The following is a 55,004-nucleotide window of genomic DNA, read 5'->3' on the forward strand; positions in this document are numbered from 1 at the left end:
CGGCTGGTCACCCCCAGCCGCCACTATGCGGCGACCTGGTGTATCAATAAGGCGCCTGCACCGGCCCCATGCCGACATAGACCGTCTTCAGCTCGGAATAATGCTCCAGCGCCGCCAGCGAATTCTCGCGGCCGAAGCCGGATTGCTTGGAGCCGCCGAAGGGGATTTCGACCGGCGCGAGATTGTAGGCGTTGATCCACAGCGTCCCGGCCTCGAGCTGGTCGACGACGCGGTGGGCGCGGGTGAGATCGGCGGTGAAAACGCCGCCGGACAGGCCGAATTCCGTGTCGTTGGCGCGGGCGATGACCTCCGCTTCGTCATCGAAATCGAGAACGCACATCACCGGCCCGAAAATCTCCTCGCGGGCGATGGTCATGTCGTCAGTGACGTCGGCAAAGACGGTCGGCTGTACGTAATAGCCTTCGCCGGAGACATTGTTCGGAATGCCGCCGCCGGCCACCAGAGTCGCGCCTTCGGCCTTGCCCTTCTCGATATAGGACAGCACTTTTTCGCGCTGCGCCCAGGACACCATCGGGCCGACTTGCGTCGCCTCGTCCATGGGGTCGCCGATCAGCATGGCTTCGGTGCGCGCTTTCAGACGCTTCAGGAATTCAGCCTTGATCTTGCGATTGACGAAGACGCGCGTGCCGTTCGAGCAGACCTGGCCGGTCGAATAGAAATTGCCGAGCATGGCGCCGCCGATGGCGCTGTCGATGTCGGCATCGTCGAAGACGATCAGCGGCGACTTGCCGCCGAGTTCCATGGTGACGTGCTTGAGGCTTCCAGCGGCGGCGGCCGCGACCTTGCGGCCTGTCGGCACAGAGCCGGTCAGCGATACCTTGGCGACGTCGGGATGGTTGATCAGCAGCGGTCCGGTCTCGCGGTCGCCCTGGATGACATTGTAGAGCCCCTTCGGCAGACCGGATTCGATGAGGATCTCGGCGATCTTCAGCGCGCCGAGCGGGGTGTTTTCCGAAGGCTTGAACACCATGGCGTTGCCGGCGATCAGCGCGGGCGCACCCTTCCAGCAGGCGATCTGCTGCGGATAGTTCCAGGCGCCGATGCCGACGCAGACGCCGAGCGGCACGCGCTTGGTATAGGCGAAATCGCCGCCGAGCGGGATGTAGGAGCCGTTGAGGCCGGCAGCCGCGATGCCGCCGAAGAATTCGAAGCTATCGGCACCCGAGGTCGGATCGGCGACGATGGTTTCCTGGATCGGCTTGCCGGTGTCGAGCGTTTCAAGCTCCGAAAGTTCGCGGTTACGCTCGCGCATGATGTCGGCGGCGCGCTTCAGGATGCGGCCGCGCGCCGTCGGGCTCATCGCCGCCCATTCCGGCTGCGCGCGCTTGGCAGCGGCGATTGCTTGCTCGACGATGGCGGGGGTTGCGGCATGCAGCCGGGCGATCACTTCGCCGGTTGCCGGATAGATGCTTTCAATGACGGTGCCGTCGGTATCCTCGACATATTCGCCGTCGATGAAATGGGAGGCTTTCGGTTGTGCACGCATCATAGGACCCTCAATTCTTCGTAAGACACCATGACATGCTCTTGGAACGCAGGTCGTTCGGTCAGGTTTCGGTAGTAGCGCTCCAGCCGGGGACGGGGAGGACGCGGAATGTCGATGTCGAAATAGCGATAGAGAACGTGGCCGAACTGGATGTCGGCCAGCGTCAGCTTCTCACCTGCAAGGAAGCGATGCTGTTCAAGTTGCGTCTCGGCGATGTCGAACTTTTTGCTGAGAAGGGCAAGGGCGGCACTGATGGCAGCGTCGTCACGCAAGGCCCGCGCGGCCCGCACTACGCGCCAGAACACCGGGGCGGTGAAACTCAGCGCCACATTGAGCTTCGCCCATTCCGCCCATTTGTCGATCTGGGCGCGGCGACTAGGTTCTCTCGGCCAAAAGTCCTCAGCCGCATATTGCTCGGCGAGATAGCGCAGAATGGCGCCTGTTTCCCACAGCGGTTCACCCTCGCCGTCACGCAAGACCGGTACGGTGCTGTTCGGGTTCATCGCGAGGAACTCCGGCGTGTCGACGACCCCGTAGGTGAACCCCGCGTCGATGCGCTTGTAGTCAAGACCAAGCTCGCCGATGCACCACATCAGCGCCTGTACGTTCGATGACGATTTCCGGCCCCATACGGTCAGCATTCTATCGGCCTCCCAGTGCGTTCAGGTGCATCGTCAGATAATCTTCGGTGAGCGCGATCGACCCTTCGATGCTGATCGGCGCCGACCGCAGGCTCTGGCGGATATAGAGCCCGTCGATCATGGCGGCGGCACCCTCGGCAATGCGCTCGGCATCGTCGGAGAGGCATAGCGCCTTCAGATTTGCGAGCAGGTTCGAGCGCAGCCGCCGGGCATAGATGACGAGGAAGCGGCGGGTCTCTTCGGACCGCTGCGCTTCGGCATAGAAGGCGAGCCAGGCTGCAATCGTCTCCGGCGCGAATTGATCTGCGTGGAAGCTGACATGGATGACGGCGGACAGTTTTTCCCGCGGCGTCTTTGCGGCCCTCATCGCCGTCACTGTGCTGTCGCGCAGCCGCTGTAGGTGATGACGGACGGTCTCTATCAGCAACTGTTCCTTGCTGCCGAAGTAGTGATGGGCAAGCGCCGGGGAAACGCCGGCCTGCTTGGCGATTTCGGACATGGTGACGGTCAGCGAGCCGTGATCGCCGATCACGCGCATCGCCGCGTCCACAAGCGCCTTGCGGCGCACCGGTTCCATTCCGACTTTCGGCATCATTTACCCCCGAGATTACCGTAGTGTATTTTTGATTGACTGATCAATCAATAAAAAAATCACTTGGCGGCTGGGTATGGGCTGAAAATCCGCTACCCCTTTCCGAGTTGCATTTCTGTGCCATACTCTTGAGGAGGAGGTGCAGTCATGGTCAATGTTCTGGATGAGGTTCCCCCGTCTGCAATGCGCGAAAAATGGGGGTGGTTTGTAGCGCTTGGTGTATTTCTGCTCGTTTGCGGCGCCATCGCCTTCGGCAATCTTTTCGTCGCCACCGTCGCATCGGTTTATTATGTCGGCATGCTGATGCTGATCGGCGGCATCATCCATCTTGCGCATGCCTTTCAGGTGCGGGGATGGGAGCATATCCTGTTCTGGATATTGAGCGGCCTGCTCTATACGCTCGCCGGCATTCTTGCCTTTGCCAATCCCTTGCTCGCCTCGGAAGCGCTGACGCTCTTTCTGGCCATCGCACTGCTGATCGCCGGTACATTTCGCGTCTGGGTCGGCCGCAAGCTGAAGCCGGAGCGGGGCTGGGTCTGGATCGTCATCGGCGGCGTGGTCACCGCGCTTGCCGGCATTGCCATTGCGCTCGGCTGGCCGGTCAACAGCCTCTGGGTTCTCGGCCTTTTCCTCGCGGTTGACCTGACGTTCCAGGGCTGGACGCTGATGGCTTTCGGCTTTGCGCTCAGGCGATAGAAGCGCGTACAACCGGCGGTAACGAAGTGCGACTTTTTGACAAGAGGCGTGAGCGGGATTACCCTCTAGAGGCTGTCATGCGGAATGGAGCGGCACTGAACGACAGAGTACTCGGTGCCATAGTCGAGAGCATGCGTGTTTATGGAGACGCGCCCTGAAGGCTCCGGCTACACATCTGGAGCGGGTCTCCAGCGAAAAATTCTGCTTAAGAACTACAAGGGAGGAATATCATGCCGATGGTAACGGTTTCCATCTCTCCGCTTCAGGCTGCCGGCATCCGAGCGGCCGTCGATACAGGTACTTATGCATCGAGCAGTGAGGTCGTGCGCGAGGCTTTGCGCATGTGGGATGCCGCGCGCAAGCGTGGTGAGATCTGCGATGTGCCGCGTGCGGCCAATGATCCGGATGGCGCGGTAAAGAGCAGCCGATGCGTTGCCGACATGTTCGCCGATTACGAGGCGGAAACACACCGGCATAACTGAGTGTCGAGGACTTCGCATCTTGCGAAGCCGGTGTCGTCGATCCCCGGATCGTGGCGGCAGCATTTATGGTTAACGTTGTTTTACCATTCACGAAACTTTCACATAGGGGAAAGGTTTCGTTGACGCTTGTGGCCCATCTTGGGCCGAAAACGCGACAAATCCAAAGTTTACTCAAAAACTTAGATCAAAAATTCTTTAGTGGAGATGGGCATGTCCCTGACTGCCGCCGTCGAGCCTGGCGTATTGCGCCGGTATGCCAGCGACCAGATTGTCACGCTCGCCAAACTCGTGATCGAAAATGCCTTCCAGCCGATCGTCGAAGCCGGCACGGGTGCGGTCTTCGGCTATGAAGCCTTGATGCGCGGGCAGGAGCGGATCGGTTTCGACAGCCCGATCGAAATTCTCGATGAGGCCGAGCGTAGCGGCCAGCTCCTGGGGCTGGAGCAGATGGTGACGAGCCGGGCAGTGGCGAAATTCGCGACGCTCCCCAATGCTGGCACCGCAACCCTTTTCCTCAATCTCGATGTCCGCCTGATCCCACAGGGCGACGTTCTGGTCGATGGTCTGCTGCAGTATATGAAGAAGGCCGGCATTGCGCCGTCCTCCATCTGCTTCGAACTCTCCGAGCGCTTCGACAATACCAGCGTGCCGGAGTTTTCCGATCTGGTCGCCAAGATGCGGGATGCCGGTTTCAAGCTGGCGATCGATGATTTCGGCGTCGGTCATGGCGAAATGAAGCTCCTGGCTGACTATCCTGTCGATTATCTCAAGATCGACCGGCATTTCGTCGCCAATATCGATCGCAACGCCCGCAAGCGGCACATCTTAAGAAACATCGTCAATATCGCCCATGTCCTCGGCACCCGCGTCATCGCCGAGGGGATCGAGACCGAGGCGGAGTTTTTGACCTGCCGCGAATTCGGCGTCGATCTCGTCCAGGGCTGGTTCATCGCCCGCCCGACGATGCTGGTCAACGAGCTGAAGCCCGCCTTTCCGCATCTGCAGGATCTCGGCAAGAGGGCGCGCAACAGCCAATCGCTGGACGAGGTTCTCATTCGCAAGCAGATCGAGGTGCTGCCGACCATCGGCGAGAACGACAGCATCGACAGCGTTTTCGAACTCTTCCGCCGCAATCCGCGTCGCGCCTATTTCCCCGTCGTCAATGCCAATGGCGAACCGCGCGGCATCATCCACGAGTACCAGCTCAAGGAATATATTTACCAGCCCTTCGGCCGCGACCTCCTGAAGAACAAGGTCTATGAACGCTCGATTTCCCATTTCGTCGAGATGGCGCCGATCGTCGGCCTGGATTCCGACGCCGACACGCTAATGGCGATCTTCGCCAATATGGAAAGCAGCGATTGCCTGATCGTCACCGAGGGCACGCATTATGCCGGCATCGTCTCGGCCGCCTCGCTGATCAAGGTCATCAACGAAAAGCAGCTCAAGGTCGCTCAGGATCAGAACCCGCTCACCGGCCTGCCGGGCAACCGCGCCATTCATGATTTCATGCAGAGCACCGGCCGCGATGGCGATGAGGTCAGGCACTTTTGCTATTTCGACTTCGACAATTTCAAGCCGTTCAACGATGCCTACGGCTTCCATCTTGGTGACCACGCCATCTCGCTATTCGCCGCTCTGATGCGGCGTTATTTCTTCGCCGAGCGCCATTTCCTCGGTCATGTCGGCGGCGATGATTTCTTCATCGGCGTCTCCGGCTGGACTGTGGAAGAGCTGCGTGAAATCCTCGACAGGCTGCTTGCCGATTTCCACGCCGATGTGCTGGAGTTCTATTCGCCCGAGGATCGCACCGCCGGCCGTATCCGTGGTCATGACCGCAGCGGCGCCGAGGCCATGTTCCCGTTGATGCGTTGCTCCATCGGCATTCTCGAGCTGCCCGAGGGGCTGGTCATCGACGATATCAACCGCGTCAGCACCTCGATCGCCGGCATCAAGGCAAGGGCGAAGGAGAGCGAAATCGGCATTTCGTTCCTGAGCCTGGGCGAGACGAATTGACGCCCTCCCATACCCGCTTCTTTTCAAGCCGCATGCGCTAAACTATCTCCATTGCTTTGCTGGGATGAGGAGAGTCGAGCTATGCGCTTGCCGTCTGAAATGCGTTTTGTGGATTTGCCGTCCTTCGGTGCGCCCGAGGTCATGACCATCGCCCGCAAGCCTCTGCCGGTGTTGAAAGATGGCGAGATCCTCGTTCGGGTCGAGGCGGCCGGCGTCAACCGGCCAGATGTGGCGCAACGGCAGGGTATCTATCCTCCGCCGAAGGATGCCAGCCCCATGCTCGGGTTGGAAGTTGCCGGCGAAGTCGTCGATGTCGCGCGCGGCGTCACGGAATTTGCCATCGGCAACAAGGTCTGCGGTCTCGCCAACGGCGGTGCCTATGCCGAATATTGCGTTCTCCCGGCCAGCCAGGCTTTGCGGTTTCCGAACGGCTATGATGCCGTTCGCGCGGCGGCGTTGCCGGAGACGTTCTTCACCGTCTGGGCCAACCTTTTCCAGATGGCCGGTCTCACCGAGGGCGAGAGCGTCTTGATCCATGGCGGCTCCAGCGGCATCGGCACGACGGCGATCCAGCTTGCCTATGCTTTCGGCGCCACGGTCTACGCCACCGCTGGCTCGAAGGAGAAATGCGAGGCCTGTGAGAAGCTCGGCGCGAAGCGGGCGATCAACTATAAGGACGAAGATTTCGCCGAGGTGATCAAGGCGGAAACCGGCCACGGTGTCGATATCATCCTCGACATGATCGGTGCTGCCTATTTCGAAAAGAACCTGGCCTCGCTCGCCAAGGACGGTTGCCTGTCGATTATCGCCTTCCTCGGTGGCTCGGTGGCCGAAAAGGCCAATCTGCAGCCGATCATGGTCAAGCGCCTGACGGTGACGGGTTCGACCATGCGTCCGCGCACAGCGGAAGAGAAACGCGCCATCCGCGACGACCTCCTGTCGCAGGTCTGGCCGCTGCTCGACGAGGGCAGGATTGCCCCCGTCATCTACAAGACCTTCGCCTTTGACGACGTCATCGACGCGCATCGGCTGATGGAGACCAGCAATCACATCGGCAAGATCATGCTGAAGCTGGCTTGAGAGTGAACGACATGGCGATGGCGACGAGGCCGGGCAGGGCCATCAGCGTATAGAGCCATGTCGCCGCCGATAGGCTGCCGGCGATGCCGCCGGGATGGGCGAGCCCGGCACTGTTGACGATGACGCCTGCGAGCGCTGCGCCGAAGGCGCCGCCGAGCGATTGGACCATCGAGATGGCCGCCGAAGCCTTGTCCTGCTCTGTTTGGTCGGCAAGGCTGATGATTCTGGCGATCAGATGTCCCCAGCCAAGACCGACGCCAAAGCCCATCAGGAACATGGAGATGACAGCGGGCGCGACCCAGATGAGATGGCCGGCCGGATTGTCTCTGGCGACAAAGGGGATCAACGAAGCGGTGGAGGCGGTTTCAAGTACGCAGCCGATGATGATCGCAATGACGGCTTGCCGTCCCGAAAACGAGGCACTGAAGAAGGCCGCCACGGTCCAGCCGAGTGCCACCAGCGCGACGAGGTAGCCGGAGGCGAGCGGTGCGACGCCGTGCAGGTTTTGCAGGAAGTAAGGGATGTAGATATCGCTCGTCAGCACCAGCATCATGGTGAACATCATCAGATAGAGCCGGGATATCGGCTTGGCGAGGGTGACGGCGCCCTTTGGCAGGAGCCGGGTCTGCCCCTTGCTCTCGAAGATCAACATGGCCGCGATGAAAGCGACAGATAGGCCGATCAGCAGGATCTTGTAGGATTCATGATCGCTTGTACTCGCAAAACTCGTTAGCAGGACTGCCGTGAGCAGAAGTGCGATCTGGACCAGCGGCGTTTTCCCCTCCGCGCGATCGTCCTTGACCTTCGGCAACAGCCATCGCGCCGACAGGGCCATGAGACCGGCCACAGGCACGAGAATAATGAAGGCCTCGCGCCATGCATGACCGGCGGAGAACATTCCGCCGAGCGTCGGCCCGAGCACCGTGGCGACGCCCCATATTGCCGCATACAGCGTGGAGGCCTTGCGCCACATCGGCTCGGGGTAAACGAAGCGAATAAAGGCATAGGCGAGGCCAGCGAGCATGCCGACGCCGTAACCTTGTACAGCGCGGCCGGCCAGCACGACATGCATCGTGGGTGCGATGGCACAGATCAGGTTTCCGGCGCCGAATATCAGCGCCGCCGCAACATAGACCGCGCGCAGGCCCATGCCTCTCGGCCGTGTCGCAACGGTGATCGAGCCGAGCACGCCGGCCGCAACGAAAAGCGTCGTCATCCAGGAAAACAGCTCCAGGCCGCCGATGTCTCGAACGATAGACGGCGCGAGCGTCGCGGTGATGTAGGATTCGACGGCATAGAGGGTGACGCCACCACCGAGCATCAATGTCGCGGGGAGGAGCCGGGGTGAGAAGAGAGTGAAGATGGAGTCGGAGCGGGACGTATCTGCGTGGTCGATGCTGGACATCGGATGTTCCTCGGTATTTTCCCTGGCGAATGTTTATTTTCCAAGTTATAGATTGGAAAATTACATCGCTGTAGAATTAAAACAAGAGAAAACTTGGAAAAATGCGTCAGTCGCCCATCAACCGAATCCTGATCCTGTTGAAAACCGATGGTCCGCAGCTTGCAGCAGCCCTCGGCAGCGCGCTTGGCATATCGTCGGAAGCGGTGCGCCAGCAGTTGACGAAGATGGCGGAGGAGGGGTTGGTCGAGCCGGTGACGGAGGCGTCCTCGGGCAGGGGCAGGCCGCGACAGCTCTGGCACCTGACGGCAACCGGCAACCGGCAGTTTCCCGACGGCCATGCTGACCTCACCGCGACGCTTCTGGCGACCATGGCCGACCAGCTTGGGCAGGGGGCGGTCAACGCGGTGATTTCAGCCCGCGAGGTGGAGACACTGAAGCGTTACCGCAGCGAAATCGACATCGGCTCCGACCTGCCTTCGCGTGTTGCCACGCTTGCGGCCATCCGCACGCGCGAAGGCTACATGGCCGATCATTGGTTGGAGGAGGACGGCTCCGTCATCCTGGTGGAAAATCACTGCCCCATCTGTTCAGCCGCAAGCGTCTGCGCCGGCTTCTGTCGGTCGGAGCTCGAGACGTTTCGTGAGGCGCTGGCGGCAAGCGTGGAGCGGGAGGAGCATATTCTGCTCGGGGCGCGGCGTTGTGCGTACAGGATTCGAGCTGCTGTCTGAAGGAGGGGCACGGTCAGTTTCAAGCCGAGAGCCCGAATGACGCCCATCTGCACCAACTTTGTAACCAGATAGCCGCTGCCACTATATGCCGATTGGCAACCCTCCCAGCAGCGACTAACAATACCTCATCCCGCAAATCAAAGAGCGCTTTCCATCATGTCCAATCCTGTCTGCGTCGAAGTCACCCGTGGAAATCTCGTTGAGAGCCGTCATCGTGGATCGGTCGCCGCGGTCGATGGCGACGGGAAGCTGGTTTTCTCACTTGGCGATATCGAAAACGGCGTGTTTCCGCGTTCCGCCTGTAAGGCGATGCAGGCTTTGCCACTGGTCGAAAGCGGCGCGGCGGATGCCTATGGCTTCGGTAATAAGGAGCTGGCGCTGGCCTGCTCTTCGCATAATGGCGAGGACGAGCATGTGGCGCTGGCCGCGTCCATGCTTGCGCGTGCCGGTCGTGATGTGACCACGCTTGAATGCGGCGCGCATTGGTCCTTCGACCAGAAGACGATTATCCATCAGGCGCGCACTCTCGACAAGCCGACGGCGCTGCACAACAACTGTTCGGGCAAGCATTCCGGTTTCATCTGCGCCTGTTCTCATCAAGACATCGATCCCACGGGCTATGTCGGCTACGACCATCCGCTGCAGCAGCAGATCCGCGCGACGATGCAGAGCCTGACGGACACGCCGCTGGGCCATGACAATTGCGGCATCGACGGCTGCGCCATCCCGAGCTACGCCGTGCCGCTCAGGAGCCTGGCGCATGGCTTTGCTAGGATGGCGACCGGTAACGGACTGGAGCCATTGCGCGCCAAGGCGTCTCGCCGCCTGTTCGACGCCTGCATGGCCGAGCCCTTCTATGTCGCCGGCACCGATCGCGCCTGCACGAAGCTGATGCAGATCGCTCCCGGCCGGATTTTCGCCAAGACCGGCGCCGAAGGCGTCTTCTGCGCGGCGATCCCCGAGCAGGGCGTTGCGATTGCCGTCAAATGCGATGATGGCACAACGCGCGCCGCCGAGGCCATGGTGGCGGCCACACTCGCCCGCTTCTTTGAAAAGGGCGGTGATATCAACTCGGGTTTGATGGCCATGGCCAATAAGGCGCTGAACAACTGGAACCGCATTCATGTCGGCGATATCAGGGCGACGACAGTCCTGACAGCTTGATACGGCTTACGCGACGAGGATGCTCACTCCGGCGTCTCGATAGGGTGCGAGACTTCCTTCCGCAACGTTAGACGGCACGATCATGCCCGAAATCGCCGTGATGGGCAGGATGTGGCAGGGCGAGGCGGCATCCAGCTTCTCCTGTGTCGCCAGCACATAGGTTTCCGCCGAACATTGGGTGATATGCCGCTTGATGGCGGCTTCCTCGAAGTCGCCGGTCGAAAGACCGCGGGCGGGATGGATCGCGGTGACCCCGAGGAAGAAGATGTCCGGCCGCACCAGCGAGATCGCCGCCATCGCCACGGCCCCCGTCGCCACCATCGAATGCTTGTAGAGTTTGCCGCCGATCAGGATGACTTCGGCCGTCGGGTGATGCTCCAGTTCGCCTGCGATCGTTGGGCTGTGGGTAACGATGGTGAAGGCAAAATCCCTGGGGAGGTGGCGGGCGATTTCCGCATTCGTTGTGCCGCCATCGAGGAACACGGTCTGTCCCGGCCGAACCATCCCCGCCGCATAGGCGCCGAGCTGACGCTTCACCTCCGACGACACGTTTTGCCTCGCCGAGAAATCCGGTAGTTCGGGTGAGAGCGGCAGCGCGCCGCCATGCACGCGCTTCAGCAGCTTTTCCGCCGCCATCTCTCGAAGATCCCTGCGGATCGTGTCCTCTGACAGACCGAGATCGTCCGCGACCGACTTGGCGATCACCTGACCGTCGCGGCGCAGGATATCGAGGATGAGGGTCTTTCGTTGACTGGTGAGCATGCTGCCTGCTTTTGCACGATAATTCATGGTGTATCGTGAATTTACCAGAAATGAGTCGACAATCAAGAAATTTAATGCATTTTCGTGCAAATTCCTGCAAGCGGCAGGAGAAAAAGGAGATGTGACATGTTGATCTTGATTGCCGGACCCTATCGCTCCGGAACCGGGGACGATCCCGAAAAGATGGCCGAAAATCTCAAGCGGCTGGAAGAGCCGTCCCATGCGCTGTTCAGGGCAGGGCACCTGCCGATGATCGGCGAATGGGTCGCCCTGCCGGTCTGGCACGCCGCCGGCGGCAAGAGCATCGGCGACGATCTCTATGAGGAAATCTTCCACCCGACCGCCCACCGGCTACTGCAACTTTGCGAGGGTGTTTTGAGATTGCCAGGCGAATCCAAGGGTGCGGACAATGATGTTCGCATTGCCCGCGAACGCGGCATTCCCGTCTGGCATCGGCTGGAGGATGTGCCTGGCTGCGCCTAAGGAACTTGCCGCCCATCTTCATGGCATGACGTGCGGGCCTTCGGTTTCCAGCGTCGCGTCATGGGGATGGGCACGCCCTTCCGCATCAATCAAAAGCTTTCATGGCAAGTATCAGTGTCAGCCACTTCCGTATTTGCCCGGATGCCTTTAGCTTTCCTCGGAGTCGAACCGAGGAACAGAATATGCCGACACTCTATTTTGCAACGGGCACCTGTGCGCTCGCAAGCCTGATCGCGCTTGAAGAATCCGGTCTCGCCTACGAAGCCCGGCCCATCAGCTTCGCCAACGGCGAGCAGCGTTCGCCGGAATACCTGGCGATCAATCCCAAGGGTCGCGTTCCCGCGCTGATCACCGACAAGGGCGTCATTACCGAAAATGTAGCGATTCTCGCCTATGTCGCCCAGATCGCCCCGCAGGCAAAGCTGGCGCCGCTCGACAATCCTTTCGAATTCGCCCGCATGCAGGCTTTCAACAGCTATCTCGCTTCGACCGTGCATATCAATCATGCCCATAAGATGCGTGGCCATCGCTGGACTGACGATGCCTCAGCAATCGAGGCGATGAAGGCCAAGGTGCCGCAGACCATGAGCGAGAGCTTTGCCCTGATCGAGGAGACGATGCTGGAAGGCCCGTGGGTCATGGGTGAGCAGTATACCGTCGCGGACGGCTACCTCTTCACCCTGACGCGCTGGCTGCCCGGCGACGGCGTCGATCTGGCCCGCTTCGAAAAGGTCAGTGCTCATCACGCCCGCATGCTGGAACGCCCGGCCGTGCAAAGGGCGCTTGCAGCCCAGCAGAGCTGATCAGATGGTCTCGAAGGCGGCTCGCAGCTTTTTCGGCGCGCGAAACCGCCAGGCTTCGATCAGCCGCAACTGCAGTTCGGCATCGCCGATTTCGGCGATGCGCAGCGGCAGCGACGGCCAGCCGATATAGTGATCCGATTGGAAATAGATCTCCGGTGCCATCTCGATCAGTTGTTCCTTGCGGTCGACGGGCAGGGACAGCACAATGGTTTTGGTGTTCTTGATCGAGGCGAATGCTTTGCCGCCGATTTTCAGCGCCGGCAGGCCGTAATGGGTACTGGTTTCGACGTCGGGCAAGTGGGCTGCTGTTACGAGCCGCAAAAGGCGCTGCAGAATATTGCCGATGTCAGTGCCCATCTGCCATGCTCTTTCTGGTTGTGTCCGAGCAAAAGAGAATATAAGCCATTGGATATGGAGGCAACTCTAACGTTGTAGAGAGCCATATGCCGATCAGTCGAGAGGGTCGAGTGATACTTGCGAACGCCATCGTCGTGATAGCGTTCTTGTCAATTATAGAGGGGCATCTTCACTACGATCGAAGATGGCGTGCGGCTTTTGAAACTGTTGCGGTAGGCAATACGGAAAAAGTCGTTCTGACCAAGCTCGGACGCCCGACCGCGCGCGAAAAACCGGACCGGCTATATCCTGGTTACGCATATACGAACTGTACCACGCCCTGCGTTGAAAGATTGTGGTATGAAAACCTCATTCCCGGCCTTGAGGCATGGTCCATTTCTCTTGATAGCGACAGGAGAGTTCTGGAAAGCTATCACTGGGCTTCACCATGAACGCACTCACGCACATTCCGTCGGTCGCTTGTCCCGCTCATCCGCTTTCCGCCCCAGATTTTCGGGCATGAGCGGCAGGTCGGCTAGTTCTTCCAGCGACATGGCCTCCAGTACGGGATGACTGAGCGGATCGTCTTCGCGCTCGCGATCCTCGTCCAGCAGGTGATTGAAGAAAAGCTTCAGTATCGACATGGCATGCCTCCTCGTCTCTCCGCGAATATGCGCCCATCGGGCATTCAGTGGGTCTGTGGCGGCAAGTTTCAACTCTATGCTGTAATGATCGCGCATTTCGCGCTGAATTTCAATTGAGAATGCCGGGATGCTGATATAGATATTCTATATGAGAAATCTCAACAGCGTTCATCTGAATGGGCTTCGTGCCCTGGAGGCGGTCGGCCGGCTGGGTTCGTTGCAGGCGGCCGCCGATGAGCTTGGCGTGACCATTGGAGCCGTCAGCCAGCAGGTGATCAAGGCGGAGGCGCAGCTGGGCCGGCCGGTCTTCGAACGCACGCCGAGGGGCATGGCGGTGACGGAGGCGGGTATCGCGGTGCTGGCGCGGCTTGGCGAGGGGTTTCAGGCGCTATCGGCGGCGGTGACCGTGGCGCAGTATCGTGACGACAACATTCTCACTATCTCGGTCGCGCCGGTTCTCGCCGCCCGCTGGCTGGTGCACAGGCTTGACCGCTTTGCCAAGCGGCATCCGGATATCCGCCTGCGCATCGACGCCACCACGCAACTGGTCAATCCGGCGACATCGGATGTCGATATCGGCATCCGCGTCGGCAGCGGCCGATGGCCGGGTGTCAAATCCGAGCTGCTGCTCGCGCAGAAGGTCTTTCCCGTCGTCACGCCGCAGATCGCCGCCACGCTCAAGGAGCCGGCGGATCTCTTAAAGGTGCCCGCCGTGATTGACGGGCACGCCATGTTTACCTGGGATGTCTGGCTGAAACAGGTCGGCCTTGCCGGCAGATGCATGGAAGAGCGGCATGTCTTCAACGACGCCTCGCTCTGCCTCGACGCCGCCATGGCCGGCCAGGGCGTGATGCTCGCCTGGCAGACGCTGGCGGCCTATGCGCTGCAACAGCAATGCCTCGTCGATCCCTTCGGCATCCGCGCCAAGACCGGCTTCGGTCACTATTTCATCACGGCCGAAGGCGTGCGAGAAGCCAAGAAGGTGACCGCCTTCAAAGCGTGGATCCGCGAGGAGATGGAAGAAAGCATGAGGCTCTTCCAGTGAGCAGGCCTCAGGCCGGCTCTTTGGCCCGGCCTGCCTGCATCGCCTTGTATGCGGTGCGCGACTGGCAGCGCTCGATCCAGGCCTTCACCTTCGGACGGCTGTCGAACAGGGGCTGCTCCGTCTGTGCGTAGCGCAGCACCTCGGCGGTGTTGAGGTCGGCAACGGTAAAGCGATCCCCGACGATATAATCCTGGTTCTGAAGATGCTGTTCCAGCACGTCCAGCGGCTTCTTCAGCGAGCGGCAGGCAACCGCGATCCCGGCCTTGCCGGCCTCGCTGCCTTCCAGGCCATTGTCGTAGATCCTGACGAGCGCAACGGAATAGGGCTCCACCTCGGTTGCCGCCCACATGGTCCACATCAAAAGCTGGCCTTCCTCCTCCACCGTCTTGCCGGCAAGCGGGCCGCCATATTTGCGGGCGAGATAGAGGTTGATGGCGAGCGATTCATGCATGACGAGAGCGCCATCCTTGATGCAGGGAATCATGCCCATCGGGTTGATCGCCAGAAACTCCGGCGACGTCGTGTTGAGCGGAGCATCGGTGGCGAGCGGATTCGCGATGCGGCCGGCCTGAATGACCGGCACGGACTTGAACTCGATGCCGAGTTCTTCCGCCATCCAGTAATTGCGCGATGCACGCGAGCGATAGACGCCATAGATTGTCAGCATGTTCCGTCTCCGAAGTGTTTTGGGTGGGGCGAGGGTATTGGCGGCTATTGGCGAAAGGAAGGGGTGTTCGCTGATATCTGGATGAAAGCTTTTGATGGGTGCACGGGACTAAGCACGAAAATATCTGCAAGCCACCCGGAATCTTTGCAAATCATGCTGTCTGCTCACCTCCTTTGTTCGGAAATTAGCCTCCGTGCATGTTAGATTCGACTCATGGTTTTCATCGGATGCGGTAGGAGGCATTCGGCGAAGAAGTCCATGCGCAATTGGTGACTGCGATCTCGGGAGGAGAGCAGATGCTGGCGACGAGCGTATCGCTTGACGACAAATATACCGCAGACGAGGGCCGTGTCTTCATGACCGGCCTGCAGACGCTGGTGCGTCTGCCTATGACCCAGATGCGCCGCGATCGCGCTGCCGGTCTCAACACCGCCGCCTTCATATCCGGCTATCGCGGTTCGCCGCTCGGCGGCTACGATCAGCAGCTTCTAAAAGCCAAGACCTATCTCGACGCGCATGACGTCACCTTCCAGCCTGGCATCAACGAGGACCTCGCGGCCACTGCCGTCTGGGGCACACAGCAAGTTGGTTTATCGCCCGGCGTTCGCAAGGATGGCGTGCTCGGCATCTGGTACGGCAAAGGCCCCGGCGTCGATCGATCGGGCGACGTGCTGAAACATGCCAATGCCGCCGGCACATCGAAGCATGGCGGCGTCCTCTGTTTTGCCGGCGACGATCATTCCGCCAAATCCTCCACCATTCCGCACCAGACCGACCATGATTTCATGTCGGCGGTCATTCCGGTCCTCTATCCCTCGTCCATTCACGAATTCCTCGAATACGGCCTGCTCGGCATCGCCATGTCGCGCTATTCCGGCTGCTGGGTCGGCATGAAGTTTATCGCCGACACCATCGAGACGACGGCCGCCGTCGATCTCTCCGGCGAAAGACGCCAATTCGTGCTGCCCACCGATTTCGAACTGCCGCCCGGTGGCCTGAACCTGCGCTGGCCCGATCCGCCGCTGGTGCAGGACGACCGTCTGCAGACCTACAAAGCCTATGCCGCCATCGCCTTCGCCCGCGCCAATCGCGTCGATGAAGTCACCCATGATGTACCCAACGCCCGCTTCGGCATCATCTCCTCCGGCAAGGCCTATGAGGATGTGCTGCAGGCGCTGCGCGAATTGGAGATCGGCCCGAAGGAAATGGCGGCGATCGGCCTGCGCATCCTCAAGGTCCGCATGCCCTGGCCGCTGGAGCCGGAAGCGGTCAGGCATTTCTCCGAAGGGCTGGACGAGGTGCTGGTCATCGAGGAGCGGCGCGAGATCATCGAAAACCAGATCAAGCAGCAGCTCTTCAACTGGCGCTCCGATGTCCGCCCGCGCATCGTCGGCAAGTTCGACGAGCACGACAAGCCTTATCTCAGCCTGTCGGCGGCACTGACCGTCGGCGCGGTCGCGAGAGCCATTGCCGGCCGCATCGTCAAGCTCGATCTCGATTCCTCATTGCATGATCGCATCGCCGCCAAGCTCACCTACCTCGCCGAGCGCGGTCAGATCAGCCGCACCCATGTCGCACCGGTGAACCGCACGCCGTTCTTCTGCTCCGGCTGTCCGCACAACACCTCGACCCGCGTTCCCGAAGGCAGCCGCGCCATGGCTGGTATCGGTTGCCACTACATGGTCACCTGGATGGACCGCAAGACCGAGACCTTCACGCAGATGGGCGGCGAGGGCGTGCCGTGGACGGCAATCGCCCGTTATACCGACGAGAAGCACATGTTCGCCAATCTCGGCGACGGCACCTATTTCCATTCCGGCATTCTCGCCATCCGCCAGTCCGTCGCCGCCAAGGTCAACATCACCTATAAGCTACTCTATAACGACGCCGTCGCCATGACCGGCGGCCAGCCGATCGACGGCTATCTGACGCCGGAACTCGTCACCCGCCAGCTGCATGGCGAAGGCGTCACGCCGATCTATCTGCTCTCTGAAAGTCCTGAGGCTTATCGGGCATCGGATTTGGCGCCCGGCGTCAAGGTCATGCATCGCGACAATATCGATCAGGTCATGCTGACGCTGCGCGAGACCGAGGGCTGCTCGGCCATCGTCTATGTCCAGACCTGCGCCGCGGAAAAGCGCCGCCGTCGCAGCCGCGGTCTCCTTGAAGACCCGGCCAAGCGCGTCTTCATCAATCCCGCCGTCTGCGAAGGGTGCGGTGATTGCTCGGTGCAGTCCAACTGTATCTCCGTCGAGCCGCTGGAAACCGAATTCGGCCGCAAGCGCCAGATCAACCAGTCGAGCTGCAACAAGGATTTCTCCTGTGTGAAGGGCTTCTGCCCCTCCTTTGTCACCGTTCATGGCGGCAAGCGCCGCAAGCGCAAGGCGCTGGAACATGCCGATGCCGAGGTACCAATGCCGGAGGTTCCCGATATCGGCGAGCGGCCGTGGAATATCGCCATCGCCGGCGTCGGCGGCACCGGCATTCTGACCATCGGCGCCATCCTCGGCATGGCGGCTCATCTCGACGGCAAGGTGCCGATGATCCTTGATATGGCGGGCCTGGCGCAAAAGGGCGGCGCCGTGATGAGCCATTTGCGCATCGGCCACAATCAGGCCGACGTCACCTCGTCGCGCATCGTTAACGGTGGCGCCGACCTGTTGCTTTCCGCCGACGAAGTGGTCGGCGCCTCCAAGGACGCGATCACGCTCTGCTCTTCCGCTCGCACCACCGCCATCGTCAACACCGGCCTGATGCCGGTCGCCGATTTCGTCCGCAACCGCGATTTCGATTTCAAGGTCGGTTCGGTGCAGCATGCGATCGCCAAGACCGTCACCGACAAATCTGTCTTCCTCGATTTCGGCCATGTTGCGAGCGAAGTCACCGGCGACGCCATGTCGACCAATATCCTGCTTACTGGTTTCGCCTGGCAGCGCGGCCTGCTGCCGCTGTCGCTGGAGGCGATCGAGAAGGCGATCGAGCTCAATGGCGTGGCGGTCAAGGCCAGCCTCTCCGCTTTCCATTGGGGCCGGCTGCTGGCACATGATCCGCAATCCGTACATGAGATGATGTCCGAGCCGGACGCCAAGAAGACACTGGTGGAGATGAGCCTCGGCGAACTGATCGCCCATCGCAAGGCTCATTTGACCGCCTATCAGAATGCCACCCTTGCCGATCGTTATGACGCTTTCGTCACGCGGACCTCGGCAGCGGCCGCCAAGGCTCAGCTTTCCGACAAGGTGCCTTTCGCCGTTGCCGTCACCTATGCTCGGGTGCTGGCCTATAAGGACGAATATGAAGTGGCGCGGCTTTTGACCGATCCTGCCTTCGAGGCGCATCTGCGTGATGAGATGGAAGGCGATTTCAAGCTGGCGCTCAATCTTGCCCCGCCGATGCTCGCCGGCAAAGACCCGAACGGCCGGCCCAGGAAGCGTGAATTCGGCGCCTGGATCTTGCCGCTGCTGCGCTGGCTCGCGCCGATGAAGCGGCTGCGCGGCACCGCCTTAGATCCCTTCGGCTATATGGCCGAACGTCGGCTCGAGCGCCGGTTGATCGGCGAATATGAAGCAATCGCCGAGCGTGTTCTCAGCCGCCTGCGCGCGGATAATGAAGCAGAGGCCCTTGCTATTCTGTCGTTGTTCGATGAGATCAGAGGTTACGGACCGGTCAAGGAGGAGGCCGCCCGGAAGGTCATGGCGCGGATCGCCGAGAAGCTGAAGACCTATGAAATGCCGCAGGAGAAGCAGCACGTTCCCGCCGACGCGGCGTGATGTTCAGGAGAGAAGCGGGAGGAGCAAGCCATGTATGACGGGGGACTGAATTTCGCGCTTGGCGACGAGATCGAGGCGCTGCGCGACAGCGTGCGCCGCTTTGCTGGCCAGCGCATCGCGCCGCTTGCCGACGAGATCGATCGCAACAATGGCTTTCCCATGCAGCTCTGGCGGGAGATGGGCAATCTCGGTCTGCTCGGCGTCACCGCCGACGAAGCCTATGGCGGCGCCGGCCTCGGCTATCTCGCGCATACGGTCGCCATGGAGGAAATCAGCCGCGCTTCGGCCTCCGTTGGCCTGAGCTACGGCGCCCACTCCAATCTCTGCGTCAACCAGATCAACCGCAACGGCAGCGAGGCGCAGAAGGCGCGCTACCTGCCGAAGCTGATTTCGGGTGAGCATGTTGGCGCGCTTGCCATGTCGGAACCCAACTCCGGCTCCGATGTCGTCTCGATGAAGCTCCATGCCGAAAAGCGCGGAGATCGCTACATCTTGAACGGCAGCAAGATGTGGATCACCAACGGCCCCGATGCCGAAGTACTGGTCGTCTACGCCAAGACCACGCCGGATGCCGGCCCGCGCGGTATCACTGCTTTCCTGGTCGAGAAGGGGTTCAAGGGTTTCTCCGTCGGCCAGAAGCTCGACAAGCTCGGCATGCGCGGTTCGAACACCTCGGAGCTGATTTTCATCGATTGCGAAGTCCCGGCGGAAAATGTGCTGGGTCAGGTCGATGGCGGCGCCCGCGTGCTGATGTCCGGCCTGGATTATGAGCGCGTCGTGCTGTCCGGCGGTCCTGTCGGCATCATGGCCGCCTGCATGGATGTCGTGCTGCCCTATCTGCACGAGCGCAAGCAGTTCGGCCAGCCGATTGGCGAGTTCCAGCTGATGCAGGGCAAGCTTGCCGACATGTATGTGACGATGAACGCCGCCCGCGCCTATGTCTATGCCGTCGCCGCCGCCTGCGATCGCGGCGAAACGACCCGCAAGGACGCCGCCGGCTGCATCCTTTATGCAGCCGAAAAGGCGACTGCCTTGGCGCTCGAATGCATCCAGGCGCTCGGCGGCAACGGCTATACCAATGACTACCCCGCCGGCCGGCTACTGCGCGACGCCAAGCTCTACGAGATCGGCGCCGGCACCTCTGAAATCCGCCGCATGCTGATCGGGCGGGAGCTGTTTGCCGAAACCATCTGATTTCGAGATTTCACCCCAACACATTGGTGATGCCGCATGACCGTCCTGAAATCAGAGACCTCCACCCATTCGGACCGGTTCAGGGACAATCGTGCCGCCATGCTGGAAGCGATCGGCGTGGCCGAGGCGGCGGCATTGCGGGCGGCGGAAGGCGGCGGCGCGCAGGCGCGCGAGCGGCATGTCGGACGTGGCAAGATGCTGCCGCGTGACCGGGTAGCGGGGTTGATCGACCCGGCGACGCCCTTCCTCGAAATTGGCGCGACGGCTGCACATGGCCTCTATGGCGATGAAGCGCCGGGCGCAGGCCTGATCACCGGCGTCGGCCGCGTTTCCGGCCGCGACTGCATGATCGTCTGCAACGACGCCACGGTCAAAGGTGGCACCTACTATCCGGTCACGGTGAAGAAGCATCTGCGGGCGCAGGAAATCGCAGCGGAAAACAATCTACCGTGCCTCTATCTGGTCGATTCCGGCGGGGCCAACCTGCCGAACCAGGATGAGGTCTTTCCGGACCGCGATCATTTCGGCCGGATCTTCTACAATCAGGCCAATATGTCGGCGGCCGGCATTCCGCAGATCGCGGTGGTCATGGGCTCCTGCACGGCGGGCGGCGCCTATGTCCCGGCCATGTCCGACGAGACCATCATCGTCGAGGGGCAGGGGACGATCTTTCTAGCAGGTCCGCCGCTGGTCAAAGCCGCGACCGGCGAAGTGGTTTCTGCCGAAGATCTCGGCGGCGGCGACGTGCATACGCGCCTTTCCGGCGTTGCCGACCATCTGGCGCGCGACGATGCCCATGCGCTGGCCCTGGCGCGGCAGGCGGTCGCCAATCTCAATCGCCACAGGCCGGTGACTGTCGAGCTGCGCACGCCGGAGCCGCCGCTCTATGATCCGGAGGAAATCCTCGGCATCGTGCCCTCCGATCTGCGCACGCCCTATGATGTCCGCGAGGTGATCGCCCGCGTCGTTGACGGCTCCCGCTTCGATGAGTTCAAGGCACGCTACGGCGCGACGCTGGTCTGCGGTTTCGCCCATGTTCACGGCATCCCCGTCGGCATCATCGCCAACAATGGCGTGCTGTTTTCGGAATCGGCCATGAAGGGCGCGCATTTCGTCGAGCTTTGCTCGCAGCGTAAAATCCCGCTGGTCTTCCTGCAGAATATCACCGGCTTCATGGTTGGCCGAAAGTATGAGACCGAGGGCATTGCCAAGAACGGCGCCAAGCTGGTGACGGCGGTGGCGACGACCAAGGTGCCGAAGATCACCATGCTGATCGGCGGCTCCTTCGGCGCCGGCAATTACGGTATGGCCGGCCGTGCCTATTCGCCGCGCTTTCTCTGGACCTGGCCCAACAGCCGCATCTCCGTCATGGGCGGAGAGCAGGCGGCAGGTGTGCTCGCGACCGTGCGCGGCGAGGCTCTAGCACGCGCCGGCAAGCCCTGGACGAAAGAGGAAGAGGCAGCCTTCAAGCAGCCGACCTTGAAAATGTTCGAAACCCAGAGCCACCCGCTCTATGCCTCGGCGCGCCTTTGGGACGACGGCATCATCGACCCGCGCAAGAGCCGCGATGTCTTGGCGCTGTCGCTGTCGGCCGCACTCAACGCGCCGATCGAAGACACGCGCTTTGGCTTGTTCAGGATGTGAGGAGATTGAGATGAAACGCGACGCCATCAATGCCAAGAACGCACCACAGCCGCGTGGCGGCTATGCCCAGGCCGTGAAGCTCGAGAATTTCGAGAAATTGCTGTTCGTCAGCGGCCAGATTCCGATGACATCAGATGATGCGCTTCCGGAGGGGTTCAAGGCGCAAGCCCGCCAGGCCTGGCTCAATGTCGATGCCCAGTTGAAAGCCGCCGGCATGAGCAAGGCCGACATCGTCAAGGTGACGGTCTTTCTTGCCGACCGTCACCACACCATGGAGAACCGCGAGATCCGCGCCGAATATCTTGGTTCGCTGACGCCAGCCATGACGGTGGTGATCGCCGGCATTTTTGACACCGCATGGCTGCTCGAGGTCGAGGTTATCGCCGCGCAATAGGATCAACCGATGTTCTCGAAGATATTGATCGCCAATCGCGGAGAAATCGCCTGCCGGATCATCCGGACGGCAAGGCACTTGGGTGTTCGCACAGTCGCCGTCTATTCTGATGCGGATATCGATGCCCTGCATGTGACGCTCGCCGACGAGGCTATCCATATCGGTGCGGCTGCTGCCAGCGAGAGTTATCTTTCGAAGGAGCGGATCATCACGGCCGCACAGCGGTCTGGCGCGGAGGCCATCCATCCCGGCTATGGCTTTCTATCGGAAAACGCCGATTTCGCTGAAGCCGTCGAGAAGGCTGGGCTGACCTTCATCGGCCCGTCGCCCGCCTCGATCCGTGCCATGGGTCTCAAGGATGCGGCCAAGGCGCTCATGGAGAAAGCCGGCGTGCCGGTCGTCCCCGGCTATCACGGCGACAAGCAGGATGCGGCGTTCCTCACTGAGCGAGCGGCGGAGATCGGCTTTCCGGTGCTGATCAAGGCGCGGGCAGGCGGCGGCGGCAAGGGCATGCGGCGCGTTGACCGGCCGGAGGATTTTGCGGCGTTCTTGGAGGCGGCAAGGCGCGAGGCGAAATCGGCGTTTGGCGATGACGCCGTGCTGATTGAGAAATATCTGATCCAGCCGCGTCACATCGAGATCCAGGTTTTCGGCGATAGTCACGGCAATGTCGTGCATCTCTTTGAGCGCGATTGCTCCTTACAGCGCCGGCACCAGAAGGTAATCGAGGAAGCGCCGGCACCCGGCATGACGGAGGAAATGCGCAGCGCCATGGGCGAGGCGGCGGTGCGGGCAGCGCGCGCCATCGACTATCGCGGCGCCGGCACCGTCGAATTCATCGCCGATGTCTCGCAGGGCCTGTTGCCGAACCGGTTCTTCTTTATGGAAATGAACACCCGCCTGCAGGTCGAGCACCCCGTCACCGAGGCGATTGCCGGGGTCGATCTGGTCGAATGGCAATTGCGGGTTGCCAGCGGTGAGCCCTTGCCGAAGACGCAAGCCGAACTGGCGATCGACGGATGGGCTTTCGAGGCTCGGCTGTACGCCGAGGACCCGTCGCGCGGCTTCCTGCCGGCAACCGGCACGCTGGCGCGTTTGAAATTTCCCAAGGGCGATGCCCGCATCGACGCCGGCGTGCGCCAGGGTGACAGCATCACGCCATACTACGATCCGCTGATCGCCAAGCTCATCGTTCACGCCCCAACCCGCGAAGCGGCACTCGGCAAGCTGACGTGGGCGCTGCGGGATACGCAGATGGCGGGGACGGCAAGCAATCTCGATTTCCTGATCCGCTTGAGCGAGCAGCCGGCTTTCGTCGCCGGCCGTCCGGATACGGGCCTGATCGACCGCGAGGTGGAGGCGTTGACGTCAGTGCAGCCGCCTGACGATGTCGCCCTCGTCATTGCGGCCATTGTCGAGGCGGGTGGTCTGACGCGCTCCTTGAGCGATGACCCTTGGGCGTCGCTTGGCGCCTGGCAGCTTTGGGGCGAGACAAGCCGTCCCGTCGTTTTGCATCATGGCGGTGGCCAGACGAATTGCCGTGTGATTGCGAAAGGACAGGGTCTCTTCTCGGTGCCTTTTGACGATCGCACCGTCACTATTCGTCTTGTCGACCGTAGCGACGATACGTGCCGGGTGGAGGTCGATGGCCGACAAGTGAGTGTGAGTATTTTCCGGATACCGCATGGCCTGACGCTTTTCCTCGACGGCCAAACCCATCATTTCCATCGGCTCGACCCGCTGGATGGCGAGGCGGAAATGGCCGCCGGTGGCGACCGGCTGATCGCGCCGATGCCCGGCCTCATCAAGATCGTGCGGGTACGAGAAGGCGATGCGGTGGCGAAGGGGCAGGCCCTCATCGTCATGGAGTCCATGAAGATGGAGCTGACACTGGCTGCGATGCGCGATGGCGTTGTGGAAAGCCTGAATGTCAGCGAAGGCGACCAGACCAGCGAAAGTGCCGTGCTGCTGTCGCTCCGCCCGGAGGATACGCAATGACCGACCGTGCTCCCTACCATGTCGCCATCGTCGAAATGGCGCCACGAGACGGCTTGCAGAACGAAGAGCGGCAGATCAGCACGGACGACAAGGTCAAGCTGGTGGACATGCTCTCCGATTGCGGTTTCGAGCGCATCGAGGTTACCAGTTTCGTCAGTCCGAAATGGGTGCCGCAGCTTGCCGATGCCGCCGAGGTTATGGCCGGGATCAAACGCAAGCCCAATGTCAAATATGCGGTGCTGACGCCAAACAGACGAGGGTTTGAGGAAGCGCTTGCGGCGGGCGCCGACGAGGTGGCGATCTTCGCTTCGGCCTCCGAAAGCTTCTCGATGCGCAACATCAACTGCTCCATCGCCGAGAGCATCGAGCGTTTCCGGCCGGTGGCCGAGGCGTGCCGCAATCGCGGTATTCCCCTGCGCGGCTATGTCAGTTGCGTCGTCGAATGCCCCTATGAAGGCATGATGCCGCCGGCGAATACCGCCAGCGTTGCCGGGTTGCTGGGAGGGCTCGGCTGCTACGAGATCAGCCTGGGGGATACGATCGGCCGAGGCACGCCGGAGGCGGTGAACAGGATGCTGGAAGCCGTGCTTGGCGAGCTTCCGGCGGCCATGCTGGCCGGCCATTTTCACGATACGACGGGCAGGGCGCTGGACAATATCGCCGTTGCCTTGGAACGCGGCCTGCGCGTGTTCGACGCCGCCGCCGGCGGCCTCGGCGGTTGCCCCTTCGCGCCGGGCGCCAAGGGCAATGTCGATACCGTTGCCGTCCACGACTATCTGACGACACACGGCTTCGAGACCGGCCTCAATGAGGAGAAACTTAGCCACGCCGCCGCCTTCGCCCGCAGCCTCAGGAGCGCCGCATGACATCGCAAACGATCCATGTCGCCATCGACGAACGCGGTGTCGCGCAACTGACCCTGGCGCGTCCGGAAAAGCATAATGCCTTGTCGGCCGAGATGATCGATGCGCTCACCGAGGCGGCTCATGACCTCGGCGGCGATACGCGCGTGCGCGTCGTCGTTCTTGCGGGTGAGGGGGCAAGTTTTTGCGCCGGCGGCGATCTCGGCTGGATGCGCGCCCAGTTCGACGCCACCCGCGCGGGACGTATCGTCGAAGCCCGGCGACTGGCCATGCTGTTCAAGGCTCTGAACGAACTGCCGAAGCCACTGCTCGCCCGCGTGCATGGTAATGCCTTCGGCGGCGGCATCGGTATCCTCAGCGTCTGCGACATGACGATTGCCGCGGCCACCGCCCGTTTCGGCCTGACGGAGGTGCGCCTCGGCATCATCCCCGCCACTATCAGCCCCTATGTGATCGCCCGCATCGGCGAGGCGCATGCCCGCCCACTCTTCCTCTCCGGCAGGATCATCGATGCCTGGCAGGCCCATGCTGCCGGGCTGTTGTCCCGCGTCGTTCCCGAAGATGCGCTGGATGAAGCCGTCGAATCCGAAATCCGCCACTTCCTTGCCGCCTCGCCACAGGCCGCTGCCCGCGCCAAGGCGCTGGCCCGTTCTCTCGGTATGCCGATTACCGATGAAGTGATCGACCGTGTTATCGAGCAACTGGTGGAGGCGTGGGAGAGCGAGGAGGCAAGGGAAGGGCTTGCCGCCTTCTTCGAGCGGCGGCAGCCGAAGTGGCGATAAGGGCTAGGCCCGCCTGTTTTTCTCGATTGTCAGCTGCGGAAACTCTTCGCTTCCCTTCACCGTCAAATCGCCTGACGCCGGCTTGTCCCAGCGGAATCCGACGACCGCGCCTTTTTCCACTTGCTGGAACAGATTGTCCGAGATCACCGCCGAACCGACGCCCTCGACCACTGAGACGACGCAGCCGATGGGCGTTTGGCGGATAATGTTGCCAGTGGCGACGAGATTGCGGAGATAGGGACCCCAGCCGAGTTTCAGGCCCCAGAGCGGGGCGTTTTCGACGAGGTTGGAGGCAATCAGCGTATCGGCTTCGGCGGAGATACCGATGCCGAAACCGCTCTCCTGCGGATAGGGGCCGGTCAGCGACAGGTTGCGGATGATGTTGCCGGTCACACTGGCAAGCCGCCCGCCCTTGTCGAAATTGGCGATCGCAATGCCGTTCGCAGCCCCATCCACCAGATTGTTGCCGACGATAGCGCCTTCGAACTCGAACTCGCAGAAGATCGCCGTCTCGCCGGAGCGCAGGCATTGATTGCCTGTTATCTGCACGTTGGATGCCGAATTGGCTCGTACAGCGGTGAAGGCGCAATCGGTGATGCGGTTGCCGGAAACCAGAACTCCGCCGGCGCGAAAGATGTTGATGCCGTTGCCGTTCTGGCCGGTGCCGCCGTCATTGGCGCCGATGCGGGCGATGCGGTTGCCGGTGACGACGCTGCCATCCTCGCCCTTGTCCCAGCGGTGGATGAGGATGCCGCCATTGCCGCAATCCTCAACGGTATTGTCCGTAATCGTCAATCCGGCCGACTGGACGGAATAGAGGCCGGCATCGGCGGCGCCCGATATCCGGCAGCGCTCGATCCGCCCGCCGCAGCGCTCCATTTGCAGCGCATGCTTGCGGCTGCCGGCGATCTCGCAATTGTCGATCAGCACCTCGTCGACGCCGGTAAATTGCAGCAAGCCGCCTGCATAATCCGCAAGCCAGCGGTTGCCGCCATCCAGCACGAGGCTGGAGAGTTCGATGCGCCTGGCCTTGTCGGCGCTCATCAGATGGCCGTCGCCGCCATAGACCAGCCGCGAGGCGCCGGGCACGCCGGTGATGCGGGTATTGTCCGGCAAGGTCAGGTTCGAGACGTTGTAGTTTCCAGGCGGCAGGAAAAGAGGCGTGTTGTTCCGCGCGGCGCTGTCGATCATCGCTTGCAGCTTGCCGCTCCGGATATCGCTGGTGCCTGGCGTCGTCTTGTAGGCGATCGCGTCGATCGGCCCGCGCATTTCGGCCCCGGCGATCTTGGCGAGTGGCGCAGCAAAGCCACGCGGCGCAAGCAGGCCGGCGGCAGTCGAGGCGGCGATGTAGGCGATGAACGCGCGGCGCTGCATCATGATGAACTCCTGAGACAACGCTTACGGAAGCAGAAAACGTGCCATTCGTATCTGTGCCATTCTGGTACGAAAGCGACCGACAGGCTTTCCGTCTTATTCCTTCGTTTACCCCTGCGCCGCCGCGGAAATAATCAGGTGCCGCTCTGTGGACGACTCGCGAAGCGTGTTAGCCCTTCGCCATGCGGATCGCGGCCTTTCAACGTCTGGCACTATTCGACGCCGTCGATAAGGTGGGCGATGTGCTTGCGCGCGATCTGGCATGGGCGGATGCGCAAGGCATCGATCTCGCTCTTTTCCCCGAATGCTATCTTCAGGGCCACAGCTACAACGAGGCCATTGCCAGGCGGCGCGCCCTCTCTCTCGATGACCCCACCCTGAATGCCTTGATCGGCCGCTGCGTCTCGGGGAGAACGACAGCGATCATCGGCCTTTTCGAGCGGCGAGGGGAGGCGATTTATAACAGCGCAGTCGTCGCGAAAGCCGGCCGGATCGTGGGGGTCTACGCCAAGGCGCATCCGCTGGAAAGCGGCTGTACGCCGGGGACGGATTTTCCAATTTGGGCGCTCGCCGATTGGCGCTTCGGCATCAATATCTGCGCCGATCTCAGATATCCCTACACGGCATCCCGCCTTGCCAGAAAGGGAGCCGGCCTTATCTGCAATCCCGTCAATCTGATGCTGCGGCCGCACAAGGCGGAGATGTGGCATAAGCCCGGCATCTCCGGCCTACAAGTATGCGCCAGGCATACGGGATGTTGGGTCATGGCCTCGGATGTCGTAGGCAGCAACAAGGATGGCTGGTTGAGCTATGGCAGCAGCGCCATCGTCGATCCGAACGGCGTCGTCGTTGCCAAGGCGAAGCCCTATAGCGAGGATGTCCTGGTCTTCGACCTGCCCGATCGACACCATGAACGCGGATTCGGTCGAAAAGCATCGATGATCGCTACATAATCACGGAAATCGCGCTATCCTTGTCCCTATGAGACCGGAGCAACTGCTTTATCCCGCCCCTGAAGGGCTGTTCTGTCCGATCGGCGGCTTCTATGTCGATCCGGTGCAGCCGGTGGAGCGGGCGTTGATCACGCACGGACATTCCGATCATGCCCGCGCCGGCCATGCCCATGTGCTCGCCACCCGCCAGACGCTCGACATCATGCGGATACGCTATGGCAGCGGCTTCGCCGGATCGGAGCAGGCGGTTGGTTTCGGTGAGGAAGTGACGCTCAACGGCGTGAAGGTGCGGTTTCATCCGGCAGGGCATGTGCTCGGCTCCGCGCAGATCGCGGTGGAGAAGGACGGGCTGCGCATCGTCGTCTCGGGCGATTACAAGCGGCGGCCGGACCCGACTTGCGCGGCCTACGTGCCGGTTCCCTGCGATGTCTTCATCACCGAGGCGACGTTCGGCTTGCCGGTGTTCCATCATCCCGATCCGATGGCGGAGACGGAAAAGCTGCTGGCCTCGCTCCGGCAGTTTCCGGAGCGCACCCATCTGGTCGGCGCCTACGCGCTCGGTAAGGCGCAGCGCGTCATCCGACTGTTGCGCGATGCCGGCTACGACAAGCCGATCTATATTCACGGCGCGCTGGAGACCCTGTGTGCTTATTATGCCGGGCAGGGCATTGCGCTCGGCGAATTGCTGCCGACAACCGTGGAAAGCCGGGACCAGTCGATCTTCAAGGGTGCCATCGTCGTCGGGCCGCCATCGGCCTTTTCCGATCGCTGGGCGCGGCGGTTCCATGATCCACTGCCGGCCTTTGCCTCGGGCTGGATGATGGTGCGCCAGCGCGCCAAGCAGCTCGGCGTCGAGCTGCCGCTGGTCATCTCCGATCATTGCGATTGGCCGGAGCTGACAGAGACGATCTTGGAGCTGAAGCCGGGCGAGGTCTGGGTCACCCATGGGCGCGAGGAAGCTCTCGTGCGCTGGTGCGAATTGCAGGGCATCACGGCCAAGCCGCTGCATCTGATCGGCTATGAAGACGAGGGCGACTGATGAAAGCTTTCGCTGATCTTCTCGACCGCCTGGTGCTGACGCCGAGCCGCAACGGCAAGCTGAAGCTGCTCACCGACTATTTCCGCGATACGCCCGATCCAGATCGCGGTTACGGGCTGGCCGCAATCGCCGGCACGCTGGAGGTGCGCAACGTCAAGCCGGCCATGCTGCGCGAACTCGTGCTGGAGCGCATGGACGAGGTGTTGTTCCGCTATTCCTATGATTATGTCGGTGATCTCGCCGAGACCATCTCGCTGGTCTGGGACAAGGAAAGCGATATCGTTCGCCCGCCCGGCGAGCAGCCCAGGCTCGGCGAGGTCGTGCGCCGCATGAATGCGCTAGGGCGTACCGAGGTGCGCGGCTTCGTTCGCGATCTGCTCGACCGGCTGGACACGTCCGGCCGCTTCGCCTTCCTGAAGCTTGCGACCGGCGCATTGCGCATCGGCGTGTCGGCGCGGCTGGCCAAGCAGGCGCTGGCGGAGCTAAGCGGCAAGGACGTAACCGAGATCGAAACGCTGTGGCATGGGCTGCAGCCGCCCTATGAAAGCCTGTTCCATTGGCTGGAGGGCAAAGGAGAGCGGCCGGTGCTGGCGACGCCGGCGATCTTTCATTCCGTCATGCTGGCCAATCCCGTCGAACCGGGCGATCTCGACGGGCTCGACCCGAAGGATTTCGCCGCCGAATGGAAATGGGACGGCATCCGCGTCCAGCTTTCGCGTGCCGGTGCGACGAGCAAACTCTATTCCCGCTCCGGCGACGATATCTCCGGCGCTTTCCCCGATATCGTCGATGCGATCAGCTTCGAGGGCGTCGTCGACGGCGAATTGCTGATCGGCGGCACAGTGCGTTCCAACAGCCCGACACGCACATTTTCCGACCTGCAGCAGCGGCTGAACCGCAAGACGGTCACGGCAAAGATGCTGGAGGACTATCCGGCCTTCATCCGCGCCTATGACCTGCTGTTTGACGGCGAGGAGGATGTGCGCGCTCGCGGCTTTCTCGACCGACGTGAACGGCTGACGGAGATCGTCGAGGCTGCACCCCATGATCGCTTCGATCTGTCGCCGCTGGTCGATTTTACCTCGTGGGAGGAGCTCGATCAGCTGCGGTCGTCTCCTCCGGATCCCGTCATCGAAGGCGTCATGATCAAGCGCCGCGACAGCGCCTATCTCGCCGGCCGCGCCAAGGGGCCTTGGTTCAAATGGAAGCGCAATCCCTACAATGTCGATGCGGTGCTGATGTATGCCCAGCGCGGCCATGGCAAGCGTTCCAGCTACTATTCCGATTTCACCTTCGGCGTCTGGTCGATGACCCCGGAGGGCGAACAATTGGTGCCGGTCGGCAAGGCCTATTTCGGCTTCACGGATGCCGAGCTCGAAGTGCTCGACAAGTTCGTGCGCAACAATACGATCGATCGTTTCGGCCCGGTGCGGGCGGTGCGGGCCGATCGCGATTTCGGCTTCGTCCTCGAAGTTGCCTTCGAAGGGATCAACCGCTCGACGCGGCACAAATCCGGTGTCGCCATGCGATTTCCGCGCATTTCCCGCCTCCGGCCGGAGAAGCCGCCCTATGAAGCGGATCGGCTCGAAACTTTGGTGGCGCTAATTGACGCCAAGGCTCCCGCGGTTGATGAATGAGGACAGGTTGATTCCTCACTACAAAGTGAATTGGCCTCGCCTTTCAACCGGTGCAGATATCGATTTGCCGGGCATATTTGGACAGAGCATATGACATCGTCTGAAGAAAAAGCATTTCGCCCCAACCGCCGCATCGTTCTTGCCGGTCTCGCCGCAACCCTCCTGGCCCCCAACATCGCTGGAGCAACCGACACGAAGGTCCTTGAGACCAAGGCGGCGGATGCCAAGACTGCAGACCCCAAGGCTCCGGTCGCCAAGACGGCCGACGCCCCGGCCGATCCGCCGTTGCTGGCGGGCGACTATGCCAAGGAACGCCACAAGTTTCGCACCGACCTTCTAAGCAAGGGTCCGGCACCCGACAAATATGAACCACTGATCGCTCCTCTCGGCGCAGACCAGATTTTTTATCGCAGCGGGCTTGGCGGCGAGCTTGAGCTGGTTGCCTGGGTGTCGCGCTACGAGCGCACGCCGAAGCCGCGACCGGCGGTGCTGTTCCTGCATGGCGGCAATGCCATCGGTCAGGGCCATTGGCTGCTGGCGAAAGCCTATATCGACGCCGGCTATGTCCTGATGATCCCGTCGATGCGCGGCGAAAACGGCCAGAAGGGCAATTTCTCCGGCTTCTACGATGAGGTGGCGGACGTGCTGGCCGCTTCCGATCGCCTGCGCCATCTTCCCGGCGTCGATCCGCATCGCCTGTTTCTTGCCGGTCACAGCGTCGGCGGCACGCTGGCGATGCTGACGGCCATGTCGACCAAGCGTTTCCGGGCCACGGCTCCGATTTCGGGCAATCCGGATGCCTTCGCCTTCTTCCACCGCTATCCCGAGGATATCCGCTTCAACGCCAAGAATCCGCGCGAATTCCAGATGCGTTCGCCACTTTGCTACGCGCATAGTTTCAAATGCCCGGTGAAGGTGATGCACGGCACGGAGGAAAGCCATTTCGATGGCCGTGCCGCGCTGCTTGCCAAGCGCGCTATCGCCGGCGGCGTCAAGATCGAGGTTGCGACTGTTCAGGGCAACCACACCTCGGCCCTGCCGGCGGAAATCGAGCAGAGCATTCAGTTTTTCAAGAGCGTGGCGGCGTAGAGTCGCCTTGCTTTTTCTCACCTGCCTAATAGGTTCGTGAGACGGCTAGCGCCTGTCGTGCCAAATCGTGCAACGATATGCGAAAACAATGACTTGAAGCATGAGAGGCGTATCTGAGAGGTTCGGAGCGCTTTGGGTGACGGCAAAGCATGGGAGGGCGTGTGGGCTCGGTCGATAAGAGCTTCAACCTGACGGGCATCTGGAACGGGATTTATAATTATCCAGCGAAGTATGAGATTCCCGAAAGCCATTTTCTCGCAACGCTGATCGAATTCGGCAGTTCGTTCTCCGGCTCGATTCACGAAATCATGCAGCGCCGCGGCCACCGGGGCGTCAAGGCTCACGCCTCGGTCGAGGGCAGGCGAACCGAGGACCTTGTAATCTTCGTCAAGTTCTACGACGGAGACGGCTTGTCACACAATGTCCACTATGAAGGACATCTAAGCCTGGATGGGTGTGAAATAGAAGGACATTGGCACATTCCGCATGAAGATCCGGCACGCGTCTTCGCCGGCCGCTTTCTGATGATCCGTCGCCGTGCCGTCAAGACGCAGCAAACCCTGCATGAACGGTTCGAACACGCTGCACCGTAGTCGCGGCGTTGCTGCCTACTTCATCAGCCGATCGATCAGCGCCACCGCAGCCTCCGCGATCACCGTTCCCGGCGGGAAGATTGCGTCGGCGCCGGCGGCTTCCAGTGCTGCGAAATCCTGTGGCGGGATGACGCCGCCGACGGCGATGAGGATGCGGCCTGTAGCATGGCGGCGGGCGAGCGCTTCCTTCAGTTCCGGCACCAGCGTCAGGTGGCCGGCGGCGAGCGATGAGGCGCCGATGATATCGACGCCTTCGCGCACGGCGACATCGGCGACTTCCTCCGGCGTCTGGAACATCGCGCCGACGACGACATCGAAGCCGAGGTCGGCGAAGGCCGTGGCGATGACCTTTTGGCCGCGGTCATGGCCATCCTGGCCCATTTTGGCGACGAGGATGCGGGGTTTTTCGCCGCGCGCCTTGCGGAAGGCTTCGACCTTGGCAATGGCCTTGTTGAAGACCGGATCGGCCGTGCCGACTTCCTTGCGATAGACGCCGGAGATGGTTCTGATCTCGGCGACATGCCGCCCATAGGCCTTTTCCAGTGCCAGCGAAATCTCGCCGACTGTTGCCCTTGCGCGCGCGGCCTTGACGGCGAAATCGAGCAGGTTGCCGGTGCCGTTGCGCGCGGCGTCGGTCAGCGTGTCTAACGCGCTCTCCACCGCCGCCGTCTCGCGGGTGCCTTTCAACTGCTGCAGTTTCGAGAGCTGCCGGGCGCGGACTTCGGAATTGTCCACTTTCAGCACGTCGACTTCGATATCCTGTTCCGGCCGTGAGAAATTGATGCCGACGAGGGTCTGGTGGCCGCTGTCGATGCGGGCCTGCGTACGTGCGGCAGCCTCTTCGATGCGGAGCTTCGGAATGCCCTTTTCGATCGCCTTCGCCATGCCGCCGAGGGCTTCGACCTCTTCGATATGGGTGAGGGCGCGTGCCGCCAGATCGTGGGTCAGCCGTTCGACATAGGCCGAGCCGCCCCAAGGATCGATGATATCGGTGGTGCCGGATTCCTTCTGCAACAGAATCTGCGTGTTGCGGGCGATCCGGGCCGAGTGGTCGGTCGGGAGCGCCAGCGCCTCGTCAAAGGAATTGGTGTGCAGGGATTGGGTATGGCCCTGCGTCGCCGCCATGGCCTCGACCATAGTGCGGATGATGTTGTTCATCGGGTCCTGCGCCGTCAGCGACCAGCCGGATGTCTGGCTATGGGTGCGCAGCGCCAGCGATTTCTGGTCCTTCGGCGCAAAGTTCTTCCGCATCAGCGCCGCCCAGATCAGCCGCGCCGCGCGCATCTTGGCGACTTCCATGAAGAAATTCATGCCGACAGCCCAGAAGAAGGAGAGGCGCGGCGCGAAGCTGTCGATATCGAGCCCGGCGGCAACGCCTGCGCGGGCATATTCGATGCCGTCGGCGATCGTATAGGCCAGCTCCAGATCCGCCGTCGCGCCTGCTTCCTGCATATGGTAGCCGGAAATCGAGATCGAATTGAACTTCGGCATCCGCTGGCTGGTGTAGTTGAAAATATCCGAGACGATCCGCATCGAGGGCTGTGGCGGATAGATATAGGTGTTGCGGACCATGAACTCCTTGAGGATGTCGTTCTGGATCGTGCCCGAGAGCTTGTCCTCGGAAACGCCCTGTTCCTCTGCCGCGACGATATAGAGCGCCATGACAGGCAGAACCGCGCCGTTCATGGTCATCGAAACGCTCATTTCATCAAGCGGAATGCCGTCGAACAGCTGGCGCATGTCGAGGATGGAATCGATCGCCACGCCCGCCATGCCGACGTCGCCCGCCACGCGCGGATGATCGCTGTCATAGCCGCGATGGGTGGCGAGATCGAAGGCAACGGAAAGGCCCTTCTGGCCGGCCGCGAGATTGCGGCGATAGAAGGCGTTCGATTCCTCGGCGGTGGAGAAACCCGCATATTGGCGGATGGTCCAGGGCTGCTGGACATACATGGTCGGATAGGGGCCGCGCAGGAAGGGGGCGGCGCCGGGGTAAGTGTCGAGGAAGTTCAGGTTGGTAAGATCCGCCGCGTCGTAGACGCGCTTGACGGCGATGCCTTCCGGGGTTTGCCAGGAGGGGGCGTCGGTTTTCGACGTCTTGGTCTTGGTCTTCGTCCAGGGGATAGTGGTGAAGTCGGGGGTGGGGCTCATGGGACCGAGACCTCCGAGTATGCTGTACCTGCGCCACCCCCCTCTGTCACTGACGTGACATCTCCCCCACAAGGGGGGAGATTGGTAACGCGCGGGGCCATCTTGCCCCAAACGAGCATCGCATATGTTGAGCTTGTGTTGGCTTGTTTTGCGGAAACGAGCGGCAAACTCCCACCAATCTCCCCCCTTGTGGGGGAGATGTCACGAAGTGACAGAGGGGGGTACGCACTCTCCGTACTTTCCATAACCACCCTCATGCCCCAACCTCATCCAGCCGCACCGGCCTCAATCCCATGCCGGCCGTAACAGCCCCAAGCGCTCCCAAAACCACAACCGGCCGCTCCGTCTTCATCGCAAACAATGTCGTCCCCACAATCGGCTTTGCCACGCGGCTTGCGCGCGCCTCCGCCACCATCGCCGCCAACCGGCCGCTGGCGATCATCGTCGCCAGTCCGCCATCGCGCTCGATGCCGACAAAGATCTCCCAGGCCTTTTCCGCGAGTGCCTCCGTCAGCGCCTCGATGCCGCCCGCACCTGCGGCGGGATCGATGACGTGATCGAGGTGGCTTTCGGCGATCAGGACAGTCTGCGTATTGCGCGCCAGTCGCCGCGCCAGCGGGTCCGGAATGCCGTGGGTGAGCGTATGCGGAAGCACCGAAATCTCATCGGCGCCCCCCGTGCCTGCGGCGAAGACGGCGATGGTGTTGCGCAGGATGTTGGTTTCCGGATCGAGCCGGGTCAGCATGCGGTAGCTCGTTTCCATGAAGAGATGAGCCCTCGGCGGATTGGAAATGCCGCAGGCTTCAGCGATCCGCGCAAACAGCATCCGCGCGGCGCGAGCCTTAGCCATGGTGACGAACTGGTTCTGATCGGCAGAAAGACAAAGGCTTGTGGCATTCAGGATTGCTTCCGGTGCCGAGCCTGCCTGTTCCAGCAGCCGCAAATGCGCGACGAGAGAAGCGGCAACGACAGCCAGTTCCTGCGCTTCCGTGCCGCCGGCATTGTGGATGGCGCGGCCGTCGGCATTGAGGATCGTGCCGGCCAACCCGGCGTCAAGCAGGCGCTTGAAACTGCTTGCCAGCTCGCTGGTTGCCTGGCTCGGCGTGAACATGTCGAGACCCGCATGAAGGCCTGCAAGCTTGGAGGAACCGGCAAGGGCCGGGGAAAAGCCATCAAGGCGCAGCGATATATCCTTGCCCGAAAGCGCGGCTGCCAGTTTCGCTGCGAGCCTGTCCGCCTCTGCGTCTATGCCGATACCAAAGGCCGATGAGCTGGTTTTCGACAGGAGGTGGACACCGCCGGCGCCGTTGGCGAGATCCGCGTCGAGTTGCGTGAAAGCGCGTTCGATATCCGGGTCGTCCATCCGCTGGCTGATCGTCCAGGGGGCGTCAATCCGGCGGCGCGGCAGCGGAGTGGCGTCGAGGTGGCGGGCGTAGAGCGGTTGGATTGCGATGCCGTCATCGGTGCGCGATACCAGTGCCCCCTCGAAGTCGGCCCCCTTCAGCGCTCGGTTCACCAACTTGAGCCAGGCGTCCCGGCTTGCCGGCGCAAAAAGGTTCGGGTCGAGACTGTCGATATTCATGCCATCCTCCGTCTCGCAATGGTCTAACCCAAGCCAGGGCGAGGGAAAACAGAAGTTTGACCTCCTGGTGCAATATCTTTGCTTTCGACGCCAGCCTCGCGCCAGCCGGGCCGGTCATCATGCGGCTCACCGATCCGTATTCCAACTGGTTCCCGATGATGGCCGATCTTTTGCCCGTTTCCCGCCTCCTGCCTGCCGTTGCGGCCCTTGCCATGCTGTCCGCCTGCAGCATCGTTCCCGATACGGGTGCGACCGATCCCGACCGGTTCGTGCAGGAAACCTCGCCTGTCTTCTATCGGCCGGAAGGTATCGATCCGCAGAAGGTGAAGCGCCTGCCGGTGCAGCCGGTGCCGCAATCGCGCGATCTCTTCCGCACGCAATTCCATCAGACCTACGGCTTGCCGACCTTCAATCCCGTGCATCAGGCCATGTATGCACAGAGGAGCGAGGATGATTTCACGCTGCCGGCCATCCCCTACAAGCGCATAGATCCGCAGTTCCTGCGTCAGGAGGTGGACTATCAGACCAATGAACGCCCCGGAACGATCGTCGTCGATACCCGGAGCCACTATCTCTATTTCGTCGAGCCGGGTGGCCGCGCCATGCGCTATGGCGTCGGTCTGGGTGCTGCCGGCTATGCCTGGCATGGCAGGGGCGTCATCCAGTGGAAGGCGAAATGGCCGCGCTGGACGCCGCCGGCTGAAATGGTGGCGCGCGAACCGCAGATCAGGCCGATTTCGGCCGAGCGCGGCGGCATGAATCCGGGGCCGACCAATCCGCTCGGCGCTCGGGCGCTCTATATTTTCAAGGACGGCAAGGACACGCTTTATCGTGTCCACGGGACGCCGGATTGGCAGTCGATCGGCAGGGCGGCTTCGTCCGGTTGCGTGCGTATGCTCAACCAGGATGTGATCGATCTCTACAACCGGGTGCCCGATAAGGCGGAAATTGTCGTTTTATAACGACAGTTTATAACAAATTTTCGTGATGTTGCATAAGTGCGATAGCCGGACCGGTTTGCGCTCTTTAGTTTTGCTCCTGTCTCTGCGAATCTCGTGGGAAGCCGAATCAGCTTTGTTGTCATCGGTTCTCGCTTCCCGTCCAACAGGAATGATGCTGTCGACATGAGCCTGCCTTCTTCTTTTTCCCGACGAAATTTCCTCGCCTTCGCTGGTATCGGCGCCGTTTCGACGCTCGCCGGCTGCGCTTCCACGGTCGAAAGCGGGCCTGTCGTCAGCCCGGTGCAGTACACCGGTGCTCCGGCCTCTCGCCCCTTCCGTAGCTGGTTCTCCAATTATGGCGGCGAACAACCGGATCCGGCCGTGATGTACGCGGCCGTGGAGGATGGTGGTTTTCTCATTCCGCCCGTGCCCTACCAGCAGATCGATCCGCAATTCTATCGCCAGCGCGTTGCCGACCCGACCGGCGAAGCGCCGGGGAGCGTCGTCGTCAATACGCGCGAGCGTCACCTCTACGTTACCGAAGCGGGCGGCACCGCGATGCGCTATGGCATTGGCGTCGGTCGTGAGGGCTTTGCCTGGCAGGGCCGCGGCGTCATCCAGTGGCGCAAGAAGTGGCCGCGCTGGAACCCGCCGGATGAAATGGTCGCCCGCCAGCCGGAACTCGTCAAATATTCGATTGCCAATGGCGGCATGGATCCTGGCCTGAAGAACCCGCTTGGCGCGCGTGCGCTTTACATCTTCGAGGACAATCAGGATTCGCTCTACCGTCTGCACGGCAATCCGGACTGGCGCTCCATCGGCAAGGCCGTTTCCTCCGGCTGCGTCCGTCTGCTGAACCAGGATGTCATCGATCTCTACGATCGCGTGCCGGAGCGTGCGCCGATCCTGGTAACGCAGGCCTAGGCTTACATAGCTTAAGATAGGATAGGGCGGGTTTGGTGGCTTTTATTCAGCCGTCAAATTCGCCCTTAGTCGTTGCAGCCGGTCGCGCAGGCTGGCCACTTCATCCATATCGCAGCCGGTGGCTTCGCCGATGGCGGACATGATGGTGCTGACCTGGCATTGCATACCGGCGCCCTTTTCCGTCAATGAAACGATCACTTGCCGTTCGTCCTTCGGGTCGCGCGCACGGCCGATCAGGCCGGCCTGTTCCAGGCGCTTCAACAGCGGCGACAGCGTGCCGGAATCGAGATCGAGCTGTTCGCCGATGGTCTTGACCGGCAGGCAGCCTTTTTCCCAGAGCACCAGCATCACCAGATATTGCGGATAGGTCAGGCCGACACGATCGAGGATCGGCTTGTAGGCACGATTGAAAGCATGCGCAGTGGCGTAGACCGCAAAGCAAAGCTGCCGCTCCAGCCGCTTTTCCTCATCCGGGATTGCTTGCCCCTGCACCTTGTCTGTCATCGCTGCTCCACCATTTTGTTGTTAGTGTCATTGTCACAGGTTCACTTTTCAAAATCAAACCGCAAAAATATGTTGTACACGATTAAATCGTGCTATATATAAAATCCATCCAACCCGCAAAGGAGATCCGACATGCCTATTCTCTACGCCACCAAAGCTTCCGCCACCGGCGGCCGTGCTGGCCACGCTGTTTCCGACAACGGCGTTCTCGACGTCACGCTGACCGTGCCGAAGGAACTGGGCGGTGATGGCGCCACCGGCACCAATCCCGAACAGCTTTTTGCTGCCGGTTATTCCGCCTGCTTCCTCGGTGCGCTGAAATTTGTCGCCGGCCAGCAGAAGGTCAAGATTCCGGAAGACGCCAAGGTGACCGCAACGGTCGGCGTCGGTCCGCGCGAAGATGGCGGCGGTTTCGGCATCGAAGTCGCACTGTCGGTTCACATTCCGGGCCTGGACAAGGCTGAAGCTGAAAAGCTGGTTGCCGCAGCCCACATCGTTTGCCCTTACAGCCATGCGCTCCGCACCTCGACAGAAGTGCCGGTCACGGTGGCCTGAGAATAGGCTTTACCGTCGCACCGGACTAACGGAGCGGACGGTACATAAAAGGGGCGACACGCTTTTCGGCGTATCGCCCTTTTTCTTTTGCAAGAAAGTTGCTATATATTTTCTTGAGAAAGGATGTGGCTATGGCAAATGCTCAAGCGATACATCATGCAATCCCCGGCGAGGCTCTGGTCATCACCAAGGCGGCCGTCAATGCCGCCGAGCGGCTGGGGTTGAACGCACGCATACTCGCAGATGTCATCGGCGTTTCGGAAGCGACGGTGTCGCGCATGAAGCGGCGGGACCATCTGCTGGAACGTCACAGCAAGCCGTTCGAGCTCGCGGTCCTCTTCGTGCGCCTCTTCCGCTCGCTCGATGCGATCGTCGGCGGCGACGAGGCCGTGGCACGGCAATGGCTGCGCAATCCCAATCTCGCCTTCAGCGCAACGCCGCTTGAAAAGATCACTTCCATTTCCGGATTGACCGATGTCCTTGCCTATCTGGACGCCCGACGCGCTCTCGTCTGAGGCGCGGCCGATTTCCGGCCGCTATTGGCGGCTGGTGGAGGCGCAGCATCAGGTCTCGACATTGAAGCTGGTCGACACGCTGGAGGAGCAGGCTCTTCTCGAGACCCTTCTGGAAGAGAGCAAGCCGGCTTTACCACCGGAATGCGCCGACCTGGATTACCTGCTGGCCACGCCCTTTCGTTACGGTGCGATCTATCCCTATGGCTCGCGCTTTCGGCGAGCAGGGCGTACGCTGGGCGTCTTCTATGCGTCCGAACAGGTCGAGACGGCACTGGCGGAAATGAGCTTCTATCGGCTGCTTTTCTTCAGCGATTCTCCGGGAACGCCGCTGCCCGCCAACGCGGCCGAATATACCGCTTTTGCGGCTGTGATTGCGACCAAGCAGGCGATCGATCTGACGCTTGCGCCATTGGAGCGCGATCGCGAAGCCTGGGCCGATCCCGTTAATTACGAAGCCTGCCAGTCTCTTGCTGACGCAGCGCGGGCAGGGAAGGTTGACGCGATCCTCTACCAGTCCGTCCGCGATCCCAAGGGCGGCAAGAATATTGCACTTCTGACGGCCCATGCTTTTGCCGCGCGCGAGCCTGTGGAACGTGAGACCTGGCGCATCCGGCTGTCGCCAGCCGGCGTGCAGGCACTCTGCGAGTTTCCAAAAGCCCGTCTCGGCTTCGCGCGCAGCGATTTCGGCGACGACCCCCGCATGCGGGGCTAGCGGTCAGGCCAGAGCCAGCAGGTCCCGCCGCAATCCATCGCCGTTGCCGTCGGGCAACCGCTGCTCTACCTCGGCATGCGTCGCTTCCCAGATCGGCACCGCGGCCGCCAGCACCGCCTTGCCTGACGGCGTCAGACTGAGCAGCCGCGCGCGTCGATCCCTGGGATTGGGAAGAACGCTCACCCAGCCCCGTCGCTCCAGCGGCTTTAAGGCCGCTGTCAGCGTCGTCTGGTCTATTGCGAGCAGTGTCGCGACCGGTCCCATCGGCGCGGGCTGCGGCCTGTTCAGGGACATCATCAGGGAAAACTGGCCGTTGGTGAGCCCGAGCGGCCTTAGCGCCTCGTCGAAGCGACGTGCCAGAGCGCGGGCGGCGCGCTGCACATGCAGGCAAAGGCAGGTGTCGCGCACCAGAAGCGTTGTTGCGAAGGGAATCTCAATCATATTTGACATGATTTATTAATATTGATATCAATGTATTTGTCAAGATTTGGGATAAACGCACGCCGGAGGAGGGCGGACAATGAACCAGATCGTTTCCCGCGAAATTTGGCTAGAGGCCCGCCGCAAATTGCTGGCCCGGGAGAAGGAGGCGACGCATCTGCGCGATAGCGTCAATGCCGAGCGCCTGGCTTTGCCCTGGGTCAAGGTCGACAAGACCTATGTCTTCGACACGCCGACGGGCAAGAAGACGCTTGCCGATCTCTTCGACGGCCGCAGTCAATTGATCGTCTATCACTTCATGCTCGGTCCGGATTGGGACGCGGGATGTCCCGGCTGTTCTTTCCTTGCGGATCATCTCGATGGAGCCCTGCCGCATCTCAATCATCATGACGTCAGCCTGGTCGCCGTTTCCCGCGCTCCGCTCGAGAAGGTGGAAGCCTATAAGAGGCGCATGGGCTGGGAATTCCCGTGGTTCTCGTCCTTCGCCGACGATTTCAATTTCGACTATCACGTCTCCTTCTCGAAGGAGCAGCTCGCTGGCGAGACGATATTCTACAATTTCACTCCCATCGACTCGTCCGAAGGCCATGACGAGTTGCCGGGCCTCAGCGCTTTCTACAAGGACGAAGCCGGCAATATCTTCCATACCTATTCCAGCTACGCCCGAGGCCCGGAAGAGCTGATCGGCACGCTGATGATCCTCGACCGCGCCCCCAAGGGCCGCAACGAAGACGGCACCATGTCTTTCGTTCGCCGTCACGACGAATATGAAGAGAGCCCCAAGGCGCAATCCTGCTGTCACTGAAGTGTGGGAGTCTGGCCGCATGGGGTCACGGCTGAAGGCTATAGGGAACAAAGATCCGGAGCGCCGTGTTTAGGACTATGGATGGGGCTTGTCATCCGGGTGGAGCCGGAAGCAGCTCGTGATCGCCAATCACCGCCGCAAGCAATAGGGAGAGAGACAATGGCTGCTGCGAAGGGATATTTTGTCTGGTACGAACTGATGACCACCGATATGGCGGCGGCGGAAGCCTTCTACCGCAAGGTCGTCGGCTGGGACGCGCAGGATGCCGGCATGCCGGAAATCGAGATGGCCTATACCCTGTTCAGCGCCGGCGCCGGACCGATCGCCGGGTTGATGATCCTGCCGGATGAAGCCAAGGCCATGGGCACGCCGCCCTGCTGGACCGGCTACATCAGCGTGCCCAGTGTCGATGAGGCGGCCAAAACGATCACGGCCAAGGGCGGCAAGGTCTATCGGGAGCCGGGGGATATTCCCGGCGTCGGCCGTTTCGCCGTTGTCGGCGATCCCTATGGCGCCGCCTTCTGCCTCTTCACGCCGCTGCCAGGGCAGGACTGGGAGGTGCCGGCACCCAACGCGCCCGGCTATGTCGGCTGGCACGAGCTCTATGCCGGTGACGGCGCGAAAGCTTTCGATTTCTATTGCGACATGTTCGGCTGGGAATGGAGTTCCGATTTCGACATGGGTCCGATGGGCCAGTACAAGATCTTCAAGATCGAGGGCCGCGACTTCGGCGGCATCATGACGAAGCCGGCGGAGATGCCCATGCCCGCTTGGAATTTCTATTTCAACGTTCCGGCAATCGATGCAGCCATTGGCCGGATCAACGAAGCCGGCGGCAAGATCGTCAATGGTCCGATGGAAGTCCCCGGCGGCAGCTGGATCGTCCAGGCCATTGATCCGCAAGGGGCGTTCTTCTCTCTGGTCGCGCCGGGTCGGTAGTATAACACCTCCTCCTTGAGGGGGGAGGTCGCCGCAAAGCGGCGGGTGGGGGTGACATTCGGATCTGCAGAGTTTGTCGCAGATCACCCCACCCCGGACCTTCGGTCCGACCCTTCCCCTCAAGGGGAGGGTGATCTTTTATCGCTTCAAGCTTCCCAGAATCCCCCGTACCAGCGCCCGCCCAACCTGCGTTGCGACCGTACGCGCCATGCTTTTCATCGTTGCTTCCAGGATCGTTTCGCGCTGGTAGCCGGAGCGGCCGCGGCCTGCCGGCTTGTTGCTATCGCCGCCGAAGCCGGGAAGCGTCCAGCCGCCGGTGCTGTCTCCATCTTCCTTGGTTGCAGCCTGTTCGGCTGCCTTGCCGGCGCGGGCGGCGAGGATTTCATAGGCGGATTCGCGGTCGATGGTCTGGTCGTAGAGGCCGGCGACCGGGCTGGCATTGATGATGGCCTGGCGTTCGGCATCGGTCAGGGGGCCAATGCGGCCGGACGGCGGGCGGATCAGGGTGCGCTCGACGATCGAGGGTGCGCCCTTGCCTTCGAGCATGGACACCAGCGCCTCGCCGGTGCCGAGCGTGGTAATGACATCGGCGGTCTTGAAGGCCGGGTTGGCCCGGAACGTGTCGGCCGCCGTCTGCACGGCCTTCTGTTCGCGCGGCGTATAGGCGCGCAGCGCATGCTGCACGCGGTTGCCGAGCTGAGCGAGCACGGTTTCCGGCACGTCGAGCGGGTTCTGCGTGACGAAATAGACGCCGACACCCTTGGAGCGGATCAGGCGTACGACCTGCTCGACACGCTCGATCAGCACTTTCGGCGCATCGTTGAAGAGCAGATGCGCCTCATCGAAGAAGAACACCAGCCTCGGTTTTTCAGGATCGCCGACTTCAGGCAGTTCCTCGAAGAGCTCGGAGAGCAGCCAGAGCAGGAAGGTGGCGTAGAGGCGCGGATTCATCATCAGCTTGTCGGCGGCCAGTACGGATACCTGGCCGTAGCCGTTGTTGTTGACGCGCATGATGTCGGAGATTTTCAGCGCCGGTTCACCGAAAAAATTCGCCGCCCCCTGCTGTTCCAGCACCAAAAGCGAACGCTGCAGCGAGCCGACGGAGGTTTTCGAGATCAGGCCGTATTTGCTGGAAAGCTCGCTGGCGTTTTCGCCCATGTAGTTCAGCAGCGCCTGGAAATCCTTGAGGTCGAGCAGCGCCAGGCCGTTTTCATCGGCGATCTTGAAGGCGATGTTGAGCACGCCTTCCTGTGCCTCTGACGCATCCATCAGCCGGGAGAGCAACAGCGGTCCCATCTCGGCGATGGTGGCGCGCACGCGATGCCCCTTTTCGCCATAGATATCCCAGAAGATCACGGGGAACTGCTCGAATTCATAGGGCTTCAGGCCGACATCCTCGGCGCGTTTCAACAGGAAATCCTTCGGCTCGCCCTTGGCGGCGATGCCGGAGAGGTCGCCCTTGATGTCGGCGCAGAAGACCGGCACGCCGGCCTTGGAAAAGCCTTCCGCCAACACCTGCAGCGTCACCGTCTTGCCCGTACCGGTCGCGCCGGTAATGAGACCGTGGCGATTGCCGAATTTCAGCGTCAGATATTCGCTCTTGTTGAGACTGTCGTCCGGCTTGCGGCTGGCGCCAACGAAAATCTGTCCATCTTGCTGCGGCATGAGGTGTCGTCTCCCTGTGGGCGGCGGCCCGGGCAACTCTAAAGGAGCTGCCCGGGCCGGTTCATCGATTTGTCCTGAAGCTGTTATAAGAACAGACTTGAATGGCGACAACCATTCGCGTCATGGTTATGTTCATGATAGACTACGCATATCCGGCACGGCTTGTGCCTGTCGGCTCATTCGGTTACGTTGACGTTAACGTCGGAATCAACAGGCTGGAGGTTTAAGTGAACGAAGTTATTGATCAAATCGCGGCGAAAGCTGGTATTGCACCCGATGTCGCGGAGAAAGCCGTCGGCACGATCCTTGGCTTCTTGCAGCGTGAATCTCCAGATGGCCCGGTCACCAAGATGATTGCCGCCATCCCCGGTGCTACCGATCTGGTGGCGCAATATGGCAGCGAAGAAGCCTCCGGCGGCGGCCTGCTTGGCGGCCTTCTCAGCGCTGTCGGCGGCGGCGGCGGTATCATGGCGCTTGGCCAGCAGCTGATGAGCAGCGGCCTCAGCATGGGTGAGGTGACCTCGCTCGCCAAGGCAACCATTGAAGCCGCCCGCGAGCATGCCGGCAACGACGTGGTCGACAAGGTCGTCGGCTCCGTGCCGGGGTTGAGCCAGTTCGTGTAATCTGCTGTTATTCGTGACAGGGACCCCGCGGTTCATCTGCGGGGTTTTTCGTTTTGTCATGTTGTAAATTGCAGGCCGCTCATGTCCGCCAATCCTATTCCGTCTCTTCTGCCGCAAGGATCAGGCCGCAACTTCGTGCTCTATGGCGATTCCTGTTCCGGCGTTCCAGGCGCGCTGCACGAAAAGACCTTTGCCGCTGTCAATGCCGTCTTGCGCCGGCTCGATCCGCCACCGGAATTCATTCTGTTTCCGGGCGATGAAGTCATCGGCCTGACCGCCGATGCCCAAGAATTGAGAGCACAATGGCGGCATTGGCTCGATAACGAAATGGGCTGGCTCGACCGCCAAAAGACGCCGCTTTGGCACACGACCGGCAACCACACCACCTATGACGAGATGAGCGAGCAGATCTTCCGCGAGGTCCTGCAGCTTCCTAAAAACGGACCACCGGAGCAGGAAGGCCTGTCCTATTGGGTGCGCCATGGTGATCTTCTCCTGGTCTTCGTCCATACGCTCTGGACCGGCCTCGGCGGCGAGGGCCATGTCGAGACCGAGTGGCTGGAAGCAACGCTGAAGGCGCATGACGATATCAGCCACAAGATCGTCCTCGGCCACCACCCAGTTTTCCCCGTCAACGGATTTTCCGGCGCGTATCAGCGCGAGATCGGCCCCGAATATGCCAAGCGGTTTTGGGATATTCTGGTTGAAGCCGATGTGCTGGCCTATGTTTGCAGCCATATCCTTGTCTTCGACGTCCAGGTTCATCGCGGTGTCCTACAGCTTTGCACCGCCGGCGCGGGCACGGCTCATCGAATGCCGGAGGGCGTGGAATATCTCCATTGCATCCAGGCGGCGCTCGATGCGGACAGTTTTCGTTATCAGGTGTTGGATACGGACGGAGTTGTTCGCGAACGGTTGCAATGGCCTCTCAAGCCGGCTGATCCGGAGGAGTGGCAAAACCTCTCACCTGGAACGCATGCGGCTGGGTTTAGCGGCTCGACGAGCAATGACCGTGTTGTCGAACTGCGGATACGGGGGCTGATGCCGGACACGGCACATGCCCCGGCTCAAACCCTCTTCTCCGCCTTCAATCCCGATAGTATCTCGCCGCTCTGGCTTGGTCTGCGCGGTCCGCGACAGACCTTGACCGTGATCCTGGGTCGCGATCCAGGTCGCAGTCCGCATTACTGGTTGGGTCCCGATCTCGCCGCAGGCCAGCCTTTCGACCTCGATATTGTCTTGCATCCCGGCATGGGGCCGGGTGGCGTGCTCTACCGCATGCATGGCGATAACAGATGGACCTCCTTCGATGCGGCCTCCGCAACCGGCCTCGAGCGTCTGGTATGGCCGTCGCAATGGAGCGTGGGCCATGGTCAGGGTGGAGCGGCGGATCGTCCCTTCGTGGGCAGCGGGCTGCAGGTTTCGATTGCTGCGGCACAGTGATCCACCGAGGGTCTGGGGTGCTCCACATCGGAAAGGCTGCCGGCAGGTAGCATGGTTCGTTCGAGTGCGGATCGCTTTCTGTTAGGCTAATCGCATAGCCGAATCGAGTCTTTGCGGGGAAAGTTCATGGCGAAGTGGGATGGCGCCTATACTTGGCACAAGCGGCCTTCGGCCATCGGAGCGCCGGATCGTCTGAGAGTGGCAACGTGCCAGATCCCCGTGGGGCATGACATCGCGGCGAATGCTGCGCAGATTCTGTCGCTGATTGAAGCGGCGGCCGAGGCAGGAGCCGATGTCGCCCATTTCCCGGAATGTGCTCTGTCCGGCTATGGCTCGGCCAATTGGCCGGACTGGACCGGCTTCGATTGGTTTGGTCTTCAGGTGGCGGTGGAAGCGGTGCAATCCGCGGCGCGTCGTCACCGCGTCTGGGTCGCGACTGGCTGTGTGCATCGCGACGACGCCACGCAGAAGAAATTCAATTCTCTCTATGTTTTCAACCGCGACGGTCAACTCGCCGGCCGCTATGACAAGCGCTGTTGCTCGACCAATGATCAGCGGGCTTTCGAATTGGGTCGCCACCAGCTCATCCTGGATATTGAAGGCGTTTCCTGCGGTTTTCTGATCTGTCGAGATTGGAGCTATCCCGAGCTCTGGCGTGCGTATGAAGGCCAGGTCGAACTTGTCTTTCACTCCGCCTGCGCCGACGGTCAGGGGCGCGACAAGAATGAAACCCATACGATCCCGCCATTGATGCAAGCCTATGGCCGGCAATATGTCTATGCCGTCAGCTCTGCCAACTCCTGCCGGTACAGCCAGGATTATCCAAGCCTATGGGTGGAGCGCGGCGGATATATGGGCGGACAGGCCACGCGCCATGAGGCCGGCTTCACGATGAACGCGCTGGCCGACGATCCCGAACAGGATCGCTTCTTCGCGGCCGTTCTGGAATCGCGCCGAGCCGAACGTATCCTGTATCAGTTCGAGGATTGAGACGCGGAGCCAGCCCCTTCTCCGGAGCTGGCCTCGCTAACTCAGACCTTCTTGCCCTCCGGCTTCTCATCCGGCTGATGCCAGGCGCGGCCGTCGCGCTGGATGAGGTCGTCGGCACAGGCCGGTCCCATGCTGCCGGGCGCGTAAGGATCGGGCTTCCCGCCCTCGGCCCAGAGGTCGAGGAAGGGCTGTACCGCCGCCCAGCCGGCTTCGATGCCGTCGGCGCGCTGGAACAGGGTCTGGTCGCCGACGAAGAGTTCGTAGAACAGGCTCTCGTAGCCGGTCTGCTTGCCGATGTCGAAGCGGTCGGCGTAGCGGAAATCGAGCGAGATCGGCACGGTCTTCAGCACGAGGCCGGGCGCTTTGATCGAGATTTCCATGTCCAGCCCTTCGTCCGGCTGCACCTGGATGATCAGCCGGTTCGGCGGCAGCTGCGGGCGCGAGGCCGGGCGCGGGAATTGCGCGAAGGGCACCTGCCGGAAGGTGATGACGATCTCGGTGTCGCGTGCCTTCAGCGCCTTGCCGGTGCGAAGGTAGAAGGGAACGCCGGCCCAGCGCCAGGTATCGACGAGCAGTTTGAGCGCCACGAAGGTCTCGGTGCTGCTGTCGGGCGCGACATCGGCCGTCCCGGTGTAGGCGGGCAGATCCTTGCCGGCGAGAGGGCCGGCCGTATAGGCGCCGCGCACGCCGTTCTTGGCAGCATCTTCCGGCGAATAGATGCGCAAGGCCTTTAGAAGTTTGCCTTTTTCATTGCGGATCGACTCGGCGTCGAAATTGTTCGGCGGCTCCATCGCCACCATGGCCAGAAGCTGGAAGAGGTGGTTCGGCACCATGTCACGCAACGCGCCGGTCGAATCGTAGAATTTGCCGCGCGTGCCGACATCGACCAGTTCCGCCGCGGTGATCTGGACGTGATCGATATAGTTGTTGTTCCACAGCGCCTCGATCATCATGTTGGCGAAGCGCGTCGTCATGATGTTCTGGACGGTTTCCTTGCCGAGGAAATGGTCGATGCGATAGATCTGGTTTTCGTTGGCGTGGCTGAGCAGCCGGGCGTTCAGCTCGCGAGCCGAGGCGAGGTCGTGGCCGAAAGGCTTTTCGATCGCGATCCGGCGGAAGGCGCCAGCCGTTTCGTTCATAAGGCCGTTGGCAGAGAGCTTTTCGGCGACATCGCCGAAGAAGCGCGGAGGCACGGCGAGATAAAAGGCCGCATTGGCGCTCGGCGCCTGCGACAGGTATTTGCTGATCTCATCATAGACGGCGTTCTGGGTGAAGTCGCCGGAGATATAGGCAATGCGCTTGCGCAGGCTCTGCCACGCCTCCTGCCGTTCTGGTTCCTGCATGTCGCCCGATGTCGCGAGAAACGAATCCAGCCGCTCCAGCAGCATATCGACGCCGCCAGGTTCGATGCCGATGCCAAGGATATGCAGGTCGTCGCCCACCAGCCCGCTGCGCGACATGTTGATGAGGGTCGGGATCAGCAGCCGCCGCGTCAGATCGCCGGTGGCGCCGAAGATCACGAAGGTCAACGGCGGAGCCGGTGCAACATCCGGGCCGCTCATGCGTGTACCTCGGCAAAGCGGATGAACATCGGGTTTCTGGACGACATGGGGTATCTCCTCGGACCTGTTGCAGTTTTTGCTTTGGCTGCGCATGTTCTACTGCATAATTCCTTAGATCGGAATCGATCTAAGGATAAAATTATGCGGCAGATTTGAAGTGCTACAGCGACCTTTGCGCGTCACATGTGACGCACGGCGCTGTAGCGCGGGCTGGCGTCGGTTGTCGATGGATCGCCGCCAGCCTGTCTTTGTGGATCTCGGCGGCGGCTTACTTCTTCACCGCCACCAGAAACAGCCGCGGAAACCGCAGCAGGACCTTGCCGTCCGTGAGCGGCGGATAGGCCTTTTCGATGCGCGCGAGATAATCGGCCGTGAAGGCATCACGATGTTCGGCACCGGCATGATCGAGATAGGGGCGCAGGCCCGTGGCCTTGACCCATTCGACGATGGCGGCGGCGTTTTCCAGCGCGTGATTGTAGTTGGTGTGCCAGAGGTCGATGCGGGCCGACTTGCCGATCAGCCTGTTATAATAGACCGACGGCGCGGGCAGGGGATTGCGGCGGACGCTTTTCTTCGCGAAGGCGTCGCTCCAGGGGCCGTTTTTCGCGGTCTCTTCCATCATCAGGTGGCTGGGTTCGGTCAGGTTGTCCGGCATCTGGATGGCGAGTACGCCGCCGGATTTCAGCCCGTCCATCAACCGGTCGAAAATCTCGAGATGATTGGGCAGCCACTGGAAGACGGCGTTGGCGAACAGCAGGTCGACGGGTTCGTCCGGCAGCCATGTCGCAAGATCGGCCTTGACGAAGTCCGTGCCGGGCATGCGGGCGCGGGCCGCCTCCAGCATGTTGTCGTCGCTGTCGAGGCCGGAGACACCGGCCACGCCATAACGCTCGACGATCAGTTCGGTTGAATTGCCGGGTCCGCAGCCGAGATCGATGGCACGGTCGATGCGCGTGAGCGGCACCTGCGCCAGCAGGTCGCGCGCCGGGCGCGTGCGCTCATCCTCGAACTTTACATATTGGCCGGCAGACCACGCCATGATGGTATCCTCTCAGATGGACTTTGCTTCATCCCGGCGTAGCACCGGGATATATCAGAATCGTGTAATCACGCTGATTCCCGTACCCTCGGCCTTGTCCAGCGTCATCAGTGCCGGCACGGCCTCCTCCAGGCTGATCCTGCGGCCGATCAGCTTTTGCGGGGTGATCTTGCCGGCGGCGAGCATGTCGAGCATGGCGTCGTAGCGCCACGCCTGCATGCCGTGGCTGCCGTAGATTTCCAGCTCGTGGCCGATCACCTGCGCCATCGGGATCTGCGGCGTCGCATAGTCGCCGAGCATCAGGCCGACCTGCACATGCCGGCCGCGGCGGCGGAGGTTCTTGATCGAGTTGAAGCAGGTGACGGGATGGCCGAGCGCGTCGATCGACACATGCGCGCCGCCCTTGGTGATCTCGCGCACGGCTTCCGCGACATCGGCAACACTGGCGGCATTGATGGTCGCGACGGCACCGCATTCGCGGGCGAAAGCCAGCTTCTCATCGGAAATATCGATGGCGATGGCATTCGCCCCGAGCGCGCTGGCGATCATGATCGCGGACAGGCCGACGCCGCCGCAGCCATGCACGGCGATCCATTCGCCCGGCCGTGTTTTCGCCTGATCGGCAACGGCGCGAAACGAGGTGGCGAAACGGCAGCCGAGGCTTGCCGCCGTGGCATCGTCGACCGTCTCCGGCAGATGCACGAGATTGGTATCGGCATAGTCGATCGCCACATATTCGGCGAAGGACCCCCAATGGGTGAAGCCGGGCTGGAACTGGCTGGGGCAGACCTGCTGGTTGCCGGAATGGCATTCGGCGCAATGGCCGCAGCCGGAGACGAACGGCACGGTGACACGGTCGCCGACCTTGAAGCGGACAACACCACGGCCGGTCGCCACCACCTTACCGGCCAGCTCATGGCCGGGCACATGCGGCAGCTTGATATCGGGGTCGTGGCCCATCCAGCCGTGCCAGTCGCTGCGGCAAAGTCCGCTTGCGCCGACGGCGATGACGACGCCATCTTCGCTGGGTGTGGGGTCGGAGAGGGTACGGATCTCGGGGGTGGCCTCGAAGGCCTCATAATACATAGCTTTCATGGGTATCCCCTATAGCTCGCCGCGTTTGCTTTGGCTCATCATTTTTCCTGATCGACCCATTCGTCAAGCTGTTGTTTCGGCGCATGAAAATTGCGCACGGAAAGCATCATCCGGCGCTTTGTTGCGAATGGATTTCGGGTTGAAAATTCCGCTTGACCCCCAGGTTGCGCAGGGATTTCCTTTTGCCGCTTTCACGAGGAAATCATCATGGCCGTCGATACATCCCCCCGCACCACCACCTGGACCCATGTCGATGGAGAATGGCTCCCCGGCAATCCGCCGCTGATCGGGCCGACCTCGCATGCCATGTGGCTGGCTTCGACCGTCTTCGATGGTGCGCGCTGGTTCGACGGCATCGCGCCCGATCTCGACCTTCATTGCCAGCGCATCAATCGCTCGGCGCTCGCCATGGGATTGAAGCCGGTAAAGACGCCGGAGGAGATCGAGGCACTCGCTTGGGAAGGCATCAAGAAATTCGACGGCAAGACACCGCTCTATATCAAGCCGATGTATTGGGGCGAACATGGTACGGCGGGCAGCGTTGTTGCTGTCGATGGGGAATCGACCCGCTTCGCACTTTGCCTGTTTGAGGCGCCGCTGGGCGGCCAGGGTGGCATTTCGCTGACCGTTTCGCCTTTCCGCCGTCCGTCGCCCGAAACCGCGATGACCGATGCCAAGGCCGGCTCGCTCTACCCAAACAGCGGCCGGATGATCCTGGAAGCCAGGAAGCGCGGCTTCGACAATGCGCTTGCATGCGACATGAACGGCAATGTCGCCGAGACCGCTTCGTCCAACGTCTTCATGGTCAAGGACGGTATCGTCTACACGCCGGTCGCCAACCGTACCTTCCTCGCCGGAATTACCCGCGCCCGCGTCATCGGCCTGTTGCGCCAGGAAGGATTCGAGGTGCGCGAGGAAACACTGTCGGTCGAACAGTTCATGGCCGCCGACGAGATCTTCACCAGCGGCAACTTCTCCAAGGTCGTCGGCGTCACCCGCCTCGATAGCCGCGAATTCCAGCAAGGCCCGATCGCCCGCAAGGCGCTGGAGCTTTACATGGACTGGGCCTTTGGGCGGAGTATCAGCGAAGAATAAGGAATACTGCACGCAGTCTTCGGATCACGATGCCTTCGAATTGGCTTTGAAGGTTTGCTTCGTGATCCGGTAGGATGCGAAGGATTGGCCGAGATATTCGGTTGCGCGCGTCGGCGACAGGCCGAGCTTTTCTGCAACGCGGATGGAAGCCGTGTTGCCCGGCGCGATATCGGCGATCACGCATTCGAGGCCGAGTGTTGTAAAGGCATGGGCGAGGACCGGCTTTGCAGCTTCCGTCGCATGGCCCTTGCCCCAGGTGAGCCTGTTCAGCCGCCAGCCGATCTCGATCTCTGGCCCAACCGCATCGGCGGGTATGAGCAAAATCCATCCCAAAAACTGTTCTGGATTGTCCTTGGCAAAGACGGACCAATAGCCGAGGCCCTCACCAAAGTCCGCCTGAATGCGGTTTGCCAGGAACAGCCTGTGTGCTTCCGGATCATTCCATGGGCCGGGAATGAATTTCGTCACCTCCGGATCGCGATCCATGGCCATGCATTCCTCGATATCGGCCATGGTACGCGGACGCAGGATCAGGCGGCCGGTTTCAAAGGTCGGAAGCACGGTTGTTCCTCCTGATTTATCGATATCCGTAAAGATAAGAATAGACGTCGGGATGCGGAAGAATAATTCGCAGTACAAGAAAATGTAGCGAATTCTCCCACGGCAATTGCTTTTGTGCTATTATGGAGTTGGTCGGCAAAACCACTAAGGAGGCCGCCATGAAAATCTCTCTTCCTGCTTCTGTCTATCTTTTCGACTACTACAGGCTGTTTTTGCAGCTCTGTGTCATCGCGGCGATCGGGTTCGTCATCTATTCGATGCTGTTCGGATTGACGTGGTGATGTCGGAAGCAATTGAAACCGCCGGCCTTTATGAGGCCGCCGGGTCCATTCTTGTTTAAAGGTAGTCGACGATGAGCTTGAGCTTTCCCAATCGGAGCCGCAGTTACGATGCCTCGGCGCGGCGTATCCGTTTTATCGGGCATGATGGCATGTTCGAGGTTCCATTTCTGGTCGAAGCCGATGTCTTTCCAGAGGCCAACACCGAGGCAGGCTATCTTGCCGCCTTCGATGCGGGACGTGATGCGATCCAGCAGGTGGCCATGAAAGCCTATGGCTATGCCCGCCGGCGCATGTACATCCTGACGCCGAATGACTTTCGCTGAGGAGAACTATTCCGCCTCTTTCCTCGGGCTGACCCACCAGCAATAGACTGCGCCGATCGCCAGCAGCACGCAGGTGCCGAGGAAGACGGCGCGCATGCCGATATGGCCGCCGACGAAGCCGCCCATGACCGGGCCAACCACCTGACCGACATATTGCGACGAGATCGAAAGGCCGAGGATGCTGCCGGCCGCCGCATCCGGTACATTGTGGCGGATGACGGCGGTGATGCAGGGCAGCAGTCCACCGAGCGCGATACCCATCAGGAAGCGCAGCGCGATCAATTGCCAGGCTGATGTCACGAAAGCCTGCGGGATCAGCAGCAGCGCCGCGACCGCGAGAGCCGTCATGATGACAGTCCAATGGCCGATGCGGTCAGCCAGTTTGCCGAGCCATGAGGCCGACATAATACTGCCAAGTGCCGCCGCAGCCATGACCACGCCAGAAATCATCGTGACATGCGCATTCTCGACGAACTGGGCGACATAGACGGTGATAATCGGCTCGATCGACATATTGGCGAGCATCAGCAGCAGGCCGATCGACAACATGGCGATAGCAGGTCGTTTGTCGGGGATGGAAGCCCAGCCGCCACTCGCCTTGGCGGCCTTTTTCCGCGCCGGCGATTTCTCTTCCTTGATGAGGAAGGTGGTCGCCAGGAAGGTGAAGAAGATCACGCTGCCAGCCAGCAGAAAGGTGCCGCGAATGCCGATGATGGGCGGCAATGCGCCGCCGATCAGAGGCCCGACCAGATTGCCGGCCATGATCCCGGAGGACAATACTCCGAGTGCCCAGGCCGAGCGAAGCTTCGGTGTCTGCGTCGCCACCAGCACCATCGAGCCCGAGGCATAGCCGCCGGCAAGGCCGGTGAACAGGCGCAGTGCCACCAATTGCCAGACGCTGCCCGCCATGCCCATCAGCGAGATCGCCACCGTCATGCCGAGGCTGGCGCGCACCAGCATCAATTTCCGGCCATAGATATCGCCGAGCCGGCCCCAGAGCGGCGCGACGAAAGCGGCGGCAAAGAAGGTGGCGCCATAGGCAATGCCGGACCATTGCACGATCGCGGCCTTGTCGGTGACGCCGAGCTCCTCGACATAAAGCGGCAGGAAGGGAAGCAGCAGCGTCATCGCCACGATGGTGGTGAAGGAGCCGACGAGGCAGATGATCAGATTCCGCATCCAATAAGCGGTTTCCGGTTCAGCCGGCGCGGCTGCCTCCCATCTTGTCTCTGTCATTTTCTGGCCTTTGCATTCAACGTATACAATAATTCCTGGTTGCCCGACGCCAGGATATGCCCCTTTGCCGCGGCAAGCAGGTCTGCGCGGGTGAAGAGATCGGGAAGATTGAGGCGGTCGACATCGAGTGCATAGACGGTGACGTGATAGCCGTGAATACGCTCGTCGTTCCAGGGCGGGCACGCGCCCATATAGCCCCCATGCGGCCCATTCTTCAAGGAGCCGCCGCCAGCGCCGTTCTGTCCGCGCCGGCCGTGGTCCGTGCGCTCGAGCGGCAGCCCGGCCGCCGGCGAATTATCGCCATCGGCGCCTTCGGGAAGGCTGGTGAGAGAAGCCGGTATATCGGCGAGTACCCAATGGACGAATTCCATCCGCTTGAAGTTCCTGGGGATGATCGTGTCGTCCTTGTTGAACAACGAGAAATCGCTGGGCACATCGGGATCCACCATGGTCAGCGCATAGGAGCGTGTGCCCTTCGGCCCTTTCGACCAAGACAAAGCCACGCTCTTGTTCGGTCCCTGCGCCGATTTGCTGTTTGGGGTTGCGATACACGAGGCGTTTTCCGGCAGCAGCATGCGGCCATCGCTCTTTTCAAACTTGACCTTGAGATCAGCGGCAAAGGCCGGTGAGCCGGTGGTGAC

The 55,004-nt window shown here is 61.4% G+C and carries 55 protein-coding genes (1 of these 55 running past the window's edge); 35 read left to right on the forward strand and 20 right to left on the reverse strand.

Features of this window, described 5'->3' with window-relative positions; genetic code table 11:
* Positions 1–43: 43 nt before the first annotated feature.
* From betB to betI, 3 genes are read right to left on the reverse strand one after another with little or no spacing between them, the layout of a single operon-like run.
* The gene (gene betB / locus PMI03_RS23715) at positions 44–1,507 is read right to left on the reverse strand and encodes a betaine-aldehyde dehydrogenase (RefSeq protein WP_039974614.1); all 1,464 of its coding nucleotides are present in this window, start codon (positions 1,505–1,507) and stop codon (positions 44–46) included.
* The gene (locus tag PMI03_RS23720; RefSeq protein WP_007699306.1) at positions 1,507–2,148 is read right to left on the reverse strand and encodes a glutathione S-transferase family protein; all 642 of its coding nucleotides are present in this window, start codon (positions 2,146–2,148) and stop codon (positions 1,507–1,509) included. The genes betB and PMI03_RS23720 overlap by 1 nt, the downstream gene beginning before the upstream one ends.
* 1 nt (position 2,149) lies before the next feature.
* Positions 2,150–2,740: a transcriptional regulator BetI gene (gene betI / locus PMI03_RS23725; RefSeq protein WP_007699308.1), complete on the reverse strand. Its 591-nt coding sequence runs from the start codon at positions 2,738–2,740 to the stop codon at positions 2,150–2,152.
* A gap of 147 nt (positions 2,741–2,887) precedes the next feature.
* Between betI and PMI03_RS23730 the strand changes: the two genes are divergently transcribed.
* The 4 genes from PMI03_RS23730 (at position 2,888) to PMI03_RS23745 (ending at position 7,014) form a co-directional block, all read left to right on the forward strand.
* Complete coding sequence (locus tag PMI03_RS23730; RefSeq protein WP_007699310.1) at positions 2,888–3,436, forward strand: HdeD family acid-resistance protein; 549 nt, start codon at positions 2,888–2,890, stop codon at positions 3,434–3,436.
* Positions 3,437–3,666: 230 nt separating this feature from the next.
* Positions 3,667–3,918 carry a type II toxin-antitoxin system ParD family antitoxin gene (locus PMI03_RS23735; RefSeq protein WP_007699311.1) on the forward strand — a complete coding sequence of 84 codons (252 nt, stop codon included), beginning with the start codon at positions 3,667–3,669 and terminating at the stop codon, positions 3,916–3,918.
* Between the two features lie 210 nt (positions 3,919–4,128).
* A complete protein-coding gene (locus PMI03_RS23740) occupies positions 4,129–5,934 on the forward strand; it encodes a GGDEF domain-containing protein (RefSeq protein WP_007699314.1) in 1,806 nt (601 codons plus the stop codon).
* 81 nt (positions 5,935–6,015) lie between these two features.
* Positions 6,016–7,014, forward strand: coding sequence for an NAD(P)H-quinone oxidoreductase (locus PMI03_RS23745; protein ID WP_007699317.1), 999 nt, complete (start codon positions 6,016–6,018; stop codon positions 7,012–7,014).
* Here PMI03_RS23745 and PMI03_RS23750 read toward each other — a convergent pair.
* Entirely contained in the window at positions 6,995–8,419 is a 1,425-nt protein-coding gene (locus PMI03_RS23750; RefSeq protein ID WP_007699320.1) for an MFS transporter, read from the reverse strand. The genes PMI03_RS23745 and PMI03_RS23750 overlap by 20 nt on opposite strands.
* 101 nt (positions 8,420–8,520) lie before the next feature.
* Here PMI03_RS23750 and PMI03_RS23755 point away from each other — a divergent pair, with 101 nt between their 5' ends.
* Positions 8,521–9,147: a metalloregulator ArsR/SmtB family transcription factor gene (locus PMI03_RS23755; protein ID WP_007699323.1), complete on the forward strand. Its 627-nt coding sequence runs from the start codon at positions 8,521–8,523 to the stop codon at positions 9,145–9,147.
* Between the two features lie 156 nt (positions 9,148–9,303).
* Complete coding sequence (locus tag PMI03_RS23760) at positions 9,304–10,311, forward strand: asparaginase (RefSeq protein WP_007699325.1); 1,008 nt, start codon at positions 9,304–9,306, stop codon at positions 10,309–10,311.
* A 6-nt stretch (positions 10,312–10,317) separates the two neighbouring features.
* Here PMI03_RS23760 and PMI03_RS23765 read toward each other — a convergent pair whose 3' ends face one another.
* On the reverse strand, positions 10,318–11,073 hold the full coding sequence (locus PMI03_RS23765; protein WP_007699328.1) for a DeoR/GlpR family DNA-binding transcription regulator: 756 nt from the start codon (positions 11,071–11,073) through the stop codon (positions 10,318–10,320).
* A 126-nt stretch (positions 11,074–11,199) separates the two neighbouring features.
* On the opposite strand from PMI03_RS23765, the gene PMI03_RS23770 reads away from it, so the two are divergent.
* Both PMI03_RS23770 and PMI03_RS23775 read left to right on the forward strand, forming a co-directional pair.
* Positions 11,200–11,556 (forward strand): hypothetical protein, encoded by a 357-nt coding sequence (locus PMI03_RS23770; protein ID WP_007699330.1) that lies wholly within the window; start codon positions 11,200–11,202, stop codon positions 11,554–11,556.
* Positions 11,557–11,738: 182 nt separating this feature from the next.
* Complete coding sequence (locus PMI03_RS23775) at positions 11,739–12,359, forward strand: glutathione S-transferase family protein (RefSeq protein WP_007699333.1); 621 nt, start codon at positions 11,739–11,741, stop codon at positions 12,357–12,359.
* On the opposite strand, the gene PMI03_RS23780 is transcribed toward PMI03_RS23775, so the two are convergent.
* Positions 12,360–12,716: an MmcQ/YjbR family DNA-binding protein gene (locus PMI03_RS23780; RefSeq protein ID WP_007699336.1), complete on the reverse strand. Its 357-nt coding sequence runs from the start codon at positions 12,714–12,716 to the stop codon at positions 12,360–12,362.
* A 110-nt stretch (positions 12,717–12,826) separates the two neighbouring features.
* On the opposite strand from PMI03_RS23780, the gene PMI03_RS31880 reads away from it, so the two are divergent.
* Entirely contained in the window at positions 12,827–13,147 is a 321-nt protein-coding gene (locus tag PMI03_RS31880; RefSeq protein WP_174016467.1) for a hypothetical protein, read from the forward strand.
* A gap of 6 nt (positions 13,148–13,153) precedes the next feature.
* Here PMI03_RS31880 and PMI03_RS23785 read toward each other — a convergent pair whose 3' ends face one another.
* A complete protein-coding gene (locus PMI03_RS23785) occupies positions 13,154–13,339 on the reverse strand; it encodes a hypothetical protein (RefSeq protein WP_007699339.1) in 186 nt (61 codons plus the stop codon).
* A gap of 148 nt (positions 13,340–13,487) precedes the next feature.
* Between PMI03_RS23785 and PMI03_RS23790 the strand changes: the two genes are divergently transcribed.
* Positions 13,488–14,384, forward strand: a complete 897-nt coding sequence (locus PMI03_RS23790) for a LysR substrate-binding domain-containing protein (protein ID WP_007699342.1) — start codon at positions 13,488–13,490, stop codon at positions 14,382–14,384.
* A 7-nt stretch (positions 14,385–14,391) separates the two neighbouring features.
* Here PMI03_RS23790 and PMI03_RS23795 read toward each other — a convergent pair whose 3' ends face one another.
* Entirely contained in the window at positions 14,392–15,051 is a 660-nt protein-coding gene (locus PMI03_RS23795) for a glutathione S-transferase family protein (protein ID WP_007699347.1), read from the reverse strand.
* Positions 15,052–15,320: 269 nt separating this feature from the next.
* On the opposite strand from PMI03_RS23795, the gene PMI03_RS23800 reads away from it, so the two are divergent.
* Genes PMI03_RS23800 through PMI03_RS23830 form a run of 7 tightly spaced genes read left to right on the forward strand, consistent with a single transcriptional unit; the run spans position 15,321 to position 25,696 of the window.
* Positions 15,321–18,821, forward strand: coding sequence for an indolepyruvate ferredoxin oxidoreductase family protein (locus PMI03_RS23800; protein ID WP_267900829.1), 3,501 nt, complete (start codon positions 15,321–15,323; stop codon positions 18,819–18,821).
* A 30-nt stretch (positions 18,822–18,851) separates the two neighbouring features.
* On the forward strand, positions 18,852–20,015 hold the full coding sequence (locus PMI03_RS23805) for an isovaleryl-CoA dehydrogenase (RefSeq protein WP_007699351.1): 1,164 nt from the start codon (positions 18,852–18,854) through the stop codon (positions 20,013–20,015).
* A gap of 36 nt (positions 20,016–20,051) precedes the next feature.
* On the forward strand, positions 20,052–21,659 hold the full coding sequence (locus tag PMI03_RS23810; RefSeq protein ID WP_007699354.1) for a carboxyl transferase domain-containing protein: 1,608 nt from the start codon (positions 20,052–20,054) through the stop codon (positions 21,657–21,659).
* 10 nt (positions 21,660–21,669) lie between these two features.
* The gene (locus tag PMI03_RS23815; protein ID WP_007699356.1) at positions 21,670–22,053 is read left to right on the forward strand and encodes a RidA family protein; all 384 of its coding nucleotides are present in this window, start codon (positions 21,670–21,672) and stop codon (positions 22,051–22,053) included.
* Positions 22,054–22,062: 9 nt separating this feature from the next.
* A complete protein-coding gene (locus PMI03_RS23820) occupies positions 22,063–24,051 on the forward strand; it encodes an acetyl/propionyl/methylcrotonyl-CoA carboxylase subunit alpha (RefSeq protein WP_007699359.1) in 1,989 nt (662 codons plus the stop codon).
* Positions 24,048–24,917, forward strand: a complete 870-nt coding sequence (locus PMI03_RS23825) for a hydroxymethylglutaryl-CoA lyase (RefSeq protein WP_007699365.1) — start codon at positions 24,048–24,050, stop codon at positions 24,915–24,917. The genes PMI03_RS23820 and PMI03_RS23825 overlap by 4 nt, the downstream gene beginning before the upstream one ends.
* Positions 24,914–25,696, forward strand: a complete 783-nt coding sequence (locus PMI03_RS23830) for a crotonase/enoyl-CoA hydratase family protein (RefSeq protein ID WP_007699368.1) — start codon at positions 24,914–24,916, stop codon at positions 25,694–25,696. Before PMI03_RS23825 ends, PMI03_RS23830 begins: the two co-directional genes overlap by 4 nt.
* Before the next feature lie 3 nt (positions 25,697–25,699).
* Here PMI03_RS23830 and PMI03_RS23835 read toward each other — a convergent pair whose 3' ends face one another.
* Complete coding sequence (locus tag PMI03_RS23835; protein ID WP_007699378.1) at positions 25,700–27,073, reverse strand: TIGR03808 family TAT-translocated repetitive protein; 1,374 nt, start codon at positions 27,071–27,073, stop codon at positions 25,700–25,702.
* Between the two features lie 179 nt (positions 27,074–27,252).
* Here PMI03_RS23835 and PMI03_RS23840 point away from each other — a divergent pair, with 179 nt between their 5' ends.
* The 5 genes from PMI03_RS23840 to PMI03_RS23860 all read left to right on the forward strand — a co-directional run bounded on the left by PMI03_RS23840 (position 27,253) and on the right by PMI03_RS23860 (position 32,381).
* On the forward strand, positions 27,253–28,023 hold the full coding sequence (locus tag PMI03_RS23840) for a carbon-nitrogen hydrolase family protein (RefSeq protein WP_007699382.1): 771 nt from the start codon (positions 27,253–27,255) through the stop codon (positions 28,021–28,023).
* Positions 28,024–28,051: 28 nt separating this feature from the next.
* Positions 28,052–29,062 carry a ligase-associated DNA damage response exonuclease gene (locus PMI03_RS23845; RefSeq protein WP_007699384.1) on the forward strand — a complete coding sequence of 337 codons (1,011 nt, stop codon included), beginning with the start codon at positions 28,052–28,054 and terminating at the stop codon, positions 29,060–29,062.
* The gene (locus tag PMI03_RS23850; RefSeq protein ID WP_007699387.1) at positions 29,062–30,699 is read left to right on the forward strand and encodes a cisplatin damage response ATP-dependent DNA ligase; all 1,638 of its coding nucleotides are present in this window, start codon (positions 29,062–29,064) and stop codon (positions 30,697–30,699) included. The genes PMI03_RS23845 and PMI03_RS23850 overlap by 1 nt, the downstream gene beginning before the upstream one ends.
* A 90-nt stretch (positions 30,700–30,789) precedes the next feature.
* Entirely contained in the window at positions 30,790–31,788 is a 999-nt protein-coding gene (locus tag PMI03_RS23855) for a S9 family peptidase (protein WP_007699392.1), read from the forward strand.
* A gap of 161 nt (positions 31,789–31,949) precedes the next feature.
* A complete protein-coding gene (locus PMI03_RS23860) occupies positions 31,950–32,381 on the forward strand; it encodes a hypothetical protein (protein ID WP_007699396.1) in 432 nt (143 codons plus the stop codon).
* Positions 32,382–32,396: 15 nt separating this feature from the next.
* Here PMI03_RS23860 and scpA read toward each other — a convergent pair whose 3' ends face one another.
* Both scpA and PMI03_RS23870 read right to left on the reverse strand, forming a co-directional pair.
* Positions 32,397–34,532, reverse strand: a complete 2,136-nt coding sequence (gene scpA / locus PMI03_RS23865) for a methylmalonyl-CoA mutase (RefSeq protein ID WP_007699399.1) — start codon at positions 34,530–34,532, stop codon at positions 32,397–32,399.
* A gap of 253 nt (positions 34,533–34,785) precedes the next feature.
* On the reverse strand, positions 34,786–36,114 hold the full coding sequence (locus PMI03_RS23870) for a methylmalonyl-CoA mutase family protein (protein WP_007699406.1): 1,329 nt from the start codon (positions 36,112–36,114) through the stop codon (positions 34,786–34,788).
* Positions 36,115–36,272: 158 nt separating this feature from the next.
* Here PMI03_RS23870 and PMI03_RS23875 point away from each other — a divergent pair, with 158 nt between their 5' ends.
* On the forward strand, positions 36,273–37,076 hold the full coding sequence (locus PMI03_RS23875) for a L,D-transpeptidase (protein ID WP_034519574.1): 804 nt from the start codon (positions 36,273–36,275) through the stop codon (positions 37,074–37,076).
* A 162-nt stretch (positions 37,077–37,238) separates the two neighbouring features.
* Complete coding sequence (locus PMI03_RS23880) at positions 37,239–37,979, forward strand: L,D-transpeptidase (RefSeq protein WP_007699410.1); 741 nt, start codon at positions 37,239–37,241, stop codon at positions 37,977–37,979.
* A 42-nt stretch (positions 37,980–38,021) separates the two neighbouring features.
* Here the strand turns inward: PMI03_RS23880 and PMI03_RS23885 are convergent, their stop codons facing one another.
* On the reverse strand, positions 38,022–38,483 hold the full coding sequence (locus tag PMI03_RS23885) for a MarR family winged helix-turn-helix transcriptional regulator (protein ID WP_007699414.1): 462 nt from the start codon (positions 38,481–38,483) through the stop codon (positions 38,022–38,024).
* Positions 38,484–38,615: 132 nt separating this feature from the next.
* On the opposite strand from PMI03_RS23885, the gene PMI03_RS23890 reads away from it, so the two are divergent.
* The 3 genes from PMI03_RS23890 to PMI03_RS23900 all read left to right on the forward strand — a co-directional run bounded on the left by PMI03_RS23890 (position 38,616) and on the right by PMI03_RS23900 (position 40,265).
* Positions 38,616–39,038 (forward strand): organic hydroperoxide resistance protein, encoded by a 423-nt coding sequence (locus PMI03_RS23890; protein WP_007699417.1) that lies wholly within the window; start codon positions 38,616–38,618, stop codon positions 39,036–39,038.
* A 131-nt stretch (positions 39,039–39,169) separates the two neighbouring features.
* Entirely contained in the window at positions 39,170–39,553 is a 384-nt protein-coding gene (locus PMI03_RS23895) for an MbcA/ParS/Xre antitoxin family protein (RefSeq protein ID WP_007699419.1), read from the forward strand.
* Positions 39,513–40,265: an RES family NAD+ phosphorylase gene (locus tag PMI03_RS23900; RefSeq protein ID WP_007699422.1), complete on the forward strand. Its 753-nt coding sequence runs from the start codon at positions 39,513–39,515 to the stop codon at positions 40,263–40,265. The genes PMI03_RS23895 and PMI03_RS23900 overlap by 41 nt, the downstream gene beginning before the upstream one ends.
* A 3-nt stretch (positions 40,266–40,268) precedes the next feature.
* On the opposite strand, the gene PMI03_RS23905 is transcribed toward PMI03_RS23900, so the two are convergent.
* Entirely contained in the window at positions 40,269–40,715 is a 447-nt protein-coding gene (locus PMI03_RS23905; protein WP_039974612.1) for a MarR family winged helix-turn-helix transcriptional regulator, read from the reverse strand.
* 70 nt (positions 40,716–40,785) lie between these two features.
* Between PMI03_RS23905 and PMI03_RS23910 the strand changes: the two genes are divergently transcribed.
* Together PMI03_RS23910 and PMI03_RS23915 are read left to right on the forward strand one after the other, a co-directional pair.
* The gene (locus PMI03_RS23910) at positions 40,786–41,511 is read left to right on the forward strand and encodes a thioredoxin family protein (RefSeq protein ID WP_007699436.1); all 726 of its coding nucleotides are present in this window, start codon (positions 40,786–40,788) and stop codon (positions 41,509–41,511) included.
* 159 nt (positions 41,512–41,670) lie between these two features.
* Entirely contained in the window at positions 41,671–42,450 is a 780-nt protein-coding gene (locus tag PMI03_RS23915) for a VOC family protein (protein WP_007699438.1), read from the forward strand.
* A 138-nt stretch (positions 42,451–42,588) separates the two neighbouring features.
* Here the strand turns inward: PMI03_RS23915 and PMI03_RS23920 are convergent, their stop codons facing one another.
* Positions 42,589–44,115 carry a helicase HerA-like C-terminal domain-containing protein gene (locus PMI03_RS23920; RefSeq protein ID WP_007699440.1) on the reverse strand — a complete coding sequence of 509 codons (1,527 nt, stop codon included), beginning with the start codon at positions 44,113–44,115 and terminating at the stop codon, positions 42,589–42,591.
* A 227-nt stretch (positions 44,116–44,342) separates the two neighbouring features.
* Here PMI03_RS23920 and PMI03_RS23925 point away from each other — a divergent pair, with 227 nt between their 5' ends.
* From PMI03_RS23925 to PMI03_RS30775, 3 genes are all read left to right on the forward strand, one after another.
* The gene (locus PMI03_RS23925; RefSeq protein ID WP_007699442.1) at positions 44,343–44,738 is read left to right on the forward strand and encodes a hypothetical protein; all 396 of its coding nucleotides are present in this window, start codon (positions 44,343–44,345) and stop codon (positions 44,736–44,738) included.
* A gap of 81 nt (positions 44,739–44,819) precedes the next feature.
* Entirely contained in the window at positions 44,820–46,181 is a 1,362-nt protein-coding gene (locus PMI03_RS23930; protein ID WP_007699445.1) for a metallophosphoesterase, read from the forward strand.
* Positions 46,182–46,307: 126 nt separating this feature from the next.
* A complete protein-coding gene (locus PMI03_RS30775) occupies positions 46,308–47,171 on the forward strand; it encodes a carbon-nitrogen hydrolase family protein (protein ID WP_007699448.1) in 864 nt (287 codons plus the stop codon).
* 41 nt (positions 47,172–47,212) lie between these two features.
* Here the strand turns inward: PMI03_RS30775 and zwf are convergent, their stop codons facing one another.
* From zwf to PMI03_RS23950, 3 genes are all read right to left on the reverse strand, one after another.
* Complete coding sequence (gene zwf, locus PMI03_RS23940; protein ID WP_007699451.1) at positions 47,213–48,733, reverse strand: glucose-6-phosphate dehydrogenase; 1,521 nt, start codon at positions 48,731–48,733, stop codon at positions 47,213–47,215.
* Positions 48,734–49,001: 268 nt separating this feature from the next.
* The gene (gene tam, locus PMI03_RS23945) at positions 49,002–49,772 is read right to left on the reverse strand and encodes a trans-aconitate 2-methyltransferase (RefSeq protein WP_007699465.1); all 771 of its coding nucleotides are present in this window, start codon (positions 49,770–49,772) and stop codon (positions 49,002–49,004) included.
* 54 nt (positions 49,773–49,826) lie between these two features.
* Entirely contained in the window at positions 49,827–50,867 is a 1,041-nt protein-coding gene (locus tag PMI03_RS23950) for a zinc-dependent alcohol dehydrogenase family protein (protein WP_007699468.1), read from the reverse strand.
* Between the two features lie 207 nt (positions 50,868–51,074).
* Between PMI03_RS23950 and PMI03_RS23955 the strand changes: the two genes are divergently transcribed.
* Positions 51,075–51,962, forward strand: coding sequence for a branched-chain amino acid aminotransferase (locus PMI03_RS23955; RefSeq protein WP_007699470.1), 888 nt, complete (start codon positions 51,075–51,077; stop codon positions 51,960–51,962).
* 24 nt (positions 51,963–51,986) lie between these two features.
* Here the strand turns inward: PMI03_RS23955 and PMI03_RS23960 are convergent, their stop codons facing one another.
* On the reverse strand, positions 51,987–52,523 hold the full coding sequence (locus PMI03_RS23960) for a GNAT family N-acetyltransferase (RefSeq protein ID WP_007699475.1): 537 nt from the start codon (positions 52,521–52,523) through the stop codon (positions 51,987–51,989).
* Positions 52,524–52,681: 158 nt separating this feature from the next.
* Between PMI03_RS23960 and PMI03_RS31375 the strand changes: the two genes are divergently transcribed.
* Positions 52,682–52,804: a hypothetical protein gene (locus tag PMI03_RS31375; protein ID WP_007699477.1), complete on the forward strand. Its 123-nt coding sequence runs from the start codon at positions 52,682–52,684 to the stop codon at positions 52,802–52,804.
* A gap of 71 nt (positions 52,805–52,875) precedes the next feature.
* Positions 52,876–53,127, forward strand: a complete 252-nt coding sequence (locus PMI03_RS23965) for a DUF1488 domain-containing protein (protein ID WP_007699480.1) — start codon at positions 52,876–52,878, stop codon at positions 53,125–53,127.
* A 6-nt stretch (positions 53,128–53,133) separates the two neighbouring features.
* Here the strand turns inward: PMI03_RS23965 and PMI03_RS23970 are convergent, their stop codons facing one another.
* Complete coding sequence (locus PMI03_RS23970; protein ID WP_007699483.1) at positions 53,134–54,363, reverse strand: MFS transporter; 1,230 nt, start codon at positions 54,361–54,363, stop codon at positions 53,134–53,136.
* On the reverse strand, positions 54,360–55,004 hold the 3' portion of the coding sequence (locus tag PMI03_RS23975) for a YbhB/YbcL family Raf kinase inhibitor-like protein (protein WP_007699486.1). It continues 48 nt past the right edge of the window; 645 of the gene's 693 nt are visible here — the last part of the coding sequence; its start codon lies off the right edge, out of view; the stop codon is at positions 54,360–54,362. Before PMI03_RS23975 ends, PMI03_RS23970 begins: the two co-directional genes overlap by 4 nt.

The sequence above is a fragment of the Rhizobium sp. AP16 genome (assembly GCF_000281735.1).
GTDB classification, from domain to species: Bacteria; Pseudomonadota; Alphaproteobacteria; order Rhizobiales; family Rhizobiaceae; genus Rhizobium; species Rhizobium rhizogenes.

Coding starts and splice junctions, on each gene's coding strand:
- betB (WP_039974614.1), bottom strand. CDS start 1,507: ATGCGTGCACAACCGAAAGCCTCCCATTTCATCGACGGCGAATATGTC.
- PMI03_RS23720 (WP_007699306.1), bottom strand. CDS start 2,148: ATGCTGACCGTATGGGGCCGGAAATCGTCATCGAACGTACAGGCGCTG.
- betI (WP_007699308.1), bottom strand. CDS start 2,740: ATGCCGAAAGTCGGAATGGAACCGGTGCGCCGCAAGGCGCTTGTGGAC.
- PMI03_RS23730 (WP_007699310.1), top strand. CDS start 2,888: ATGGTCAATGTTCTGGATGAGGTTCCCCCGTCTGCAATGCGCGAAAAA.
- PMI03_RS23735 (WP_007699311.1), top strand. CDS start 3,667: ATGCCGATGGTAACGGTTTCCATCTCTCCGCTTCAGGCTGCCGGCATC.
- PMI03_RS23740 (WP_007699314.1), top strand. CDS start 4,129: ATGTCCCTGACTGCCGCCGTCGAGCCTGGCGTATTGCGCCGGTATGCC.
- PMI03_RS23745 (WP_007699317.1), top strand. CDS start 6,016: ATGCGCTTGCCGTCTGAAATGCGTTTTGTGGATTTGCCGTCCTTCGGT.
- PMI03_RS23750 (WP_007699320.1), bottom strand. CDS start 8,419: ATGTCCAGCATCGACCACGCAGATACGTCCCGCTCCGACTCCATCTTC.
- PMI03_RS23755 (WP_007699323.1), top strand. CDS start 8,521: ATGCGTCAGTCGCCCATCAACCGAATCCTGATCCTGTTGAAAACCGAT.
- PMI03_RS23760 (WP_007699325.1), top strand. CDS start 9,304: ATGTCCAATCCTGTCTGCGTCGAAGTCACCCGTGGAAATCTCGTTGAG.
- PMI03_RS23765 (WP_007699328.1), bottom strand. CDS start 11,073: ATGCTCACCAGTCAACGAAAGACCCTCATCCTCGATATCCTGCGCCGC.
- PMI03_RS23770 (WP_007699330.1), top strand. CDS start 11,200: ATGTTGATCTTGATTGCCGGACCCTATCGCTCCGGAACCGGGGACGAT.
- PMI03_RS23775 (WP_007699333.1), top strand. CDS start 11,739: ATGCCGACACTCTATTTTGCAACGGGCACCTGTGCGCTCGCAAGCCTG.
- PMI03_RS23780 (WP_007699336.1), bottom strand. CDS start 12,716: ATGGGCACTGACATCGGCAATATTCTGCAGCGCCTTTTGCGGCTCGTA.
- PMI03_RS23785 (WP_007699339.1), bottom strand. CDS start 13,339: ATGTCGATACTGAAGCTTTTCTTCAATCACCTGCTGGACGAGGATCGC.
- PMI03_RS23790 (WP_007699342.1), top strand. CDS start 13,488: ATGAGAAATCTCAACAGCGTTCATCTGAATGGGCTTCGTGCCCTGGAG.
- PMI03_RS23795 (WP_007699347.1), bottom strand. CDS start 15,051: ATGCTGACAATCTATGGCGTCTATCGCTCGCGTGCATCGCGCAATTAC.
- PMI03_RS23805 (WP_007699351.1), top strand. CDS start 18,852: ATGTATGACGGGGGACTGAATTTCGCGCTTGGCGACGAGATCGAGGCG.
- PMI03_RS23810 (WP_007699354.1), top strand. CDS start 20,052: ATGACCGTCCTGAAATCAGAGACCTCCACCCATTCGGACCGGTTCAGG.
- PMI03_RS23815 (WP_007699356.1), top strand. CDS start 21,670: ATGAAACGCGACGCCATCAATGCCAAGAACGCACCACAGCCGCGTGGC.
- PMI03_RS23820 (WP_007699359.1), top strand. CDS start 22,063: ATGTTCTCGAAGATATTGATCGCCAATCGCGGAGAAATCGCCTGCCGG.
- PMI03_RS23825 (WP_007699365.1), top strand. CDS start 24,048: ATGACCGACCGTGCTCCCTACCATGTCGCCATCGTCGAAATGGCGCCA.
- PMI03_RS23830 (WP_007699368.1), top strand. CDS start 24,914: ATGACATCGCAAACGATCCATGTCGCCATCGACGAACGCGGTGTCGCG.
- PMI03_RS23835 (WP_007699378.1), bottom strand. CDS start 27,073: ATGATGCAGCGCCGCGCGTTCATCGCCTACATCGCCGCCTCGACTGCC.
- PMI03_RS23840 (WP_007699382.1), top strand. CDS start 27,253: ATGCGGATCGCGGCCTTTCAACGTCTGGCACTATTCGACGCCGTCGAT.
- PMI03_RS23845 (WP_007699384.1), top strand. CDS start 28,052: ATGAGACCGGAGCAACTGCTTTATCCCGCCCCTGAAGGGCTGTTCTGT.
- PMI03_RS23850 (WP_007699387.1), top strand. CDS start 29,062: ATGAAAGCTTTCGCTGATCTTCTCGACCGCCTGGTGCTGACGCCGAGC.
- PMI03_RS23855 (WP_007699392.1), top strand. CDS start 30,790: ATGACATCGTCTGAAGAAAAAGCATTTCGCCCCAACCGCCGCATCGTT.
- scpA (WP_007699399.1), bottom strand. CDS start 34,532: ATGAGCCCCACCCCCGACTTCACCACTATCCCCTGGACGAAGACCAAG.
- PMI03_RS23870 (WP_007699406.1), bottom strand. CDS start 36,114: ATGAATATCGACAGTCTCGACCCGAACCTTTTTGCGCCGGCAAGCCGG.
- PMI03_RS23875 (WP_034519574.1), top strand. CDS start 36,273: ATGGCCGATCTTTTGCCCGTTTCCCGCCTCCTGCCTGCCGTTGCGGCC.
- PMI03_RS23880 (WP_007699410.1), top strand. CDS start 37,239: ATGAGCCTGCCTTCTTCTTTTTCCCGACGAAATTTCCTCGCCTTCGCT.
- PMI03_RS23885 (WP_007699414.1), bottom strand. CDS start 38,483: ATGACAGACAAGGTGCAGGGGCAAGCAATCCCGGATGAGGAAAAGCGG.
- PMI03_RS23890 (WP_007699417.1), top strand. CDS start 38,616: ATGCCTATTCTCTACGCCACCAAAGCTTCCGCCACCGGCGGCCGTGCT.
- PMI03_RS23895 (WP_007699419.1), top strand. CDS start 39,170: ATGGCAAATGCTCAAGCGATACATCATGCAATCCCCGGCGAGGCTCTG.
- PMI03_RS23900 (WP_007699422.1), top strand. CDS start 39,513: ATGTCCTTGCCTATCTGGACGCCCGACGCGCTCTCGTCTGAGGCGCGG.
- PMI03_RS23905 (WP_039974612.1), bottom strand. CDS start 40,715: ATGTCAAATATGATTGAGATTCCCTTCGCAACAACGCTTCTGGTGCGC.
- PMI03_RS23910 (WP_007699436.1), top strand. CDS start 40,786: ATGAACCAGATCGTTTCCCGCGAAATTTGGCTAGAGGCCCGCCGCAAA.
- PMI03_RS23915 (WP_007699438.1), top strand. CDS start 41,671: ATGGCTGCTGCGAAGGGATATTTTGTCTGGTACGAACTGATGACCACC.
- PMI03_RS23920 (WP_007699440.1), bottom strand. CDS start 44,115: ATGCCGCAGCAAGATGGACAGATTTTCGTTGGCGCCAGCCGCAAGCCG.
- PMI03_RS23930 (WP_007699445.1), top strand. CDS start 44,820: ATGTCCGCCAATCCTATTCCGTCTCTTCTGCCGCAAGGATCAGGCCGC.
- PMI03_RS30775 (WP_007699448.1), top strand. CDS start 46,308: ATGGCGAAGTGGGATGGCGCCTATACTTGGCACAAGCGGCCTTCGGCC.
- zwf (WP_007699451.1), bottom strand. CDS start 48,733: ATGAGCGGCCCGGATGTTGCACCGGCTCCGCCGTTGACCTTCGTGATC.
- tam (WP_007699465.1), bottom strand. CDS start 49,772: ATGGCGTGGTCTGCCGGCCAATATGTAAAGTTCGAGGATGAGCGCACG.
- PMI03_RS23950 (WP_007699468.1), bottom strand. CDS start 50,867: ATGAAAGCTATGTATTATGAGGCCTTCGAGGCCACCCCCGAGATCCGT.
- PMI03_RS23955 (WP_007699470.1), top strand. CDS start 51,075: ATGGCCGTCGATACATCCCCCCGCACCACCACCTGGACCCATGTCGAT.
- PMI03_RS31375 (WP_007699477.1), top strand. CDS start 52,682: ATGAAAATCTCTCTTCCTGCTTCTGTCTATCTTTTCGACTACTACAGG.
- PMI03_RS23965 (WP_007699480.1), top strand. CDS start 52,876: ATGAGCTTGAGCTTTCCCAATCGGAGCCGCAGTTACGATGCCTCGGCG.
- PMI03_RS23970 (WP_007699483.1), bottom strand. CDS start 54,363: ATGACAGAGACAAGATGGGAGGCAGCCGCGCCGGCTGAACCGGAAACC.